The sequence below is a fragment of the Flavobacterium frigidarium DSM 17623 genome (assembly GCF_000425505.1).
GTDB classification, from domain to species: domain Bacteria; phylum Bacteroidota; class Bacteroidia; order Flavobacteriales; family Flavobacteriaceae; genus Flavobacterium; species Flavobacterium frigidarium.
In genome coordinates, this window is record NZ_AUDO01000001.1 from 288,357 (window position 1) to 346,027 (window position 57,671).

At 34.2% G+C, this 57,671-nt stretch carries 52 protein-coding genes, 2 tRNA genes and 1 pseudogene (2 of these 55 cut by a window edge); 31 read left to right on the forward strand and 24 right to left on the reverse strand.

The annotated features are described in order from the left end of the window. A protein-coding gene (locus H603_RS0101390) for a RagB/SusD family nutrient uptake outer membrane protein (RefSeq protein ID WP_026706906.1) crosses the window boundary here: on the forward strand, positions 1-784 show its 3' portion. Its footprint begins 617 nt before the window's first position; only the last 784 of its 1,401 coding nucleotides appear in the window; its start codon lies beyond the left edge, outside the window; it ends in the stop codon at positions 782-784. Between the two features lie 118 nt (positions 785-902). Here the strand turns inward: H603_RS0101390 and H603_RS0101395 are convergent, their stop codons facing one another. From H603_RS0101395 to argS, 4 genes are all read right to left on the reverse strand, one after another. Next, complete coding sequence (locus H603_RS0101395) at positions 903-1,829, reverse strand: magnesium transporter CorA family protein (protein ID WP_026706907.1); 927 nt, start codon at positions 1,827-1,829, stop codon at positions 903-905. A gap of 217 nt (positions 1,830-2,046) precedes the next feature. Then, positions 2,047-2,931, reverse strand: coding sequence for a bifunctional 5,10-methylenetetrahydrofolate dehydrogenase/5,10-methenyltetrahydrofolate cyclohydrolase (locus tag H603_RS0101400; protein ID WP_026706908.1), 885 nt, complete (start codon positions 2,929-2,931; stop codon positions 2,047-2,049). Positions 2,932-3,073: 142 nt separating this feature from the next. Next, entirely contained in the window at positions 3,074-4,429 is a 1,356-nt protein-coding gene (gene ffh, locus H603_RS0101405) for a signal recognition particle protein (RefSeq protein WP_026706909.1), read from the reverse strand. 313 nt (positions 4,430-4,742) lie between these two features. Then, entirely contained in the window at positions 4,743-6,521 is a 1,779-nt protein-coding gene (argS, locus tag H603_RS0101410; protein WP_026706910.1) for an arginine--tRNA ligase, read from the reverse strand. A 440-nt stretch (positions 6,522-6,961) separates the two neighbouring features. Here argS and H603_RS0101415 point away from each other — a divergent pair, with 440 nt between their 5' ends. Continuing rightward, complete coding sequence (locus tag H603_RS0101415) at positions 6,962-9,376, forward strand: outer membrane beta-barrel family protein (protein WP_026706911.1); 2,415 nt, start codon at positions 6,962-6,964, stop codon at positions 9,374-9,376. Positions 9,377-9,470: 94 nt separating this feature from the next. On the opposite strand, the gene H603_RS0101420 is transcribed toward H603_RS0101415, so the two are convergent. Further along, positions 9,471-10,478, reverse strand: coding sequence for a 3-oxoacyl-ACP synthase III family protein (locus tag H603_RS0101420; RefSeq protein ID WP_026706912.1), 1,008 nt, complete (start codon positions 10,476-10,478; stop codon positions 9,471-9,473). A gap of 196 nt (positions 10,479-10,674) precedes the next feature. Between H603_RS0101420 and H603_RS0101425 the strand changes: the two genes are divergently transcribed. Continuing rightward, positions 10,675-13,086, forward strand: a complete 2,412-nt coding sequence (locus tag H603_RS0101425) for a S9 family peptidase (protein WP_026706913.1) — start codon at positions 10,675-10,677, stop codon at positions 13,084-13,086. Between the two features lie 60 nt (positions 13,087-13,146). Here H603_RS0101425 and H603_RS0101430 read toward each other — a convergent pair whose 3' ends face one another. The 3 genes from H603_RS0101430 to H603_RS0101440 form a co-directional block, all read right to left on the reverse strand. Beyond that, positions 13,147-14,091 carry an ABC transporter ATP-binding protein gene (locus H603_RS0101430; RefSeq protein ID WP_026706914.1) on the reverse strand — a complete coding sequence of 315 codons (945 nt, stop codon included), beginning with the start codon at positions 14,089-14,091 and terminating at the stop codon, positions 13,147-13,149. A gap of 143 nt (positions 14,092-14,234) precedes the next feature. Continuing rightward, complete coding sequence (locus H603_RS0101435) at positions 14,235-14,930, reverse strand: OmpA family protein (protein ID WP_026706915.1); 696 nt, start codon at positions 14,928-14,930, stop codon at positions 14,235-14,237. A gap of 18 nt (positions 14,931-14,948) precedes the next feature. After that, a complete protein-coding gene (locus tag H603_RS0101440; RefSeq protein ID WP_026706916.1) occupies positions 14,949-15,425 on the reverse strand; it encodes a lipocalin family protein in 477 nt (158 codons plus the stop codon). A 180-nt stretch (positions 15,426-15,605) separates the two neighbouring features. Here H603_RS0101440 and htpG point away from each other — a divergent pair, with 180 nt between their 5' ends. The 8 genes from htpG (at position 15,606) to H603_RS0101485 (ending at position 24,558) form a co-directional block, all read left to right on the forward strand. Beyond that, entirely contained in the window at positions 15,606-17,492 is a 1,887-nt protein-coding gene (gene htpG, locus H603_RS0101445; protein ID WP_026706917.1) for a molecular chaperone HtpG, read from the forward strand. Between the two features lie 331 nt (positions 17,493-17,823). Further along, positions 17,824-18,390: a hypothetical protein gene (locus H603_RS17000; RefSeq protein ID WP_051219087.1), complete on the forward strand. Its 567-nt coding sequence runs from the start codon at positions 17,824-17,826 to the stop codon at positions 18,388-18,390. A 304-nt stretch (positions 18,391-18,694) separates the two neighbouring features. Beyond that, positions 18,695-19,258: a TetR/AcrR family transcriptional regulator gene (locus H603_RS0101460; protein WP_026706918.1), complete on the forward strand. Its 564-nt coding sequence runs from the start codon at positions 18,695-18,697 to the stop codon at positions 19,256-19,258. 66 nt (positions 19,259-19,324) lie between these two features. Beyond that, positions 19,325-20,071: an SDR family NAD(P)-dependent oxidoreductase gene (locus tag H603_RS0101465; protein ID WP_026706919.1), complete on the forward strand. Its 747-nt coding sequence runs from the start codon at positions 19,325-19,327 to the stop codon at positions 20,069-20,071. A 193-nt stretch (positions 20,072-20,264) separates the two neighbouring features. Continuing rightward, entirely contained in the window at positions 20,265-21,236 is a 972-nt protein-coding gene (locus H603_RS16240) for an alpha/beta fold hydrolase (RefSeq protein WP_035675121.1), read from the forward strand. 162 nt (positions 21,237-21,398) lie between these two features. Continuing rightward, positions 21,399-22,313 carry a hypothetical protein gene (locus H603_RS0101475; protein WP_035675123.1) on the forward strand — a complete coding sequence of 305 codons (915 nt, stop codon included), beginning with the start codon at positions 21,399-21,401 and terminating at the stop codon, positions 22,311-22,313. Positions 22,314-22,342: 29 nt separating this feature from the next. Continuing rightward, positions 22,343-22,993, forward strand: coding sequence for a peroxiredoxin-like family protein (locus H603_RS0101480; RefSeq protein WP_026706921.1), 651 nt, complete (start codon positions 22,343-22,345; stop codon positions 22,991-22,993). 398 nt (positions 22,994-23,391) lie between these two features. Then, the gene (locus H603_RS0101485) at positions 23,392-24,558 is read left to right on the forward strand and encodes a DUF748 domain-containing protein (protein ID WP_026706922.1); all 1,167 of its coding nucleotides are present in this window, start codon (positions 23,392-23,394) and stop codon (positions 24,556-24,558) included. Between the two features lie 5 nt (positions 24,559-24,563). Here H603_RS0101485 and H603_RS16245 read toward each other — a convergent pair. Further along, positions 24,564-24,770: pseudogene (locus H603_RS16245) on the reverse strand (winged helix-turn-helix transcriptional regulator); the annotation flags it as partial. 222 nt (positions 24,771-24,992) lie between these two features. On the opposite strand from H603_RS16245, the gene H603_RS0101495 reads away from it, so the two are divergent. Continuing rightward, positions 24,993-28,154 (forward strand): TonB-dependent receptor, encoded by a 3,162-nt coding sequence (locus H603_RS0101495; protein WP_026706923.1) that lies wholly within the window; start codon positions 24,993-24,995, stop codon positions 28,152-28,154. Between the two features lie 26 nt (positions 28,155-28,180). Then, positions 28,181-29,539, forward strand: coding sequence for an alkaline phosphatase family protein (locus tag H603_RS0101500; RefSeq protein ID WP_026706924.1), 1,359 nt, complete (start codon positions 28,181-28,183; stop codon positions 29,537-29,539). 1 nt (position 29,540) lies between these two features. Here the strand turns inward: H603_RS0101500 and H603_RS16250 are convergent, their stop codons facing one another. Beyond that, the gene (locus H603_RS16250; protein WP_051219089.1) at positions 29,541-30,149 is read right to left on the reverse strand and encodes a Crp/Fnr family transcriptional regulator; all 609 of its coding nucleotides are present in this window, start codon (positions 30,147-30,149) and stop codon (positions 29,541-29,543) included. A 104-nt stretch (positions 30,150-30,253) separates the two neighbouring features. After that, positions 30,254-30,583: a winged helix-turn-helix transcriptional regulator gene (locus H603_RS0101510; protein ID WP_026706925.1), complete on the reverse strand. Its 330-nt coding sequence runs from the start codon at positions 30,581-30,583 to the stop codon at positions 30,254-30,256. Positions 30,584-30,695: 112 nt separating this feature from the next. On the opposite strand from H603_RS0101510, the gene H603_RS0101515 reads away from it, so the two are divergent. Continuing rightward, positions 30,696-31,208 (forward strand): VOC family protein, encoded by a 513-nt coding sequence (locus H603_RS0101515; protein ID WP_026706926.1) that lies wholly within the window; start codon positions 30,696-30,698, stop codon positions 31,206-31,208. Positions 31,209-31,299: 91 nt separating this feature from the next. Next, positions 31,300-31,689 (forward strand): DUF2721 domain-containing protein, encoded by a 390-nt coding sequence (locus tag H603_RS0101520; RefSeq protein WP_026706927.1) that lies wholly within the window; start codon positions 31,300-31,302, stop codon positions 31,687-31,689. Positions 31,690-31,784: 95 nt separating this feature from the next. On the opposite strand, the gene H603_RS0101525 is transcribed toward H603_RS0101520, so the two are convergent. Further along, a complete protein-coding gene (locus H603_RS0101525; protein ID WP_026706928.1) occupies positions 31,785-33,899 on the reverse strand; it encodes a TonB-dependent receptor domain-containing protein in 2,115 nt (704 codons plus the stop codon). A gap of 143 nt (positions 33,900-34,042) precedes the next feature. On the opposite strand from H603_RS0101525, the gene H603_RS0101530 reads away from it, so the two are divergent. The 7 genes from H603_RS0101530 (at position 34,043) to H603_RS0101565 (ending at position 41,452) form a co-directional block, all read left to right on the forward strand. Continuing rightward, on the forward strand, positions 34,043-35,416 hold the full coding sequence (locus H603_RS0101530; RefSeq protein ID WP_026706929.1) for a DUF1800 domain-containing protein: 1,374 nt from the start codon (positions 34,043-34,045) through the stop codon (positions 35,414-35,416). Positions 35,417-35,440: 24 nt separating this feature from the next. Next, entirely contained in the window at positions 35,441-36,607 is a 1,167-nt protein-coding gene (locus H603_RS0101535) for a DUF1501 domain-containing protein (protein WP_026706930.1), read from the forward strand. A 67-nt stretch (positions 36,608-36,674) separates the two neighbouring features. Then, the gene (locus tag H603_RS0101540; RefSeq protein WP_026706931.1) at positions 36,675-37,595 is read left to right on the forward strand and encodes an EamA family transporter; all 921 of its coding nucleotides are present in this window, start codon (positions 36,675-36,677) and stop codon (positions 37,593-37,595) included. Between the two features lie 54 nt (positions 37,596-37,649). Continuing rightward, positions 37,650-38,003: a DoxX family protein gene (locus H603_RS0101545; protein ID WP_026706932.1), complete on the forward strand. Its 354-nt coding sequence runs from the start codon at positions 37,650-37,652 to the stop codon at positions 38,001-38,003. Positions 38,004-38,357: 354 nt separating this feature from the next. Continuing rightward, entirely contained in the window at positions 38,358-38,636 is a 279-nt protein-coding gene (locus H603_RS0101555) for a DUF2805 domain-containing protein (protein ID WP_026706933.1), read from the forward strand. 112 nt (positions 38,637-38,748) lie between these two features. Beyond that, positions 38,749-40,596, forward strand: coding sequence for a M61 family metallopeptidase (locus H603_RS0101560; RefSeq protein WP_026706934.1), 1,848 nt, complete (start codon positions 38,749-38,751; stop codon positions 40,594-40,596). Between the two features lie 148 nt (positions 40,597-40,744). Then, positions 40,745-41,452, forward strand: coding sequence for a DUF4369 domain-containing protein (locus tag H603_RS0101565; protein WP_026706935.1), 708 nt, complete (start codon positions 40,745-40,747; stop codon positions 41,450-41,452). Between the two features lie 106 nt (positions 41,453-41,558). Here the strand turns inward: H603_RS0101565 and H603_RS0101570 are convergent. From H603_RS0101570 to idi, 7 genes are all read right to left on the reverse strand, one after another. Beyond that, positions 41,559-41,632 (reverse strand) — tRNA-Thr (locus H603_RS0101570). A gap of 150 nt (positions 41,633-41,782) precedes the next feature. Then, a tRNA-Thr gene (locus tag H603_RS0101575) sits at positions 41,783-41,856 on the reverse strand. A 78-nt stretch (positions 41,857-41,934) separates the two neighbouring features. Next, complete coding sequence (locus H603_RS0101580) at positions 41,935-42,201, reverse strand: hypothetical protein (protein WP_026706936.1); 267 nt, start codon at positions 42,199-42,201, stop codon at positions 41,935-41,937. Between the two features lie 55 nt (positions 42,202-42,256). After that, positions 42,257-43,225, reverse strand: a complete 969-nt coding sequence (locus tag H603_RS0101585; protein WP_026706937.1) for a type I phosphomannose isomerase catalytic subunit — start codon at positions 43,223-43,225, stop codon at positions 42,257-42,259. Positions 43,226-43,245: 20 nt separating this feature from the next. Further along, the gene (locus H603_RS0101590) at positions 43,246-43,704 is read right to left on the reverse strand and encodes a peroxiredoxin (RefSeq protein WP_026706938.1); all 459 of its coding nucleotides are present in this window, start codon (positions 43,702-43,704) and stop codon (positions 43,246-43,248) included. Then, the gene (locus H603_RS0101595; RefSeq protein ID WP_026706939.1) at positions 43,704-44,114 is read right to left on the reverse strand and encodes a 6-pyruvoyl trahydropterin synthase family protein; all 411 of its coding nucleotides are present in this window, start codon (positions 44,112-44,114) and stop codon (positions 43,704-43,706) included. The genes H603_RS0101590 and H603_RS0101595 overlap by 1 nt, the downstream gene beginning before the upstream one ends. A 71-nt stretch (positions 44,115-44,185) precedes the next feature. After that, the gene (idi, locus tag H603_RS0101600) at positions 44,186-44,713 is read right to left on the reverse strand and encodes an isopentenyl-diphosphate Delta-isomerase (RefSeq protein ID WP_026706940.1); all 528 of its coding nucleotides are present in this window, start codon (positions 44,711-44,713) and stop codon (positions 44,186-44,188) included. A 169-nt stretch (positions 44,714-44,882) separates the two neighbouring features. Between idi and H603_RS0101605 the strand changes: the two genes are divergently transcribed. Both H603_RS0101605 and H603_RS0101610 read left to right on the forward strand, forming a co-directional pair. Next, positions 44,883-45,347 carry a GNAT family N-acetyltransferase gene (locus tag H603_RS0101605; RefSeq protein WP_026706941.1) on the forward strand — a complete coding sequence of 155 codons (465 nt, stop codon included), beginning with the start codon at positions 44,883-44,885 and terminating at the stop codon, positions 45,345-45,347. 89 nt (positions 45,348-45,436) lie between these two features. Then, the gene (locus tag H603_RS0101610; protein ID WP_026706942.1) at positions 45,437-46,393 is read left to right on the forward strand and encodes a quinone oxidoreductase family protein; all 957 of its coding nucleotides are present in this window, start codon (positions 45,437-45,439) and stop codon (positions 46,391-46,393) included. 31 nt (positions 46,394-46,424) lie between these two features. Here the strand turns inward: H603_RS0101610 and H603_RS0101615 are convergent, their stop codons facing one another. Continuing rightward, positions 46,425-47,990: an NAD(P)/FAD-dependent oxidoreductase gene (locus H603_RS0101615; protein ID WP_026706943.1), complete on the reverse strand. Its 1,566-nt coding sequence runs from the start codon at positions 47,988-47,990 to the stop codon at positions 46,425-46,427. 172 nt (positions 47,991-48,162) lie between these two features. Between H603_RS0101615 and H603_RS0101620 the strand changes: the two genes are divergently transcribed. The 3 genes from H603_RS0101620 (at position 48,163) to H603_RS17005 (ending at position 50,329) form a co-directional block, all read left to right on the forward strand. After that, complete coding sequence (locus tag H603_RS0101620) at positions 48,163-48,405, forward strand: hypothetical protein (RefSeq protein WP_026706944.1); 243 nt, start codon at positions 48,163-48,165, stop codon at positions 48,403-48,405. Positions 48,406-48,573: 168 nt separating this feature from the next. Continuing rightward, entirely contained in the window at positions 48,574-49,326 is a 753-nt protein-coding gene (locus H603_RS0101625) for a DUF547 domain-containing protein (RefSeq protein WP_026706945.1), read from the forward strand. 46 nt (positions 49,327-49,372) lie between these two features. Next, the gene (locus H603_RS17005; RefSeq protein WP_026706946.1) at positions 49,373-50,329 is read left to right on the forward strand and encodes a 1-acyl-sn-glycerol-3-phosphate acyltransferase; all 957 of its coding nucleotides are present in this window, start codon (positions 49,373-49,375) and stop codon (positions 50,327-50,329) included. Positions 50,330-50,331: 2 nt separating this feature from the next. Here H603_RS17005 and H603_RS0101635 read toward each other — a convergent pair whose 3' ends face one another. From H603_RS0101635 to H603_RS0101650, 4 genes are all read right to left on the reverse strand, one after another. Then, positions 50,332-51,360: a VOC family protein gene (locus tag H603_RS0101635; protein ID WP_026706947.1), complete on the reverse strand. Its 1,029-nt coding sequence runs from the start codon at positions 51,358-51,360 to the stop codon at positions 50,332-50,334. Between the two features lie 32 nt (positions 51,361-51,392). Then, positions 51,393-52,181 (reverse strand): SDR family NAD(P)-dependent oxidoreductase, encoded by a 789-nt coding sequence (locus H603_RS0101640; RefSeq protein ID WP_035675126.1) that lies wholly within the window; start codon positions 52,179-52,181, stop codon positions 51,393-51,395. Beyond that, positions 52,171-52,875: a TIGR04283 family arsenosugar biosynthesis glycosyltransferase gene (locus H603_RS0101645; protein ID WP_026706949.1), complete on the reverse strand. Its 705-nt coding sequence runs from the start codon at positions 52,873-52,875 to the stop codon at positions 52,171-52,173. The genes H603_RS0101640 and H603_RS0101645 overlap by 11 nt, the downstream gene beginning before the upstream one ends. A gap of 69 nt (positions 52,876-52,944) precedes the next feature. Then, entirely contained in the window at positions 52,945-55,140 is a 2,196-nt protein-coding gene (locus H603_RS0101650; protein WP_026706950.1) for an ATP-dependent DNA helicase RecQ, read from the reverse strand. 83 nt (positions 55,141-55,223) lie between these two features. Here H603_RS0101650 and H603_RS0101655 point away from each other — a divergent pair, with 83 nt between their 5' ends. The 4 genes from H603_RS0101655 to lptB form a co-directional block, all read left to right on the forward strand. After that, positions 55,224-56,189 (forward strand): KpsF/GutQ family sugar-phosphate isomerase, encoded by a 966-nt coding sequence (locus tag H603_RS0101655; RefSeq protein WP_026706951.1) that lies wholly within the window; start codon positions 55,224-55,226, stop codon positions 56,187-56,189. Then, positions 56,189-56,995 carry a twin-arginine translocase subunit TatC gene (gene tatC, locus H603_RS0101660; protein WP_026706952.1) on the forward strand — a complete coding sequence of 269 codons (807 nt, stop codon included), beginning with the start codon at positions 56,189-56,191 and terminating at the stop codon, positions 56,993-56,995. The genes H603_RS0101655 and tatC overlap by 1 nt, the downstream gene beginning before the upstream one ends. A 2-nt stretch (positions 56,996-56,997) precedes the next feature. Beyond that, on the forward strand, positions 56,998-57,345 hold the full coding sequence (locus tag H603_RS0101665) for a carboxymuconolactone decarboxylase family protein (protein WP_026706953.1): 348 nt from the start codon (positions 56,998-57,000) through the stop codon (positions 57,343-57,345). A gap of 103 nt (positions 57,346-57,448) precedes the next feature. Beyond that, positions 57,449-57,671: the 5' portion of an LPS export ABC transporter ATP-binding protein gene (lptB, locus tag H603_RS0101670; RefSeq protein ID WP_026706954.1), read on the forward strand. The gene runs 518 nt beyond the window's last position; the window shows 223 of its 741 coding nt (coding positions 1-223); the start codon lies at positions 57,449-57,451; the stop codon falls past the right edge of the window.

Genomic DNA, 57,671 nt, shown 5'->3' on the forward strand with positions numbered 1-57,671 from the left:
GAGTACAACTTATGATGGATCTAAAGAAACAATTACTACTGCAGCTGTAAACGGAATTAAAGCTAGAGTTGCATTGTACTTTGAAGATTGGACTATTGCAAAAGATGCTTCTAGCAAAGCAATGGTTTTGGCTACTGCAAAAGGTACTCGTATCGCTACATCAGCTGAGTTCGTTAGTACGTACACAATTCCTACCCCTGTAAACTCAATTTTCGAATTGGCTTTTAGATCTAATGACAACAATTCCATTAATGGATTGTACAATATCTACGCAGAAACCACTTATGGTGACATTGGAGTATTAGACAATTTAAAAAATCAATTTAGCGCTACAGACGTTAGAGGTGGAACAGATATGATCGCTCTTGATTCTAAAAAGAAATTAAGAAACGTTGGTAAATTCATTTCATTTTCATCTAATGTACCTTTGATTCGTTTTGAAGAAATGGTACTGGTAAATGCTGAAGCTTCTTTTATGATCAGCAATGCAGATGCGACAGTTTTAACTTCTATTAACTCAATTGCTACTAATAGAGGTGCTGCAGCTTACACTACAGTGACTCGTGACGATATTTTAAAAGAGCGTCGCAAAGAGTTAGCTTTTGAAGGTTTTAGATTTGATGACATCGCTAGAACGAAGCAAAACATGCCTATTGTTGATGCGTTAAAGCAAACCTATGATGACAAAGGGGTTATACTTTTTGGAAGTTATAGATATGCTTTCCCTATTCCATTAGTTGAAACTAATGCTAATGCAAATACAAAGCAAAATGCAGGATACTAATTTAAAAAAGTAGTTTCTGTTTTAAATACAAAGAGAGGATATAGCAATATATCCTCTCTTTTATTTTGTATTAATTCTTACTTTTTATTTTTCGAAAACAAGGCTAAAGTACAACCCTTTAAAACCATCTTCTTCTTTTAAAAAGAAACACACCTACAGCAGACAATAAAATCGAAATCAAGACCAGAATCCACAAGCCCATAGGATTATCTTGTAAAGCATTAGGAACGTTCATACCGTAAAAACTTGCGATAACTGTAGGTATCATTAGTATAATCGAAATCGACGTCATCTGCTTCATTATGTTATTCATATTGTTAGAAATCACAGACGCATAGGCATCCATGGTTCCTGTCAAAATATCACTATAAATATTAGTAGTTTCTTGTGCTTGTCGCAGTTCAATTTCGACATCTTCTAATAAATCAGAATCATAACTATCGCGTTGTGCTTTTATATTTTTAATGCGGTGCAATAAGATATCATTTCCTTTTAACGAAGTCATAAAGAACACTAAGCATTTTTCTATTTGCAACAATGCTTGCAGTTCTTCATTCTTTATGGATTTCTCCAAATTGTCTTCGGCCAGTCTAATCTTTTGATTGACTAATTTTAAATATTTCAAATACCAAACACTTGAAGACAACAAAAGGCGTAATACCAAATCGAAATTATCTTTTAAATCAATGTTCTTTCTTTGTGTGTAAGAAACAAAATCAGTCAGCATTTCGGTTTTATGAAAAGTAACCGTAACACACACTTCACCTTTAAAAACGATTCCTACAGGTATTGTATGAAATGGTAATTTGACATCATTACTTTTAACTGGGATCCGCATAATAATTAGCGTCCAGCCATTTTCACTCTCAATACGAGGTCGTTCATCAATATCTTCAATATCATTATAAAAAGCCTCTGGAATTTGTAGTTCTTCCAGTAAATATCTTTTCTCCTCTTGAGATGGACACTCGATATTTATCCAGCTATGAGGAAACCACTCTGCTACCTCGATTAAGCCATTATTGTTTTTGTAAAAAGCTCTCATTTCAAAATTCTATAGTATTAGTATAGCCTCTTGAAAATGATCAAAGGCTACATTTAGTTAAACATTTCCGAATAATAATCGTCCATCAGGTACATCTATTTTTTAAGTGGTGCAAAAGTATTCTTTATTCTCATCACCAATTCTCACAATATCACTTTTATGCTTTTTTTAATACAACAAAAAAAAACCTACTCTTGTGAGTAGGTTTTAATTCAACTTATAATTTAGCCATTTTCATTTCTCTGGCTAATAATGTGTTTTTCATTAACATCGCAATAGTCATAGGACCTACACCTCCTGGTACTGGCGTAATGAAGCTCGCTTTTTTACTAACATTCTCAAAGTCTACATCTCCAGTGATGACGTATCCTTTTGCATTTGTATCATCGCTTACACGTGTAATTCCTACGTCGATAACAACAGCACCATCTTTAACCATCTCAGCCTTTAAATAATTAGGAACTCCTAATGCTGTAATGATAATATCTGCTTGTGTTGTAATTTGAGCGATGTTCTTAGTATAACTGTGTGTCAATGTTACTGTAGAGTTTCCAGGAAAACCTTTTCTACCCATTAAAATACTCATTGGTCTACCTACAATATGGCTACGTCCAATAACTACGGTATGCTTTCCTTGAGTTTCTACACCGTAACGCTCTAGTAATTCTAAAATTCCAAAAGGAGTAGCTGGAATAAATGTACTCATATCTAAAGCCATTTTCCCAAAATTCTCTGGATGAAAACCATCAACATCTTTACTAGGGTCAACTGCCATCAATACTTTTTGTTCATCAATTTGAACAGGTAAAGGCAATTGAACAATAAATCCATCGATGTTATCGTCTTCGTTTAATTCCTTAATTTTTTTAAGCAATTCCGTTTCAGATGTTGTGCTTGGCATTTTTACTAAAGTAGATTCAAAACCCACTCTTTCACAAGCCTTCACTTTACTTCCTACGTAAGTTAAACTTGCTCCATCATTCCCCACAATAACTGCGGCAAGATGAGGCACTTTTTCCCCGTTTTTAATCATTTTTTGTACCTCAACAGCAATTTCGCCTTTGATGTCTTCTGCTGTTTTTTTTCCGTCTAGTAGTTGCATTTTAATGTAGTTTAAAATTTTAGAAATTTAAAAGTCCTTCCTCATAAGTACCTAAAAATTGTAAAACCGAATAGTAGTTGTTGTAATTTATAGCAAAAATTTAAGGTTTAAAATTCCCTCCAGAATCTTAAACCTTAAAATATTATTTTGGCATTCCTCCGGGCATACCGCCTTTCATTCCGCCCATCATTTTCATTAAATTTTTTCCACCCGGACCTTGCATCATTTTCATCATTTTGCTCATTTGCTCAAACTGTTTCATCAATTGATTTACTTGTTCGATTTTAGTTCCAGATCCTTTAGCAATTCGCGCTTTTCTCTTGACATCAATTACAGATGGTTTGCTCCTTTCAATTGGAGTCATTGAGTGGATAATTGCTTCTATATGTTTAAAAGCATCGTCTTCGATTTCGACATCTTTCATTGCTTTTGAAGCTCCTGGTATCATTCCTACCAAGTCCTTCATATTACCCATTTTTTTAACTTGCTGAATTTGTGATAAGAAATCATCAAAACCAAATTCGTTTTTCGCAATCTTCTTTTGGATTTTTCTAGCTTCTTCTTCGTCAAATTGCTCTTGCGCTCTCTCCACTAACGACACAACATCTCCCATTCCTAGGATACGCTCTGCCATACGCACAGGATAGAAAACATCGAGTGCTTCCATTTTTTCTCCAGTACCTACAAATTTAATTGGTTTGTTTACAACCGTTTTAATAGATAAAGCAGCTCCTCCACGAGTATCACCATCTAACTTAGTTAATACAACTCCATCAAAATTTAAAATATCATTGAAGGCTTTTGCAGTATTAACAGCATCTTGTCCAGTCATTGCATCCACAACAAATAAAGTCTCTTGTGGCTGTATTGCTTTATGAACTAATGCAATTTCGTCCATCATTTCTTTATCTACAGCAAGACGTCCTGCTGTATCGACAATAACAACGTTGAATCCGTTTGCTTTAGCATGTTTGATTGCATTTTGTGCAATTTCAACTGGATTTTTATTCTCAGGTTCTGAGTATACTTCAACACCTATAGAATCTCCTACAACATATAACTGCTGGATTGCCGCTGGACGATAGATATCACAAGCAACCAGAAGTGGTTTCTTAGCTTTCTTAGTTTGCAAATAGTTTGCTAATTTTCCTGAGAAAGTAGTTTTACCAGATCCTTGTAAACCTGACATCAAAATCACTGTAGGTGTCCCTGAAAGGTTTATTCCTGCTACATCGCCACCCATCAATTCTGTTAATTCATCTTTTACAAGTTTCACTAACAATTGTCCTGGTTGAAGCGTTGTTAAAACGTCCTGACCTAATGCTTTTTCCTTTACTCTAGTAGTAAAATCTTTGGCAATTTTAAAGTTAACATCGGCATCAAGTAAAGCACGACGAACCTCTTTTAAAGTTTCAGCTACGTTTACTTCAGTTATTTTTCCGTGCCCTTTTAATATATGAAAGGCTTTATCTAGTTTATCGCTTAAATTATCGAACATGTAATTGTTGTTTTAGGAATTGCAAATATAATATAAAGTTCTGTAGGTACAAAGGCTCAAAGTATCAAAGAAACAAAGTTTTACTCAGTTTTTCCCATTCGATAAAGGGACTATTTCTGATTGGTTTTCGATAAAAAAAAATCATCGCGATATCAATAATAATTATACGATGGAATTAGAGAATGCTTATATAATTCCTGCCAGACTATGTCAAGTTATAGCACAGTATCAAATTATCAATATGGATTACATCAAAACAAAAGCGCCGATAATTTTACAATTATCGGCGCTTTTTAATGTATTTATTAAACTCTTACATTCTCTCAGGAACGTTAATACCTAATAATTTGAATGAAGCAGCAATAATATCAGCTACTTTCTTAGAAAGTTGTACTCTAAAGATCTTTTTGCTAGTTTCCTCTTCTCCTAAAATAGGCACTGCTTGATAGAAAGAATTGTACTCACGAACTAAATCATAAGTGTAATTAGCTAACAAAGCTGGACTATGATTGTGCGCAGCGTTCTGGATTACCTCTGGAAATAATTCAATTTGTTTTAGCAATTGTTTTTCTTTCTCATGTAATGCTTCCATTCCAGAATTTGCTGAGAAATCAAAGTTGGCTTTACGAATGATCGATTGAATTCTAGCGTAAGTATATTGAATAAACGGTCCTGTATTTCCAGCAAAATCAACAGATTCTTCTGGATTAAAAAGAATACGCTTTTTTGGATCTACTTTTAAAATATAATATTTCAAAGCTCCTAAACCAATTGTGTTGTATAGGCTTGCTTTTTCATCTTCAGAATAGCTGTCTAACTTTCCTAAATCTTCTGAGATTTTTTGAGCAGTAGTTGTCATTTCGTTCATCAAGTCATCAGCGTCAACTACTGTTCCTTCGCGGCTTTTCATCTTTCCAGATGGTAAATCAACCATTCCATATGACAAGTGGTTCAAGCTTGAAGCCCAATCAAATCCCAGTTTTTTCAAGATTAAAAACAACACTTTAAAGTGATAATCTTGTTCGTTTCCTACCGTGTATACCATACCACCTACATCCGGCATGTCTTTTACACGCTGGATCGCCGTACCTATATCTTGCGTCATATAAACTGCAGTTCCATCAGAGCGAAGCACAATCTTGCGATCTAAACCTTCATCAGTTAAGTCAATCCAAACCGAACCATCAGGATCTTTTTCAAAAATACCTTTTTCAAGTCCTATATTCACAACATCTTTACCTAATAGGTAGGTATTGCTCTCGTAATAATATTTATCAAAGTCTACTCCAAGGTTTTTATAAGTTATAGCAAAACCGTCATAAACCCATTGGTTCATTTTTTCCCAAAGCGCTTTTACCTCAGCATCTCCAGCCTCCCATTTTTGTAGCATTTCTTGTGCTTCAAGGATAATTGGTGCTTGCTTTTTAGCTTCTTCTTCCGTTTTACCTTCACTCATTAAATGAGTAATCTCTTCTTTATAAACTTTATCAAACTTCACGTAGTAGTTTCCTACTAGCTTGTCCCCTTTTTGATTTGTCGATTCAGGTGTTTCTTCGTTACCAAACTTTTGCCAAGCCAACATCGATTTGCAAATATGAATTCCTCTATCGTTGATGATTTGTGTCTTGTACACTTTTTTACCCGAAGCCTTGATAATCTCAGCAACAGAATATCCTAAAAGATTGTTACGCACGTGGCCTAAGTGCAAAGGTTTGTTAGTATTAGGCGAAGAATATTCGACCATAATCGCTTTATCCTCAGGATTAGGCTTTACAAAACCGTACTGCTCGTTTGATTTAATTCCGTTGAAGAAATCAAGATAATAAGCATCTGAAATCACTATGTTTAAAAATCCTGAAACTACATTAAACCTACTCACCTCATCAAGGTTTTCGACCAAATAATTTCCTATTTTATTTCCTAATTCTACAGGATTACTCTTCACTACTTTCAATAAAGGAAAAATAACCATGGTTATATCGCCTTCAAATTCTTTCCGAGTAGTTTGAAATTCAACTTTGTCAATGGCAACGTCAAATAAAGCTTTGATAGCTTTCTCAATAGATGGTGTAAGAATTTCTGGTAATGTCATGTATATAATTTTAGAAATGCAAAGATAATTCTAATTAACTAATTTGACCTTAAAAAATCATTTTTAGACTTTAAAATTGTCAAAATAACAGTCATTAATCCCCTCTCCTTTCCATAATTTGGTTTTTATGAGATTCAAAATAATATTTTTCGAATGTCACTACGCCCAAATTCAAATTTTAAAATGGCAAACGTATTAGAATTAAGCCTTTTTAAGAAGGTCTAAAACTTACTTAATATAAGTTTTTACTCATAAATTAATTTTAGATCGAAAATAATTTATAATTTTTTTATTCGAAAGACACCCCTATTTACAAGCCTTTTTTGACCAATTACATTATGTCAAATCTAATTTATTACATAAAACAGTACTATGCATTACATAATATTATGATTAAAACAATACCTTTGAAAAATCAATCAATCAAAAATCAATCAATCATGAAAATCAAACTATTAGTTGTTTGCTTATTCGGAACAATGCTTTCGATGCAAGCTCAAAATTCAGTCAAAGCTGAATTCACTGAAAAATCAGGAACAATAACAGGTAAAGTAATTGACAAGAAAACAAGCGAACCCTTGTCATACGTGAATGTAGTTGTCAAAGCAGCCGATAAATATGTTAACGGCGTCATCACCTCTGAACAAGGAACGTTTGTAATTAAGAATTTGGATTCTAAAAATTACGTGGTAGAATTTCAGTTTATGGGCTACAAAACAGTAAGCAGAACAATTGCAATCACCTCAGACAAATTAGCTATCGATTTGCATACTATCGCCATTGAAGAAGATGCTATAGAATTGCAAGGTGTGAATATCGTAAGTGAAAAATCGACTATCGTGCAAAAAATTGATCGAAAAATTATCAACGTAGGCCAAGATTTGATTTCGACCGGAGCTACTGCTAGCGAGATCATGAATAACGTTCCCTCAGTAAGCGTTGATCCGCAAACAAATGCTATTAGTCTAAGAGGAAATTCGAATGTAAAAGTACTCATCGATGGAAAACCTTCAACGATAGATGCGTCTCAAATTTTGCAACAAATCCCATCGGCTTCAATCAAACAAATTGAGTTAATCACAAATCCTTCGGCAAAATACAATCCTGAAGGAATGAGCGGAATCATCAACATCATCCTGAACAAAAACAGCAAAATAGGATTTAACGGAAGTATTAATAACGGAATCACTTTTGGTTTGACGCCCAAAGTAAATTCTGCTTTCGACCTAAATTATCGCAACGGAAAATTTAACTTCTATGGAAATTATGGTTTAAATCATGGTAAACGAAATAATCGAGGCATTATCGATAGTCAAGAAGAAAATAGAGAAAGCACTCAAACTTTTAAATTCGACAATTTAAATACTTCGCATCTGGCAAAAGTGGGCGTTGATTATTACTTAGACGATAACAATACTTTTTCATTCTACACCAATCAGGTTTTCTTTAAAGCAAAGGGTAATGGAGCTACTGATGTGGATTATGTCTCGAATAATACCAATGTTGACCTGATACAACCGTATCAAAATAGCGAGAACAATCAAGGACAAACCTACAATATTGATTACAAGCGTAATTTTAAAAAAGAAGGTCATACATTAGAATTAGAAGCAAATTATGGGGAAGACGATAGTAAAGAAAATGCCATTTACACCAACTTATTGAGAGACGATCGCAGTTTGATTAATACTTTTACAAATGATGTTCGCGTATTGAGTAAGAGTACTATTGTCAACTTAGACTACGTGAATCCCTTGACCGAAACTGTAAAATTAGAGTTAGGTCTAGAATTAAGAGACGAAACGACAAACAACAACTTATTTAGAGATGATGTGTATGGTTCAAATTTTACTTATGACCGAAATATGTATTCAGGCTACGCAACATTAGGCAAACAATGGAAAAAATGGAGCTTTCAGGCTGGAGCGCGTATAGAACAATATGGTGTGACTGCTTTTTTCCAACAAGTAGGGGAAAACGACGGACAATTCAAAGACGATATTTTAAGTATCTACCCTTCTTCTTTTTTAAATTATAATCCTAGTGAGAACAACTCTTTTAACTTGAGTTTTTCTCGAAGAGTTGACCGACCAAGTATTGACCAAGTGAATCCTATTAGAGAATGGAGTACGGCTACCTTAGACTCTGAAGGGAATCCAAATTTGATTCCGCAATTCACTAATTCATTCGAATTAAATTATACTCGAAAAACAAAAATAGGTTCGATAACTTCGGGTGTTTTCTATCGAAGAATTGAAGATGAAATTACAAGAGTACTTTTTACTAATACTGAAAACCCAAACAAGCAAATTCTTTCTTACGCTAATTTTGACAACAATAATGCTTACGGAATTGAAGTTTCGGGAAATTTAGAATTTAGAAAATGGTGGAGTGCAAATATCAGTGTAGATGCCTACCAGAAAAAAGTAAAAGGAACTATTGAAATCGCTCCTCGAACTTATGCTTTTGAAGCTATCAATGCAACTGCTTTTAATGCTCGAATTAACAATACTTTTAAAATTACCAAAGATTTTAAAGCCCAATTATTTGGGATGTATCGTGGTAGAGATCGCAGTATTCAGTTTAATGTTGCCGACATGTGGAAAATGGATATAGGTACAAGTTACAACATTTTAAAAGGGAACGGAACCATTAGTGCTCGTTTTAGTGATGTGTTCAATACCATGCAATTTGCCTTTGACAATGACCGACCTTACAAAGCACAAGGACAGTTCAACTGGGAGAGTCAAACAGTTTATGTAGGATTCAATTACCGTTTTGGTAGCGGAAAAAACAAAGCAATAGAAAGAAAGCAAAGAGATAGCAACGAAGCACAAAGCGGCAGTGGCTTATAAAAACAGCTTGCATGACATCATACAAAACCCGAAGCCTTTTGTTAGACTTCGGGTTTTTATTTATTTCGAAAAAAAAAATACTATCGTATAAATATTACCATTTGATAATTGCACTAGCCCAAGTAAATCCACTTCCAAAAGCAGCCAAAACTACTGTGTCTCCAGATTTAATTTTGCCTTTTTCCCAAGCTTCAGTTAAAGCAATTGGAATAGATGCAGCGGTTGTATTACCGTATTTTTGAATATTATTAAATACTTGGTCATCACTCAATTCAAATTTCTTTTGGATATATTGAGAAATTCTCAAGTTGGCTTGATGCGGAATCAACATATCAATATCAGAAACTTTTAAATCATTAGCTTCTAATCCTTCGTTAATAACCTCAGCAAAACGCACTACTGCATTTTTAAAGACAAACTGCCCATTCATGTGAGGGAAGTAACTAGTATCCTCAGGATCATTATCTGCAATAATATCAGTTACCCATCTGGCTCCCATTCCTGGTGCGATAAGCGCTAACTCCTCGGCATGTTGCCCTTCTGAGTGTAAATGTGTAGAAAGAATACCTTTTGTCAAATCCTCTTCTCTACTCAATACTGCAGCTCCGGCGCCATCACCAAAAATTACAGATACACTACGACCTCTCGAAGTCATGTCTAATCCTGTAGAATGCACCTCAGATCCTATTACTAAAATATTTTTGTACATTCCTGTTTTGATGTATTGGTCAGCAACAGATAACGCATATATAAAACCAGAACATTGGTTTCTCACGTCAAGCGCTCCCACTGTTCTCAAACCTAAATCACGTTGTACTAAAACTCCAGGTCCTGGAAAATAGTAATCCGGACTTAGCGTAGCAAAAACCACAAAATCGATATCTTCCTTAGCTACTCCAGCGCGTTCAATAGCAATTTCTGCTGCTTTCACACCCATTGAAGTAGTCGTATCCTCTCCTCTTATTACATGCCTTCTTTCTTGAATTCCTGTTCTTTCTTGAATCCACTCGTCATTAGTATCGATGATTTTTGACAAATCATCATTTGTGACAACATTTGAAGGAACATAATATCCTAATCCTGCAATTTTTGAATGATACATATTATTGTTTTATTAAAATAAGTTTGCAAATTTAAGCATACTTTAAATTATATAGTTACAAATTACTGATTTTTTAGCAAATAACGATTTATTAAGCCAGCTTACTGCTCAAAATAATAATTATTACTGCGTAACTGTAACAATTCAAGAACAAAACCGACTAATAATTTTTAATCCCTAACCCAAAAACTAACTTATGAGACTAAAAACGACTCTGCTTCTATTTCTAGGAATAAGCATTCATTCTTTTGCACAAGAGAATGTAACCTACCAGAAACCGTCAAAATCCATAATGGATTTGGTTGATTATGAACGTGCTCCTTCTGTTTCTATGGACACTAAAAAAGAGTACATGTTACTCATGTATAGAAACACATATAAAACATTAGATGATTTAAATCAAGACGAACTTCGCCTTGGTGGTTTGCGTATTAATCCCGTGACTAATATATCAAGCACTACGACATACAGCAACAACATTAAGCTTAGAAAAATAAAAGACAAAGCCGAAACTCAAGTAAGCGGTTTGCCTGAGAATGCAAAGATTAGCAATATTTCTTGGTCTCCTGACGAAAAGAAAATTGCTTTTTCTAATACTTCAGATACTGGGGTTGCCTTATGGGTTGTTGATGTTGCTTCCGCGAAAGCGATGAAATTAACGGAAGACAATGTGAATGCAAACCTGGGAAATCCTTTTAGCTGGTACAATGACAACGAGAACATTTTAGTTAAAATGTTGCTTGAGAACAGACCTGCTTTATTAGACGGAAAGAAAAACTTACCTACTGGACCAATCGTTTCTAACGCAACAGGATCGATTTCGCAGAATAGAACGTATCAAGATTTATTGAAAAATAAGACAGACGAAGCAAATTTTGAAAATGTTTTAACCGCAGAATTGTATAAAGTAAACTTAAACGGATCAAAAACGCTGTTCAAAGGTGCTGATTTGTATGCAGGAGAAAATTTTTCGCCTGACGGTAAATACTTAATGATTAGTACAATTTTAAAACCATTTTCATACATCGTTCCTTTAAATCGTTTTCCATCTAAGACAGTAATCTATGATTTAAATGGTGAGGAAGTAAAAGTGGTAAACGAGGTTCCGCTGAACGAAATCATGCCTAAAGGGTTTATGGCTACTCGCACAGGGAAGAGAAATATGAACTGGAGAAATGATGAAGCTGCAACATTATATTTTGTTGAAGCACTTGACGAAGGAAATCCTGAAAACAAAGTTGATTTTAGAGACGTGGTGATGCAATGGAAAGCACCATTTGATCAACAACCAACAGCCATTTTAAAAACAAAACAACGTTATGGTGGAATCATTTGGGGTAATGCCACAACTGCAGTTGCATTTGACCAGTGGTACGACACCCGTAATACAAAAACATATTTATTCAATCCATCAGATGCTTCACAAGAACCAAAAGTAATCTCAGATAGAAACTCGCAAGATATTTATGCCGATCCAGGAAACTTTGAAACGGTAAAAAACAACTATGGTAAAAATGTTCTAGCTATTGAAAACAACAACTTATTTTTACTAGGAGACGGATTTACTAAAGAAGGGCAATTCCCTTTTATAGATGAATTCAATATCAAAAGTTTGCAAACAAAAAGACTGTACACCTCAACTTACAAAGACAAAAAAGAGGATTTATTGTCAATCGAAGACTTTAAAAAAGGAGAAGTATTGGTAAAAATCCAATCTAAAAATGAATATCCTAATTACTATTTTAGAAACATTAACAAAAAGGACGCTTTAACTCCAATCACAACTTTTGCAAATCCGTTCGAAAGTATTAAAAATGTAAGTAAAGAATTGATACAATATAAAAGGAAAGACGGTGTGTCACTATCAGGAACTTTGTACTTACCTGCAGGATATGACAAGAAAAAGAAAGAAAAATTGCCCTTGTTGATTTGGGCCTACCCAACAGAATATAAAGACAAAAATTCAGCAGGACAAACAGATCAAAATCCGAATGAATTCACGTTTCCATATTACGGATCGTTTGTTTACTGGGTAACTAAAGGATATGTGGTTCTTGATGATGCTGCTTTCCCAATCATTGGTGAGGGAAAAACAGAGCCGAATGACACTTTTATCGAACAGTTAGTTGCTAATGCTGAAGCAGCAATTAATGCAGTAGATGCATTAGGGTATATTAATAAAAAGAAAGTTGCTGTAGGCGGACACTCTTATGGCGCTTTTATGACTGCTAATTTATTGACGCATTCTGATTTATTTGCTTGCGGAATTGCGAGAAGTGGTGCTTACAATAGAACTTTAACACCTTTTGGATTTCAATCTGAACAACGTAATTATTGGGAAGCACCCGAAATTTACAATACGATGTCTCCTTTTATGAATGCAAAACAAATGAAAACGCCATTATTGCTAGTTCACGGTGAAGCTGACAACAATCCAGGAACGTTCACATTGCAAACAGAGCGCTATTTTCAAGCTTTAAAAGGATTAGGAGCACCAGCGAGAATGGTTATTTTACCTAAAGAGTCTCATGGCTATGCTGCAAAAGAAAACATTTTACACCTGTTATGGGAACAAGATCAATTCTTAGAAAAATACTTGAAAAACTAACCTAGTTAGTTGGACAAAATTATAAATGAAAAAGCCTCAAATAAATTTGAGGCTTTTTTTTTATGACATCATTAAAGTGACTGTTTCATTTACTGATAGCGGGCTATCATGTTCAAAAAACAACACCCGACGGTCGTATACCGCCTTGACTAAATAATAACCGCCTTTAAAGTACGACTGCTTTACAACAGCTTTTAGTAAACCATTATCAACAACTTTTAATTGGTTAGGATACAAAAGCAAAACCTTATCCTCTTCTTCAAGAGGCACTAATTCTGATAAGTAGAGTTCGTTTACTTCTCCAAACATTGAAGCAACATACTTATTAATGGGGTTGTTATACAAGCTATAAGAATTTGCTTTATCGATTAGCACGCCCTTTTGTAGCACAATTGTTTCATCAGAATACGAAAGTGCATCTGTGCTATCGTGCGTTGCGACCATACAAGTAATTCCTTGCCCTTTTAAATAAGCAAACAAATTACGTCTTAGCGCATTTTTTCTAAAATTGTCAATGTGACTAAAAGGTTCGTCTAGTAACAATATCTCGGGCTCTTGTGCTAATACTCTAGCAAGTGCTACACGCTGTTGCTGACCACCGCTTAAATATTTGGCTTGAACATGAGCAAATTCGGTCATTTCGACCATTTCAAGCAATTGCTGTACACGAGCCTGCTTGTTGCTGCTTACCGTATTCGATAAAAACTTACCTACATTTTCGGCAACAGTCGTGTATGGCATTAGATCAAAATCCTGAGCTAAGTATTTTATAAATGGCATTCCAGGAACAAGATTGAATTTAGGTCCGGTGATTTTTCGGGTTCCCCATGCTATTGCGCCCTCATCAAGATCATACAAACCATAAATTAATTTTAGTAAGGTACTTTTTCCGCATCCGCTTTCGCCAATGATGGCCACGTTTTGCCCTTTCTCAACAGAGAAATTTATACTTTTTAAAACCGGTTTTTCATCGTAACCAAAAGAGATATTTTGAACTTGAAGCATTTGTATAATATGAAATTTTGAGAGTACAAAGATAGATTTCTTTCATAGAAAAAGTTGAAAGTAAATACTAATTAAAATAAAAAAAAGTCGCTTCATTTAGAATGAAACGACTTTTTATATGTTGTAAAAAACAAGAACGTTGATTATTGTCCTGCTTCTTGTTGCGCTTCTTGTAACATTTTTTCGTTTGCAGTAATAGCAAACTCAACACGACGATTTTCAGCTCTACCACTAGTAGTTTCGTTAGAAGCAATTGGATCAGCAATTCCCATACCTGTTACAGTAAATCTTCCTGTATTTAATCCTTTAGAAATTAAATAATTACGCACTGAAGCCGCTCTTTCACCTGAAAGTTTCAAGTTAAAATCTGCTGGACCTGTACTATCAGTATATCCAAAGATAGTGATATTAGTTTCTGCATACTCCTGAAAAACAGGAATCAATTTATCAAGATTTGCTTTTGCAGCAGCAGTCAAAGTAGATTTACTAGTATCAAAACGTACTGCATTTTCATTCAATACAAGTTTGATTCCTTCTCCTACTCTTTCAACCTCAGCACCTGGAATAGCCTCATCGATTTGTCTTGCTTGTTTGTCCATTTTGTTACCAATAACACCACCGGCAACTCCACCTACAACACCACCAAGTACAGCACCTACAGCACCATTACCTCCTTTTCCTAGGTTGTTACCTAAGATTGCTCCTAAAACAGCACCACCAGCAGCACCTATTCCAGCGCCTCTTTGTGTATTGTTTGTATTTTTTACTGCTTCACAACTTGTAAACATTGATCCCATAGCCATAACTAGTGACAATGAAAGTATAGATATCTTTTTCATAATTTGATTTTTATTTTATTAGTTTGATTTTTGAAATTGGTATACTACATCAGTCATTTTACCACCTACGTTGATTTTATCAACTAACTGAAAAGAAGTTTCTGTTTGATTAGCTACGTTTAAAATATAACCATCTCTTACTTTTTTTGCTTTTTCACCAGCATCAAGTACTTTCAAGATAAATTGTCCTTCTTTATTAATGTACCATGTAATAGGTGAACTAAAGGCTGGACAGTCGTAGCTAGTTAAAGCCATTTCCCCTTTATTATTGTTCGAAATAAATTTCCAAGTACTACCTACAAAACATTTTGAATCAGCAATTTGGAAAGAGTTTACTTTTATAACTTCTGATCCCGGATAATTAACAGATGTAATTGTCCATTCCCCTTTTACAGCGACTTGAGAATCTCTATTTAATTGTGTATTGGCAACTGATGCAGACTTGCACGAGAAAAGCATTACTGCTACTGCCGCTAAAAAAATTAGTTTTTTCATTTTGGTTTCTTTTTTATTATTTAACTGTTACAAAGATACAATGCAATGCCTTGCTGTGTGTATCAAAATTGATTTTAATTGTTGCAAAATTAACATTTACGACAATTTGTCACATCTGCTTCTATTGGTACCCTATTTGAAAGAATTATAGCAGATTGTAAAACCCTAATAAATTTAAATATGACAACAGGAAAAATTAATGTATCGGTAGAAAACATCTTCCCATTAATCAAAAAGTTCCTTTATAGCGATCACGAGATTTTTTTACGTGAATTGATTTCTAATGGGACAGATGCAACTTTAAAATTAAAACATCTAACAAATATTGGCGAAGCCAAAGTAGAATATGGCAACCCAATTATCGAAGTAAAAATTGATAAAGAAGGTAAAAAATTACACCTAATTGATCAAGGTATCGGAATGACATCTGATGAAGTTGAAAAATACATTAATCAATTGGCTTTTTCTGGTGCCGAAGAATTTTTAGAAAAATACAAAGACACAGCAAAAGATTCTGGAATTATAGGTCATTTTGGTCTTGGATTCTACTCTGCTTTTATGGTAGCATCAAAGGTGGAGATCATTACAAAATCATACAAAGACGAGCCAGCGGCACACTGGATTTGTGATGGTAGCCCAGAGTTCTCTCTAGAACCAGCTGACAAAACGACTCGTGGAACAGAAATAATCTTGCACATCGCTGAGGATTCATTAGAATTTCTTGAAGAGTCAAAAATCAAAGAACTTTTAAACAAGTACAATAAGTTCATGCCTATTCCAATTAAATTTGGAACCAACATTGAAACTCTTCCTAAACCTGAAGATGCTCCTGAGGATTACGTTGCAGAAACTGTTGAAACAGACAACTTCATCAACAATCCTAATCCAGCATGGACAAAACAACCTACTGATTTAAATGACGAAGATTATAAAGCGTTCTACCATGAATTGTATCCTATGCAATTTGAAGAGCCTTTATTTCACATTCATTTAAATGTAGATTATCCTTTTAATCTTACAGGTATTTTGTACTTCCCTAAATTAAGTGGTGATTTACAAATTCAAAAAGATAAAATTCAGTTGTACCAAAACCAAGTTTACGTTACTGATAACGTAGAGGGAATTGTACCTGAATTCTTGATGATGCTACGTGGAGTAGTTGATTCGCCAGATATTCCTTTGAATGTTTCTCGTTCAGGATTGCAAGCAGATGGTGCGGTAAAGAAAATTTCGAACTACATCACTCGTAAAGTAGCTGATAAACTGAAATCATTATTTACTGAAAACCGTGCTGACTTTGAAGCAAAATGGAATGACATTAAAATCGTTCTAGAGTATGGAATGCTTTCTGAAGATAAATTCTATGAAAAAGCTGGTGCATTTGTTTTATACCCAACTGTAGACAACAAATATTTCACGCTTGAAGAATTAAAAGAAAACTTAAAAGAAAAGCAAACTAACAAAGACGGTAAACTAGTTGTTTTATACGCTGGAAACAAAGAGGCACAACACTCTTACATCGAAACGGCTCAAGAAAAAGGATACGAAGTATTGTTACTTGACTCACCTATTATCTCGCACTTGATTCAAAAAATTGAAGGAGACAATAGCGACATCACTTTTGTACGTGTAGATTCTGACCACATTGATAACTTGATTAAGAAAGACGAAACTACGATTTCGAAATTATCTGATGAAGAGCAAACAGGATTAAAAACAGTTTTAGAAACTATTGTACCAAAACAAACCTATACGGTTCAATTGGAAGCTATGGACAGTCAAGCGGCGCCTTTCATTATCACGCAACCAGAATTCATGCGTAGAATGAAAGAAATGAGCCAAACTGGTGGTGGCGGAATGTTTGGGATGGGTAACATGCCAGAGATGTATAACCTTGTGGTAAATACCAACTCGCCATTAGCATCAACCATTTTAAACACTACAGACAAGCCAAGCCAAGAGCATTTAGTAAAACAAGCACTTGATTTAGCAAAATTGTCTCAAAACCTACTTAAAGGAGAAGCTTTAACTGCTTTTGTGAAACGTAGTTTTGAAATGATAAAATAATACTAGCATCACGCTACATTAAAAGCTGTCCATCAATGGGCAGCTTTTTTTATTTAAACGCAATTTACATTGTTCACAGAAAAGCCTTAATCCAACTTTCTCATATACCGCTTTACCATTTTATGGTGATTCTAACTCAAAGAAGTACGCTGAACGCCATAAAAAGTAAAACAAATTTATTAGTTGTAATCAAATGCTTTAAAAAACAGGACAGCCATAAAGCCATTTGACTTCAAAATTTAAAAAAAACTAAACTTTTAATTATTGATAGAAAAGCTTTTGCGCATTACTTTAACTTGTAACTTTACTATTACATTAAAACTTATTCGAAATGAAAAACCATGTAATATTAGCACTTACAATATTTTTAAACATGAATCTTTTTGCGCAAGATAATATTGAGAAAAATCAAGAATGTTTGTTAGAACTAAATGACAATTATATTAAAACATATAAAGTCATACCAACAACATATTTAGATTACATGATCAAATTAAACACACGAACAGGACAAATGTGGCAAATCAAATTTGATCAAAAGAAAACTCATCAGTTAGAGACTCCATTAAGTATGCTATCTCTAGCAGAATCAGAAAGTAGTATTGACAACAGGTTTACACTTATTCCAACTACAAATGAAAATCACTTCTTTCTCCTAGATCAAATAAATGGAAAAATATGGCAAGTAAACTGGGATACTAGGTCTAAAAAAAATAAGATTTCACCTTTAAATAAATCTTCACTGATAGAAACTAAAAGATTTGTAGAGAGTAGATTTTCACTCTATCCTACAAAATATAGCAGTAAATTTTTACTTATAGATAAAATAACTGGCGAACTGTGGCAAGTTATTTATTCTATGAATTTTGAAAAGAGTGAAATTGTAGGGAGTATGTAGAGCTGATAAATTTAAAATTATATTATTTACAAACTTCGAAATAGTTATGATGCTTGCAATTTTCAATATGTAAGCACAAATAAAGTCAGTATATATGCCTCATGAATTTTCGTTCAAAAACATGATCTTAAAACTAAAATTTCAAGGATCAAACCATAATAAAGATACAGATCAAATTTCGAAAACTCAGGAGGCTTTTTTTAATTAAAGACGATAAATCCGAATTATTTAAGAGGATAAAACCACTAAGCCAAAAAACAGACAGACTTGTCTGTTTTTACAAATATTTGAATATCTTTGCCCCATGAAACATTCCGAAGTAAAAAATACAATCATAGAGACAGCCTCTTTCTTATTTTACAAGAATGGTTATAACACTACAGGAATAAACGAAATCATAGCCGAAGCAGGTATTGCAAAAGCTACGCTCTACAATCATTTTAAATCCAAAGAAGAAATTTGCTTGGCCTATTTAAAGCATAAAAATAGTAGCTTTTTAGGAGACATAGAAAAATTTACAACTGCTAAACCTAAAGGGCAAGAACAAATCTTAGCAATTTTTGACTTTCTAGAGTTATTTTATCAAGACAAGGATTTTAATGGTTGCTGGTGTATCAAAACGGTTTCAGAAATTCCAAAAGACAACGAACTTATCCGTAGCGAAATCCAAACTCAAAAAAACGATTTTATTACCCTTATCTCTCAGCTTGTAACTAGTAATTTAAAAAAAATGACTGAGGAAGAGACTAATTCCCTCTCTAGAAAAATATATCTAATCTACGAAAGCGCTGTTGGAGAAAGTCATTTGCATCAAAAAGATTGGCCTATTCAGGAAGGCAAGAGCTTGTGTGAACTAATTCTCAAATAAAAAAAATTTAACTCAAAAAAGACAGACTTGTCTGTCTTTAATTACAATAATCATAAATCAATAACAATGGAAAATTTAGAAAACAAAGTAGCTTTAGTAATAGGTGGAACAAGCGGAATTGGCGCAGCAACAACGGCTGCATTACTTAATGCGGGAGCAACGGTACATGTCGTAGGAAGAAATGTAGATAAAGTAGCTGATGCACCTAACTTAATCAAACACACAGCAAACATATCTAACACTGATGATGTAGCCGCGTTAATCAGTAAGATTGATGCTTTAGAAAACTTAGATTATTTAGTAAATGCTTCAGGGATATTTGGACCAAAACCTTTCCTAGATCACACCTTAGAAGATTATAACTCGTACCAAGATTTAAATAGAGGTTTCTTTTTTATCACTCAAAGTGTAGCAAAAAAAATGAAAGCAACTCAAGGAGGATCTATTGTAAACGTAGGTTCTATGTGGGCAAAACAAGCGATTAAGGCTACCCCTTCTTCTGCTTACTCGATGCAAAAAGCTGGATTGCATTCGCTAACACAACATTTAGCTATGGAATTAGCTGATTTTAATATTCGTGTAAATGCAGTTTCTCCAGCGCTAGTAAATACGCCAGTTTATCATGGCGTTTTTGGCGGTAAAGCTGAAGCTGAAGAAGCATTAGCTGGTTTCAACGCATTCCATCCCATAGGAAGAGTTGGAGAAGCAAGCGAGATTGCAGAGAGCATATTGTTCTTACTTTCAGACAAAGCTTCTTGGGTAACCGGGGCAATCTGGGATACTGATGGTGGTGTAATGGCAGGAAGAAATTAAATCATAAGTATTTAAAAAGCCATAGCGTAATTCTAAAATCGCTATGGCTTTTTTTCTTTATAACAATGTACAAGTAGTAAAAAAGCATATCATCAATGTCTACTATAAAAGTAATAAGATATTGCACCATGAAATAATACTGCGACCTCATCATTGAAAAAATTAGAAACTTCATGAATAACCTTAAAAAATAATGATGAAAAACGTATTTCTAATGTTGGTAGTAACAAGCTTTTTGGCAAGTTGTTCCTCGAAATTAAAACAAACCGAAAGTCAGTTTTACCTCCCTCCCGCTACTAGTTATAATTATGTAGCAATGGATAGCGTCAAATTATTTTACAGAGAAGCTGGCGATAGAAATAAACCAACAATTGTATTGCTACACGGTTATCCCTCCTCTTCACATTCGTACAGAAACCTCATCCCAATGTTAGCCAAGCGCTATCACGTAATCGCAACTGATAATTTGGGTTCAGGTTACAGTACACATTTAGACCCCAGCAACACAAAATATACTTTTGATCTTTTAGCTGATTACACTCAGAAATTAATTAACACACTCCAAATCAAAAATTATGTGATATATATGCAAGACTTTGGAGCGCCTGTAGGTTATCGCATGATGATGCATGATCCCACAAGAATTGATGCTTTAATTATTCAAAATGCCAATGCGTATTTAGATGGATTGACTCCCGAAAGACAAGCTTTTTTTAAAACAGCTCAGTCAGACACGTCTAAAACAGAACACGACTTTATTTATAGTTTAACTAGTAAAGATGCTATTATCAATAAGCAATATTTGTTTGATTTAGACAGTACCAATTTTAATACTCAAAGTCCGGATGCATGGACACATGATTTGGCATTTTTAACCACAGAAAAAGACAGAGAAATCCAAGTACAATTATTTCAAGATTACAACTCCAACCTAATTCGATATCCTGATTGGCAAAGAATGCTCAGAGAAAACCAACCAAAAGCCTTAATCGTTTGGGGTAAAAAAGATTTAAAATTCAATTATAAAGGAGCCGAAGCATATTTACAAGACTTACCTAATGCTGAATTACATTTGCTTGACGCTGGACATTTTGCTGCCGAAGAAAAGACTCGAGAAATCGCACAATTTATCTTAGAGTTTTTAGACAAACACGACATAAAATAATATATTCCGAAATAAGCAATTCCGAAAAGTGATTAATTATACTCAAAAAAAAGGCTGCTCTTCTCCACTATCACAACTGTTTTAATTTAGTTTGTGTATCTTGTAAATTCCTACATCAGCGCTGCTTTTATCACTAAAATTATCTCAATAAAAAACAATCTTATGAATACATTTCTAAAAGCGTTATCCTGCATTAGCATTATTACATTAATTAGTTGTCAATCAGATAAAAAATTATCTAAAGACTTAGACAGTATTAAAAGCAGTGCTCCGTTGACCAAAGAATTTAATGAGTATTGGTATTCTGGAAAAGCAGAATTAAGTAGTTACAAACTGGAGCAATCTCGCTATGGCGAAATTCGTAATGGCGAAGTAGTACTTGTCTTTGTGACTGAACCATTTTCGATAAAAAAGCAGGTTAAATTAGACGATCCCGAAAAAGCAGGAAAAGACAATATATCAGTAATGAAACTAAATCAAGTTAGAAAATTTACCACTGGTATTTATGATTATTCTATTGTGAGCTCTACCTTTACGCCCGTTGATTTAGATCATCACCCGCATACTTTAAAGTCAAATACGAGCATTCAAGAGTGGTGTGGTCATACTTTTACTCAATTTAATCTTGGCGAAAACAACTATCACATGAAGCAATTCTCTTATTTTGAGGTCGATGGTGATACTGAGAAAGACATTCCTGTTGCGCTACTTGAAGAAGAATTAATGACGCGTTTACGAATCAACAAAGCACAGCTTCCCCTAGGCGAAGTAGACATAATTTTTTCTACCGTATATAGCCGCTTTTTTTACAAAAAACTAGAAGCTACAAAGGCAACGATTAGCAAAACCGAATCAGAAGATGTTATCAAATACACTATTCAGTATGCTAAATACGATCGAAAAGTAACGATTGATGTCCAAAAAGCTTTCCCATACAAAATACAATCTTGGACAGAGGATGATGGTGACGGATTGATTACAAAAGCTACTTTAAAAAAGAGCATCAACGAACCGTATTGGAATCAAAAAAAGACTTCAGACGAAGCTAAAAGAGAAGAATTAGAATTACAAAAATAAATAGGCCTACAAACACTTACAACCTACCTATGAAAACATTAAAAGAACAAACCGACGCAAAAATTGAAGCAGGCCGCCAAGCGAACCGTGAATTCATGAATGGTGTAGATAAAGCTATTAACAATGCAAAAGCATTTCAGGAAGGAGCAAACGCTCTAAAAGTAGGGCAACAAGCCATTGCTTTTGAGTTACCCAATCAAGAGGGGAAATTAGTATCATTGAAAAATTTAATCGGAAAAGGTCCCGTTGTTGTCACTTTCTACCGCGGTGATTGGTGTCCGTATTGTAATTTACAATTGAGAGCGTTGCAAGCAAAATTAGAAGAAATTGAAAAGCTAGGTGCGACACTTGTTGCCATAAGTCCGCAAGTTCCTGATGGTTCTTTGACAAAAAGCGAGATAAGCGAAATGACTTTTACCGTTTTGTCAGATCAAAATGCAAAGGTGGCTTCGCAATACGGTGTTGCTTGGGAGGTTCCCGAATTTTTATTAGATCACATGCGCGTGGATCGCAACTTAGATTTAGAAAAAATCAACAATGGCAACGGCAGCGTTTTGCCTATTCCCGCCACTTTCATTATAGGGACTGACGGCATCATTGCTTGGAATTATGTTAACGTTGATTATAGAACGCGTTCTGAACCTGAAGAAATTGTTGAAGCGCTTAAAAAACTGGTTTAAAAAGTCGTGCTCTTAAAATATACTACTGTTAATAAACGTAATAGTTAATCCAAATCCTGTAAAACAACACTTTGCAGGATTTTTTTTGGAGCAGCAAGAATTGTTTTTTTTAAGAACGATTACTCCCGCTATTCGTTTCAATCTTTTTATTTCGAAAAAGAAATAAAAAGGATTTTCACTGCTATCGGGGCTAGAGAGAATAGGCGGTTTTTCAATAATTACTACTCAATTACAGCCATTACGTAACTTTTCATTTGACAGTTATACACTCTCAGAAAATCCAGCCTGCGATCCGAAAAGATGAATACCTCTTTAGTTTTTAATTATGTAAGATTAAAAAAATAAGCTATAACGTATTGAAATGCTTTATAAAATACTTTTACTAAAAATTAAATACCATGACCACGAGAACATCGAGACCATTTTATAGACAAAAGAAATACCAAATCATAGCAGCCATTATCCTTTTATTAATCGCTTTCAGGATCTATTTACCTACTCTTGTAAAAAACCAAATCAATAAAACCTTAGCTAATATTCCTGGTTATTACGGGCACGTGGAGGATATTGACATTGATCTTTACAGAGGTGCCTATGTTATTAAGGAAATGTATCTCAATAAAGGAACAGCAAAGACTCAGGTTAAATTTTTAAACTTTCCGCAAAATGATATTTCAATCGAATGGAAATCCATTCTAAAAGGAAAGATTGTGAGTGAGATTATCATGACAAACCCTGAAGTCATCTACGTATTTGAAGACCAGAAACAAAAATCTTCAGATGCAGATGTCGATGATTGGACAAAAGCTTTGACTGACATTGTTCCTATCGATATTAACCACTTCGAAATTCATAAAGGAAAATTAGCTTTTGTTGAGTTACAAGCTGACCCTAACATTGACTTACAAATTACTAATTTAGAAATGACTGCCGATAACCTGCGCAATGTTGTGAGTACAACCAAAACATTGCCGTCCCCGATTAAGGCGACAGGTACTTCTTTTGGAAATGGAAATTTAGCAATCGATGGGAACATCAACTTGATTAAGGAAATACCTGATATGGATCTATCTCTTTCACTAAAATCAGCAAATGCTACAGCTTTAAATGATCTCACAAATCATTATGTGGGGATTGATTTTGACAAAGGAAAATTTGAATTATTTAGCGAAATAGCCATTGCAGATGGATATTTAAAAGGATATATTAAACCGTTATTGACTAATAGTAAACTTATAGGTAAAGAAGATGGAATTCTAGAAACTATCTGGGAAGGCTTTGTTGGCTTTTTCAAATTTGTTTTAAAAAATCAAAAGACAGATACACTAGCACTTAAAATCCCTATTGAAGGAGACTTAAAAGAAGTAAAGACCAGTTCTTGGGAAACATTTATTAGCATTATAGAAAATGGTTGGATTAAAGGATTCAAAAGTGAAACTGATGATGATATTTCGTTTAAAGATGCCTTCATTGATGCAAATTCACCTAAGGACAAAAAAGAAATTAGAAAAGAAAGACGCGAAGAAAGAAAAGAAAAGCGTGCTGAAAGAAGAGAGCAGAAATAGCAGCTTTAATCTTGCTGCTTTTGCTCATCATTTAATCCCCATTGATCTAAGCTTCTTAAAATAGTTTCTAGTGATTGGCCTCTTTTAGTGAGCGCATATTCTACTTTGGGTGGAACGACCGGAAAAACTTTTCTAGAAATGAGGTTGTCTTTTTCTAATTCTCGCACCGTCTCTGTAAACATTTTATTAGAAATGCCTTTTATTTCGGCTTGAGAACTATATAATTACAAATTACCTCCAAATAATCTTAACCTTCTTTAGAAGTAAACTAACTTTATTGAATGAAAGTATTCGTGAATTTTAAATCTGCCACTTTAGATGGTTATAACCGATATTAATTAATGTTAAATCATTTGTTAACGAACTGTAAAATGTTAAAAACAAACATTTAGCCACATGTCTCCTACTCTATTTTTGACCAAAAAAAACAGATAATGAGACAAAGACAATTAAATTATTTCTTTTCCACTTTATTACTAATACTAGTAGGAATAAGTCATCAGTCATTTGCACAAGCTACAAATGCAACGATAAAAGGGACCGTCAAAGACGAATTCAGCATGCCTTTAATGGGAGCAACAATAACTTTAAAAGATGCTTCAACAGGATTCACACTAACCACATCTACAAATGATAACGGTGATTTTAAATTATCTCAATTACCATTAGGAGGACCATATAGTGTTAGTGCAAGATTTACTGGATTTTCAGAATCCATTAGAGAAAAACTATATTTAAATCTTAGTGATGCTGTAACTATTGATTTTATTTTACAAGAATCATTAAATAGCTTGGATGAAGTTATAATATCAAGTAATGGTCTAAGTAAACGTATAGATCAAATAGGAGCTTCCACAAAAATCGGCGCAACGCAAATCAACAAGCTAGCAACCGAAGGTCGAGATTTTACTGGATTAACGAGTCTGTCACCATTGCAAGGAGGCGGAAGTTACAACTTGAGCGGTCAAAGAGGTACATCTACACATGTTACTATAGATGGTACTAATGCAAGAAACCAATTAACAGCGGGCGATATAGGTAGTGGTCCTTACACCATTTCTCAAGAGGCTATTAGAGAATTTGAAGTTTCGACAAATGATTATGATGTAACACAAGGTAGACAAGGTGGAGGATCAATAACGGCAGTAACTAAGTCGGGAACAAATAATCTTTCGGGTAGTGCTTTTTTTTACCATCGGGCAGATAATTTTCAGAGCAAATACAATATTGAAGGTCAAAAAAGAAACTCCGATTTTTATACTTCACAATCGGGGCTAAGCTTAGGAGGACCGATCATTAAAGACAAACTTCACTTTTTTGCAGTTTACGAAAGACAAGATGCGGGAGAACCAGTTAATATTGCAGATATACAAAGTACAGATGATGAAAACCGTCTAGGCATTACGCAAGCCAATTTGGATCGCTTTGTAAATATTGGCCGAAACCTATATGGATTAAGCGACAAACAACAAACCGGACAATTCAATCGCAAAACTGAAGCAAACAACTTATTTGTGCGACTAGATTGGCAAATTAATGACAAGCATAAGTTAACAGTACGTAACTTATATAACAAGTGGGACAATCCTTTTAGTGTTGGTGATAATTCCAATATTAACATGGCTGAAACATATTCAAACTTTAGTTCCTTTGAGAATAGCACTATGCTTTCTCTACGCTCTATGTTTAGCGATGCAATTACTAATGAATTTAAAATTCAATACCAGCATGCCGAAAGAGCTTACACTCCAAATACTCAATTACCTCAGTCAAATATCCCAAGAGCAATTGTACAAATAACGTCTGACTTACCGAACGGCAATAAAAATACTAAGAGCGTACAATTAGGAGGACAACGCTATACTCCAGAAACTAATGTTGAAAACCAAGTACAATTTATTAACACAACCTTCATTAATACCGATAAGGTAGATTTTACTTTTGGTACTGATAATATGATTACAAGATTAGAAACACTATTATCAAATGAACAAAATGGTCGCTTTTATTTCAGTTCATTAGATGAATTTGAAAATCAAAGTGCTTTTAGATACGCAAGAGAAGTACCTTTAAAAGGTTTACCTATAGTAAAACAAACGGTTTTAGACTTATCGCTATTTGCTCAAATGGATGTAGATATCACTGAAGATATAAACTTTACTGCTGGAGTGCGTTGGGATGCTACAAAATTCTTAGAAAACGGAGAATACAATCCTGTAGTAGATGAGCAATTAGGCATTAGAACAGATGAAAAATTAAGCGACTACAATAATATTCAACCTAGAGCCCAATTAACTTACAACATTGGTAGCGCTAACAAAAATATAATTAAATTAGGTGGAGGTATCTTCTCAGCACAACCACACTATTATGCACAAGTTAATAATATTCAAAACAGTGGTACGTTATTAGGAGCAATTGATGTTACCGGAACGAATGTACCAAAACCTGACTTTTTATCTTACCGCAATGATCCTAATACTGTTCCTGGTGTACCAGAGGGAGTCACTCCTTTTTCAACTATAAACGCAGTAGGTGAAAATTTTGAAGTCCCTACTACCTATAAGGCAAATTTAAGCTACACTCACTTTTTTGGTGATCGATATAGTCTAGGATTTAATGCTTTAATTAGTCACACTAAAAACAATTATGTTTACCAGGAAGCAAACCTTGTAAATCAACCTTATTTTATTACTAATGAAGGTAGGGAAGTTTTTGTTCCTGCAAATACAATTAATGGCAAAGGACAAACCGATTGGACGAATTCAAGAATTTCAAATGAAGTGGGCCGTACTTTATTGTTAACTTCTGATGGGATTTTAGATCAAGTCGCACTTGTACTAGAAGGATCTGCTCAAATTGGAAAGGATGGTTACCTTAACGCTAGTATCACTTTCAATAAATCACAAGACAACTCTTCTTACAACTGTTGCGTTGCAAATACCTCTACATTCTTACCCGTTTCGGGAGATCCTCGCAACTTAAATTATGGATATACTGATGATCATTTTGACACAAAATTAGTAATTAACGGAGCAACTCCAACTTGGAAAGGGTTCACACTAGGTGCGAAAGTTGTGGGGCAAGGTGGTACTCGCTACTCCTTGAAAGTTAATAGCAATACAAGTGCAAATGGTGATTTTAGTTTAAGTAATGACATTGCATATGTATATGATCCCAATGACCCTAGTACACCACAGACGATAATCGATGGTTACAATAAAATATTAAATGACCCAGAAACTACTGAAGGATTTAAAACCTACTTGAAGGAAAGTTATGGCGGGTTTGCCGAGAGAAATGGAGGGAAAAATCCATTTTATACTGTAGTTGACTTACGCCTGATTAAAAGATTCGAGTTATCAAATAAAAAACATGGGTTTGAACTGTCTGTGGACATATTCAATTTTGCAAATATGCTTGATAAAGAATGGGGTGTTTCACATAATTATGGAAATCAAAACCTAATGAGCATAACTGGTTTCAATCAAAATACGTTGAGTTATGATTATTCAGTGCAAACAGCAAGTGGTCGTGAGCCAGTAAACGGTACGCCATGGCGATTACAGTTAGGACTAAGATACACCTTCAATTAATTTCATAAAATAAACTATATAATAAAATGAAAAAAAATCAGATACTTCCATTCCTATTTTTGTTTGCAGTGGCGAGTTCCACATTTGCGCAAGACAAATCCCTTTCGGAACACGTAATACTAATTTCAGTAGATGGTTTCAGACCTGAGTTCTACCTAGAAAGTCAATGGCCTGTACCAAATATGAAGAAAATGGTTGAGCAAGGTGTGTCTTCAAAGGGAGTACGCGGAATATTTCCTTCTGTAACTTACCCTTCTCATACTACATTAATAACTGGAGCATTTCCTAATGAGCATGGAATTTATTACAACAATCCGTTTGAAGAAAAAGGTCAAACGGGACGCTGGTTTTGGGAATACGAACTTATTAAAACTAAAACATTATGGACGGCCGTTAAAGAAAATAAGAAAACAACTGCAAGTTTTCTTTGGCCAGTTACTGTTGGAGCGGACATTGATTACAATATTCCCGAATATTGGTACTTAGAAGGTGATTACGGAAATATTAAACCTATGAGAGATTTTGAAAATCCAAAAGGGTTTTTACAAGAGATGGAAACAGAAGTTCTTGGAAAATTAAACAAAAGTACTTTTAACGGAGATTACCTTAATCGAGAAGATCGAATTGGAGAAATGGCTGCGTATACTTTGGAAAAATACAAACCAAATTTTATTTCGATACACCTATTTGCAGTAGATCATTTTCAACATGAACAAGGAAAGGAAGGTGAAAAAGTATATACTTCTATTGCGGCTGTAGATCGAGCTATCGGAAAGATTATGGAAGCATCTAAAAGAGCTGGGATCGAAGATAAAACCACTTTTATAATTACAGGTGATCATGGCTTTGTCGATATTCACTCCGCAATTAATCCAAATATTTGGTTAGTAGAGCTAGGACTAATGGAAGATAAAGAAGACCGTGGGAATTGGAAAGCAGCTTTTCATACTTCAGGAGCATCAGCTTTTTTAATTCTAAAGGATAAGAATGATATAGAAACCTTAAAGATGGTTCAGCGAAAAATAGAGCTCTTACCAAATAGCATCAAAAAGTTATTCAGAGTGGTCGAAAGAGCGGAGCTTGATAAAATTGGTGCTGATCCAAGTGCTGCCTTAGCACTGAATCCAATTCCTGGAGTTTCGATGTCATCAAATAGTAACGGTGCTATTTTAAGCCCTAAAAAGGGAGGGACGCACGGGTACTTTCCAGATTTTCAACAAATAGAAACAGGTTTTCTAGCTTTTGGAGCAGGTATTTCAAAAGGCAAAAAGATTGATAAAATGGGCCTAGAAGACATTGCCCCTGTGGTTAGCAAACTATTAAATTTGAATTTTCAAACAAAAGAAGGTATTCTATATCCAGGAATTGTGACTGAAAAGAAATAAATTATTTCTTCAATGTACTGGCAATGGTTTGACGGGTGGCCCCAACAAGGTCACCTTTGTCTTTTTGTGTTAATAGCTCATAGACATTAAAAGAGACACCATGATTATCAATAGCATCTTGAGAATAAAGTTTTTTCAGAAAACTTAATTTTGCTTCTATTGATTTCTCATTAACCTTGAATAATTTCGTTTCAGCCATACACCATCTTTTCGTCAAATAACCAAAGAACCATTCGGCAATATCAGGATCATTTTTTATCTCTCTCTTAAAAAAATCTAAATCATATATCCTGATTTCAACATCTATCATAGCCTTCGAAAATTCAACAAACTGGCCTCCTAAATAATCTAAATTACCAAAGAATTCTCCCGCAGATAATACATCATAAATATATTCCTCCCCGTTCTCAGTATAAGCACCCAGTTTGACAGCACCCCTAACCACCTCATATAGGTACTTATCAATTATCGGAGGTTGGTAGACATAACTTTTCTTTTCAAATACCATTTCAGAGACATAAAGTTTTAAATCATCACCGTAACGCTTCTCTAGTATTTTGTAGAAAGAGAATAATTGGTTTTTCTTTAATTTCGTTTGTGCAATTTCCATATCTAAAATAGTTGAGCTTAAAAGTAGGAATTCAGTATAGTATGCTATTTAAATTAATGTTAACTTAAATTAAACGAATTACTTAACACTATCAGAAAGCAGCTTTAATCTTGCTGCTTTTTCTCATCATTTAAACCCCATTGATCTAAGCTTCTTAAAATAGTTTCCAGTGTTTGGCCTCTTTCAGTAAGCGCATATTCTACTTTGGGTGGAACGACTGGGAAAACTTTTCTAGATATCAGGCCGTCCTTTTCTAATTCACGCACCGTTTCTGTAAACATTTTATTAGAAATACCCTTTACCTCGGCCTGTAAAACTCCCGAACGTAATGCGCCATTTAATAAGTGAAAAAGAACGAGCGGTTTCCATTTTGTTCCTATTAAATTCATTGTGTAATGAAGTGGGCAACTATTATTTTCGATTATTTTACTCATATAAGTATCTTGAAATTAGCAAATTACCCCTTTGAGTAACTATCCTACTTTTTTGTAAGTTCTTGTAGATCATGTAAATGTAATGTAATTTTGTATTTTAAAACAATACATTATGACAACAGACAACACTTATCCAAAATCTTTTTCACATATTGGAATCACTGTTCCTGATATTAAAAAAGCGGTTCAATTCTACTCAGAGGTAATGGGCTGGTATGTGATCATGGAACCATCAACTGTAACTAAAGAAAAAGAAACTGCTATTGGCCAAATGTGCATAGATGTTTTTGGTGACGAATGGGAAACATTCGAAATTGCACATCTATCGACATCTGACGGAACTGGCGTTGAACTTTTCTCTTTTCCAAATGGCGTGAAAGAAGCAGTTCCTTTTAATCCATTTCAAACTGGATTATTCCACTTTTGTATTCAAGATCCAAATATCGAAGCATTAGTTGAAAAAATTGTTGCCAACGGCGGTAAACAAAGAATGCCTATTCGCTCGTATTATCCTAATGACAAGCCGTACCAAATGTGTTATGTCGAAGACCCGTTTGGGATTGTATTTGAAGTGTACACGCACAGTTATGAGTTAACGTACTCTTCTGGTGCTTATGCAAAATAATAACTTAAAGAGCTGTTCTATAATTGTTAGCGGAACTATTTATAATAATTGATAGAAAAAACTATCTTTGATTGTATCCAAAAAATAGTTTATGACATTACACATTGAAACGCCAGCCCTCCTATTTTCAGCTACATCATTAATTCTGTTGGCTTATACCAATCGATTTTTGACAATTGCCACAATAGTGCGGGGATTGAAAAAAACCTATGACGAGAAGGAAAACAAGAGTATTCTTATCGAGATAGCTAACCTCAACTTGCGACTCACTTTGATACGCTATATGCAACTTTTTGGTGTTGCGAGTTTGTTCCTATCGGTGTTTACAATGTTGGTTTTGTTTTTTGACTTTCAAGTTATTGGTTTGTACTTCTTTGGTGTCAGCTTATTGAGTTTACTAATTTCGCTCGCTTTATCCTTCTGGGAAATCAGCATTTCGGTGAAAGCATTACAAGTTCATTTAAGTGATTTGATTTCGTAACAACAATTTAAACATTTCGTCTCAAAATATTTCAAATGCAAAAAGAGCTGTAAAATTAATTTACAGCTCTTTTTATATTTTAAAAAAATAGCCTCTTAATTAACGAGTCCGCCTTCTTCTTTCTTCTCATTATTTAATAAGCTTGGTGTTTCCTTAGCTAGTTTATTCTTAGTCGGAATTTTATAATTTAAACTAAAGCCAAATTTTCGAGTATCCGTCTTATTACTGATTAACAATGGGGTTTGATACGAGTTGAATGCATTTTCGTTTATATTCAAAATATCATCTGCATAGATCGATAATGTTAATTGATCTTTTAAGAATTTTTTCGAAAAACTAAAATCTAGTGAGTTTCTAAAAGGTTTCACAGCGATGAAGTAAAAATAGTTTCCCTTTGGAATAATGTAATTGTAGTTAGCCACAAACTTAATTTTCTTTGGTAGCACTAACTGTGACATAAAATTAAACATCCAGAATCCCTTTGTATCAACGTTTGGTATGTCATGATACTGATAACCAGCGTAGACATATAAAAAATTCATGGTATCAGGATTGACATTCATTTTCATTGTTTCGGCAAGTCCTTTTGTAAACAACATGTAAGGAATAGGCAGTCCCGCACTGAAATTATGAATTTTAATTTCGGGTAAATTCTCATTAGTATTAATTACTAAATCATCCTGCAAGCTCACTCTATTAATGACTTGATTCTTAGCCGAACTAATATTGTAGCTGATAAAAGCGTAATCAAATGCACTAATTTTTGCTTCGTAATTGTTATAAATTGTTGGTTGTAAATTTGGGTTCCCTGAGTAATCGATATTTGGATTTTGGTAATTGGTATTATTAGGATTTAAGGCGGAGGTGCTTGGTAATGTAATTTTTTTGTTATAATTCACATTAAAATTAATCATTCTATTAAAGTTGTACTGCGCACTAGCATTTGGAAAAAAACGAAATTGCTTGAAAGCGGTAAGCTCAGCTACATCAGTATTTCCTGTTATATTGTAATCTTCAGCTCGACCTCCTAGTATGAAATTAATTTTATCAAATTTAGACTGTAGTTCGACATAAGAGGCTGCTGTTCTTCGCTTGTAATCCAAGTTGGTCACTCCTTTGCTTGCAGCTTCAAATAACAACTCCTCATACAATGCCCCAAAGCTTAATTTCCCTTCGTCAGAAAATTTTAATGGTTGTGAGTAATCTGCTTTTACATTATATAAATTTTGATCAGAGGAATTTTCTAATGTCGCGACTGCATTTCCTTTTCCGGTCAATTCAAAATCGTTTGTATTATTATTGTAGTTGAATTTAAACTCTAGTTTTTGAGCAGGATTTTCAAATTTCTTTTGATAGGTAACTACGGCGTCTTGGCGCAAGCCTGTATTAACCGAGGCATCATTTGTAGTAAAACCAAGGCCAGTACCAGTAGTATAACTGTCATTGTTATTTTGAGTAATATCATAATTCAACAATAATCTGTCTTTTCCTATGTCAAAAGTCAAAGCCGATTTAATGTAATTATTCCTCCCTACACGATCAGCATTCGTTTGAGATAATACTGTGTTTTCATCATTCAATTGTTTCTCAAGCGTATTCCAAATCGCACTTTCTCGGTAATTTTGACCTAAATTTAATTGCCACCCAAAGTATTTATTTTTAGCATTCAGCAAAACACTATTACTCAACTTCCATCTTAAGCCATCATAATCGGTAAAACTGCTACTATTTGTATACGTAGCACTCAAATAATTTTTGGCATTTCTATTAGTGATAATATTCAAAATCGCTCCCCCAGAAGTTGCAGGAAACTCCGCTCCAGGTTGCGTGATTATCTCGATTTTCTCAATAGCATTTGCAGGCATTCCTTCTAGAAACGAGTTCAATTCATTAGAGGATATATTCAAGGGGCGACCATCCATAAATACGTCTAATTGTTTCCCTTGATACATCATCCCTGCAATGTCAGAGGCGATTAATCCTGGTAATTTTTTAATTCCTTCAAGTACAGATCCCGTATTCAAACTAGGTTGATCAGCAAAATTAAATATGGTTCGATCTGCTTTTTGTTCTATTGCTTTCTTGGTTTTAATAATGGCTACCTCATTTAATTCGGTAGTTTTCTCAACTGGTTTTTCAGGAGTAGTTTGCGCTGTCGCAAAAGTGATACTGCCTAAAAACACCAAGGCAATAAAAGGAATCTTTTTCATATTTTTTATATCAGATTTCCTATAAGTCAACGTTATACCTATGTTGTTACAATTTAATTCTAAAAAATTTAACTATTGAAGATTAAACCTTCGTCAAATATAAATATCTTACAAAGTACCCCAGCTAACAAATACCACTTCACATGAATAAAAGTGCATTATGGTCCCTTCGTTTGGGATTTTCAAACAAGGAGAATGAAAAAATAAATCAAAAAGGTCTTCAGTCATTTTTAAAGGATTCATTTAAAGTTCCGTTTAACGCTAGCATCCCTAATTTTTTATCGAATAGTCCTAAAACTGCCGAAGAATTAAAAGAAAGACGACTACAGTTAAAAGCAATTTCAAAAGAAGAGCAAAAGAAAGCAAGAAAAGCAGAAAATCAAATCTCTGAAGCCATGAAACAATGGTGGGTTGACAAAATGATTACTGCAGAATATCCTTTACAAGAAAAAATGACTTTGATGCTACACAATCATTTTGTGGCAACGTACCAAAAGGTAAAAGTAAATCATTGGGTTTTTGAACACAATCAAATCTTGCGTAAAAATGCTTTTGGAAATTACAAAACACTTACTAAGGAAATTGTAAAAAGCAATGCTATGGTGCGCTATCTTGACAACACTCAAAATAAAAAAGGAAAAATAAACGAAAATTTGAGTCGGGAATTACTAGAATTATTCACGCTCGGAATTGGGAATTATACAGAGGAAGATATTAAAAATGGTGCGAAAGGATTAGCAGGATTAACCACAGCTGATGACCAAGCTACTTATAAAAAAGCTTTTACCGATGATGCTGTAATTACTTACCTAGGCAAAAAAGGTGTTTTTAAAGCAGACGAACTCGTGGATATTATTTTCGAACAAAAAAACATTCCGTATCGAATGACTCGAAAGATTTTACAATGGTTTATTTATGATAATCCTAAAGAGGAACTAATTACTTATTATGGAGATTATTTTCGAAAAGTAAACTTTGAGTTCGAACCGTTACTAATGAAAATATTTACCGAAGAATATGAAAAAAATACTGCCGGCTCTAAGATAAAAAATGCTGTAGAATACAATTTACAGTTGTTAAATGAGTTGCACCTTGAAAACATTAAGAGCAATGCAATAGTCAACTTCTTGAAGCAGCAAAGTATGGATTTATTCAATCAACCTAACGTAAAGGGATGGGAAGGCGGGAAATCATGGCTAACTACTCAAATTTTCTTGCAACGTGTCACACTTGCTGATGCTTACTGTCAAGGTCGCGCATTTAATAGACAGGCAATGAATGAAAAAACAGCCATGAATAAAGCCAAAACTATCCATCTAGAATGGGAAAAAGGAGACAACAAAGCCATCATTGCGGCATTAACAAACCGATTGTTATTTACAGTAAGTCCCGAATCTCAAAAAGATTTTGAGACTTTATTGCGACATGACTTTGATCCTAATATCCCTAATGCAAATCAGGCAGTATTGCGCCTGTTCAATGCTATTATTAAAGAACCTGAATTTCAATTAATCTAGCCATAGCTACTAACACCTAACATTATGAACAGAAGAAATTTTTTATCATTAACAGGTACTTTTACTGGCGGAGCGCTATTATTACCTGATTTTTTATTCTCATTTAGCAAACAAGAAAACTTAATTATAGGCGAGCAATGTGTGGTCTTTGTCCAATTGAATGGAGGAAACGACGGCTTAAATACATTTATTCCCTATCTCGATCCTTTGTATTACGAAATGCGCCCTAAGATTGCCCTTTCAAAAGAGGATGTAATTGCAGGAAATAAGGAAATGGCTTTTCATCCTGCTTTGAAGGGCTTTGCTCAAATGCAGCAAAACGGTGATTTGAGCGTAATTCAAAACGTAGGATATCCAGAGCCTAACAGATCCCACTTTAGAAGTCAAGAGATTTGGCAAACTGCCTCAAATTCTAATGAATATCTTGACGAAGGATGGCTGGGTCGCTACCTCGATTTGCAATGTACCACGCACACGCCTACCGCAGGAGTGAACATAGATAACATTGATAATTTATCACTTAAAGGAGATGTTCCCAATGCAATTACCATTAAAAACCCAGAGCAATTCAAGGTTAAAAATGGAAAAGAAGAGAATACAACTTTATCTGAGAACCCTGAGTTGGATTTTGTTCGAAAAATAGCCAATTCTGCCGTGGAAGGTTCAGAACAAATTCAGAAAGCTTTGACGCATGCTACAGATGAAAATTCGTATCCTAAAACAGGACTAGGGGAAAACATGTCATGGATAGGTCGCTTAATTAAAGGAAATTTAAATTCGAAAGTATATTACACTTCCTTAAATGGTTTTGACACCCATGACAACCAGCTAGCGCTACACAAAGGAAAACTATCTGAATTAAATGATGCCCTATTTAGTTTTTACACCGATATGAAAAATGCTAAACTTTTGCAGAATGTTACTGTGGTAGTATTTTCTGAATTTGGAAGACGCGTCCATGATAACGGAAATGGTACAGATCACGGTACAGCGGCGCCCATGTTTATAATTGGCGGAAGCAATAAAGGAAATGTTGTGGGCAGTAATCCTAATTTGTCTGATTTACAACAAGGGGATTTGAAACATCAAGTCGATTTTAGAAGTGTGTATGCGACCTTATTAGAAGATAAATTAAATTTTGACCCCGTAAAAATTGGCATTAAAAACCCACTAGTAACCGACTTATTTTAAAAATAATCATACTGTTAAAGTAAGCTTAGAGATGAAAGCGTATCTTTGCCCCTCTAAAAATTTAACAATGTCAAATAATACAGTTTTAAAAGGGGTTTTTCTAGTAGGTCTAGGCGCTACAAGTTACGGTATGCTAGCCACTTTTGTGAAGCTTGCTTACGGAGATACAGGAATTACAGGAAATCCATATACCACTGCTGAGGTTACCTCATCACAGTTTATCTTAGGAATCATTGGGATTCTATTAATTAATTTATTCCAAAAAAATAAGAACAAGAACAACGTAAAAAAAGCGAGCTCGCGTAATATTTTTCAGTTAATGTTAGCCGGAACTTCATTAGGAATGACCAGCGTATTTTATTATTTAGCTGTGCGTTACATTCCGGTTTCAATAGGAATCGTTTTACTAATGCAAACCGTATGGATGGGAGTAATTCTCGAAATGATATTAGAGAAAAAACTACCTTCTAAGCAAAAAGTCATATCGGTAATTATCGTATTAATAGGTACTGTACTTGCTACAAATCTTCTAAAAAACGAAATTCAGTTAGATTGGCACGGAATCATGTGGGGAATGTTTGCAGCAGGATCATTTACAACCACTATGTTTACAGCAAATCGCGTAGCTACCGAGATTTCTTCGGCACAACGTAGTTTGTATATGCTATTAGGTGGAGCGGTGATCGTTTTTGGTTTCTCAATAGCGACGCAAACAACGCCATTCAATTATGACATTTTTTATAAGTGGGGAATTATCATGGCTCTTTTTGGAACTATAATTCCACCAATGTTAATGAATGCAGGATTTCCTTTAACAGGAATTGGATTGGGTAGTATTGTATCTGCTTTAGAGTTACCTATTTCTGTAATGATGGCCTTTGTATTATTAGGCGAAGAAGTTATCGCAACACAATGGATGGGAATCTTATTAATCATCATTGCCATTGTGATTATGAACTTGAACTTTAAGCGCAAGCAAATAGTTTAGTTCTTTTTGCCTAAAAAAAGAGTACATTAGGAGCTATTTTTAATCTAAAACAATATGACTTTTCCCTGGCATTTATATTTGATGGCTTTTATATACTTCATAGCAGGTCTAAATCATTTTAGGAGTCCGAGAATGTATCAAAAAATTATCCCTGATTATTTTAGCAACCCTAAATTGCTGAATGTAATTAGTGGCATTGCAGAAATAATTTTAGGTATAGGACTCGTCATTCCAATGCTTTCAGTTTACGCAGCATGGGGAATTATAGGGTTATTAATTGCCGTCTTCCCAACACACATTTATATGTACAGTAATCCTAAAGTACGAATGGGCTTACCTAAGTGGGTTTTACTACTGCGCATGCCTTTGCAGTTAGTATTAATTTATTGGGCTTACCAATACACATAAATAGCAAATCACAAATTTTAAAAATCCCTTTGTTCAACGCAATTGAACAAAGGGATTTTCTATATTATACAAAATTCGAGTCTTGAAAGTCTTGTTATCAATATAAATATCAGGTACCCCTACTGATTTTAAACCATTTTGAATATGTTGTAAAAGTTATTTGATTGTAAGTAGATGTGTACCAATATCAAACATAAATGACCGCTTCTTAATCGCTCAATATTAATTATCATTCTAATTTAAAAAAAAGATAGCGTTTTCCTGCGAAGTAAAAATTATTTTTATTAATATTGGTATCTAATTTAGAATCAATTATATTAATCATTAAAACCTATTTGAATTAATTTTCACATGATGAAAAAGAGTAACCGCAAAGAACTGAACTGGGAGCAAACAGAAAAACTTGTAGCATTAGCATTAGAAGAGAAAAATCCTTTTGAAATTATAAAAAAAGAATTTGGCCTCGCTGAAAAAGAAGTTTTGGAGATAATGAAGAAAAAGCTGCCCGCTGAAAAATTTGAAATGTGGAAAAAGAAAGCTAGTTCCAATAAACCAAAACCAAAGCCAATTAAAATCGATGATTTTGATGAAGATTTGGATGGTAAATATTATATAAAAAACAAATTTGATTAATCAAATTTCTAAAAGACACTCTGCAAAGCGTGTCTTTTTTTTATACAAAAAAGTAACACCTTTTTTGTAACAGATCTTCACTACGATCGACTTATCAATAAAATCACAATAAATGAAAAAAATAGTATTTGCACTTTCTGCTGCAATTGTATTAATGGGTTGTAAGTCAACCAGCACAGCCGTAAATGCCGAAGTTAAGGAGGAAGTTAGCGTAGCAATAGATTTAAACAATGTCACTAATGACAAAGTACAGGTCGCTATAGTAACGCCAAGATTTAAAACAAATCAAGTTACTTATAATATTCCAAAAATAATTCCAGGAACTTACTCTATCGATGATTACGGAAAGTACATTGAGAATTTTAAGGCATTTAATGCAAAAGGCGCTGAACTTACTGTAGTTAAAAGTGACGACAATTCTTGGACCATTCAAAATGCCAAAGAGTTATCTAATATTAGCTACTCTGTAAATGACACCTACGACATCGAAGGAACTCACGAGATTTTTTCTCCTGCAGGAACTAATATTGATGCTAATAAAAACTTCATGTTAAACATGCATGGTTTTGTAGGATACTTTGACAGTAAAAAAGATGTCCCTTATACGGTAAGTATTGCGCACCCTGAAACATTATGGGGAGCAACATCTATGATCGATAGTGATACAACAGCTACAAATGATGTTTTTACTACTCCACGCTATGCTGAACTAGTAGAAAATCCAATCATGTATGCCAAACCAGATTACACTACTTTCACGGTTGATGGAATGGAAATCTTGATAAGCGTTTATTCTCCTTCAGGAGCTGTAACTGCAGAAAGCATTACGCCAGAAATGAAAACAATGATGACAGCTCAAAAAACATTTTTAGGCAAAACAAACTCAACTAAAAAATACAGCGTTTTACTTTATCTATCGACGATGAAAGAAGACGATGCAAAAGGTTTTGGAGCATTAGAACATCCTACAGCTACCACAGTGGTGTTGCCAGAAATGATGCCAAAAGAAGAACTAGTTAAATCTATGAAAGATGTCGTTTCTCACGAATTCTTTCACATTATGACACCACTTACAATTCACTCTAAAGAGATTCAGTTTTTTGATTACAACACACCAAAAATGTCAGAACATTTATGGATGTACGAAGGAGTAACAGAGTATTTTTCTAATTTATTCCAAATCAATCAAGGTCTTATAGACGAAGCCGACTTTTACGACCGTTTGTCAAAACAAATCGAGCGCGCTAATAACATGAACGATACCATGTCATTTACTAAGATGAGTTCAAATGTATTAACAGAACCATACAAAACGCAATACATTAATGTTTATCAAAAAGGTTCTTTGATAGGAATGTGTATTGATTTAATCATTAGAGAGAAAAGCAATGGCGAAAAAGGTATTCTTGACTTAATGCGCAAATTAGCGGCAGAGTACGGAGTAACAAAACCATTTGACGACAAAGATTTGTTTGCAAAAATTACAAGTTTGACTTACCCTGAAGTAGGCGCGTTCTTAGAAAAATATGTAGCAGGTACTACTCCAATTCCTTACAGTGAATTTTTAGGAAAAGTAGGTGTAGGTTTGTCAAACCAAAAAGTTCCTGGAAATATATTTTTAAAAGGTCAAGTTCCCTACATCACTGTTAATCCAGAAACCAAAGAAATCATGGTCCTTCCTGAAATTGAATTGAATCCGTTTTTTACAGCATTAGATTTAAGAGGTGGTGATACGATTCTTGCGATAAACAACAAACCATACTCACTTGTAAACATTTACGAAATGATTACAGAAAGTACTACCTGGAAAGAAGGTGACGCAGTAACTGTAAAAATTAAAAGAGATAGTAAAGAGCAAACTTTAACTGGTAAAGTAGCTTTCCCATACGAGGAGCAAGAGGTTTTAGAAGTTAATGACCCTAGCAAAAGCAGCTTGAAAAATGCTTGGTTAAAAAACTAATTATAGCAAGTTTTAAAAACAGCATTCTATTTTGATAATGCCCCCAAAAAGTTAGACACTATTTGGGGGTATTTTTATACTAAATAACATGAACATGCGCTATCTACTTTCCAACTATTTTCTTTATTTTGCACCAAAATTATAACCAATGAAAAAATCAATTCTTGCACTTGCTAGCTTATTAATAGTAGCATCCTGCAACAAAACCGAATCAAATGCCGACTTGTACATAACAGGGAACATAAAAGGATTAAAGAAAGGAACTTTGTACATTCAACGTATTGTTGATACCGCTCTCGTAGCAATTGATACAATCGTTATTGACGGTAAATCTACCTTTGAAGCAGAACTAGACTTGAAATCACCTGAGATGTTATATTTATTCCTAGATAGAGGAGTGAGCAACTCAAAAGATAATAATATCGCTTTTTTTGCCGAACCTGGTAAAATGACGATAGAAACAACTTTAGATTCTTATTTAATGGATGCTAAAATTACAGGATCTAAAAATCAAGAATTATTAGAAGAGTATTCAAAAATCAATTCGAAATTCAATGAGGAAAATTTAGATTTAATTGCAAAAAAATTCAAAGCCATTAAATATAAGAAAGAAGCCGCGATAGATAGTTTGACTAAAAAACAGGAGTCTAATATCAAACGAAAATATTTGTTTGCTACTAACTTTGCAATCAATAATAAAGATCATGAAATAGCACCTTATATTGCGTTAGCTGAGATCTATGATATTAATCTAAAGTATTTAGATACTATTCAAAAATCAATGACTCCTAAGGTAGCGCAATCACTCTACGGAAAGAAGCTAACATCATATGTGAACGATATCAAAAAGCAATAATCGCACTTTACAATCTAGAATATAAAAAAGGCCTTGTATTTAATTACAGGGCCTTTTTTGTATGCAAAAAAAAACCACCTAACAAAAGTTAGATGGTTTTACGATGAGCCGGCGGAGGGACTCGAACCCACGACCTGCTGATTACAAATCAGCTGCTCTAGCCAACTGAGCTACGCTGGCGTCTCATTTCGAGTGCAAATATACAGATGAATTTCAATATTACAAATAAAATTTACAATAAAATTCAACTTTTTTTCAACTGCTTATTTTTAAGATATTTAGCTTTTTAAAATAAAAAAACCACCTAATAGATTAGGTGGTTTTGCGATGAGCCGGCGGAGGGACTCGAACCCACGACCTGCTGATTACAAATCAGCTGCTCTAGCCAACTGAGCTACGCTGGCGTCTCATTACGGGTGCAAATATACAGATGAATTCGTGTTTTCCAAAATAAATCTGCTATTTTTTATCGTTTTTTTTGACTACAATTCGTTGATTTTAGCAATCAATTGATTTGCAGTTTGTTCCAATTCAACATTGATTTGTTTGAAGTGCGCTTTTTTGTTTTCAACATTTTTAGCGTTCACTTTTGTGATCAAAACATCAAAAGCAGCGATAGCTTCATCAATTAAATTATTAGTTTCTGTAGTTGGTTTCCCAGTTGTAGAAATTTCAAATAAGTAAACCGCTTCAATAATATCTCCTAATACGTAGTTGATGTCTTTCTTTAAATTCTTAATGTTTGCCATTTTTTTTAATTTTAATTTGCGTCTGCAAAAGTACATATAATCTTTCTATTACTAACTATGAAATGTATATTTCTAAAATAGAAGCTTTTCCAGTGACAATGTAATAATCCATAGCGGCAGGAATCAAAACTGTATCTCCTTGTTTATAGCTATAAATGGTTTTATCATACTCTAATTCAAAGGCTCCGTCAATACACATATAGACTGTAAAGCTATTTCCAGTTTTGCTAACTTTCATCTTTTCTGTCAAAGGAATAAAGTTAGTGGTAAAATAGGGACAGTTAACAATTGAATTAGATTGGTTTTCCTCTTCTAAGTAGGGCTTTCTAGTATCAAATTTCTTATAATTAATAGCCTCAAGTGCTAAGTCTACATGCAATTCTCTTTTATTACCTTGAGCATCTTTTCGATCAAAATCATACAAACGATACGTGATATCAGAGGTTTGCTGAATCTCGGCAATTAATAATCCCGCACCAATAGCGTGAACAGTTCCAGTTTCTAGAAAATAAGCATGGCCTTTTTTAACCTCAACTGTATCTAAGATAGAAAGCAAGCTATTATTGTTTAAATGCTCTAAATATTCTTCTTGAGAAGAGTCTTCTTTAAACCCTACAATAATATTCGATTTAGGATCTGCCTGCATCACGTACCACATTTCTGTCTTTCCAAAAGAATTATGACGCTCCTTAGCTAAAGTATCATTAGGATGAACCTGAATAGATAAATCTTCACGAGCATCTAAGTACTTAAACAATAATGGAAACTGTGTTCCAAACTTCTCGTGCACCTCAGTTCCTAAAATACCATTGGGATTATCTTCAATAAGCTGTGTTAATGTTTGTCCTTTTAAATCTCCATTAGAAACTACACTTACATCACCAGCAACAGTAGACAACTCCCAGCTTTCTCCAGTAATAGAAGAAACAATAGGTTTATTTAAAACAGTTTTCAATTTTTCTCCTCCCCAAATTCTATCTTTTAGAATAGGATTAAACTGTAACGGGTATATTTTTGCGCTCATAATTAAACTATTTCTTTACATTACAATTGTAATTTTTTTACTTCTTCAAGCGCGCGTACGATGTGCTGCGCTCCTAATAAATTATTAAAAATCATCGTTATCACCCCTTGCCTATTTATAACATACGTTATTCGCGCTGGCAACAATCCAAATAATGATTTTTGAAAACCAAAAACATTTTTTACGGTGCCATCTTGATCAGATATTAAATTGAATGGCAACTTGTATTTATCTGCAAAAGCGCCATGTGAAACAGCATCATCTGCACTCACACCTATAACCTCGGCTCCTAAATCTACAAATTCTTGATAACTATCTCTAAAACTGCAAGCTTGCGTTGTACAAATAGCAGTATTGTCTTTTGGGTAAAAATAGAGCACAACTATCTTTTTCTCAATATGATTTGCACTGTCAAATATATTTCCATTCAAATCTGTTGAAATAAAATGCGGTACCTTATCCCCTACTTTTAAAGCCATTATTCTCCTCTATAGGTTACAAAATTTCTTGCTGTCTCATATAGAATTACTTCAATATCAAAAGAAGTTTCAATTCTTTTGCGAATTTTATTCCAAATCACAACTGCGATGTTTTCTGCCGTTGGATTCAAATCTTTAAATTCAGCTACATCAACATTCAAATTTTTATGATCAAATTGATCTTCAATCTCTTCTTTGATTATATCTGCTAAAAACTTTACATCCATTACAAAACCTGTTTCTGGATCAATGGCACCAGTTACGCTCACCGTCAAATCATAGTTGTGACCGTGAAAATTAGGATTGTTACATTTACCAAAAATTGCATCATTTTTTTCAAATGACCAATCTTTTCGATACAAACGGTGCGCCGCGTTAAAATGTGCTTTCCTACTTATAGTAACTCTCATAAATTTTGATTTTGTTATTTCAGATTTCTATTCGAATAAAAATCCCTAATCCACAATTAAATAAAATGCTATTATAATTTATGGTCTTCTAAATAATGATAGAATTCGTCAAAAATAATTTTAAACCATACTGTATATTGCTCTGGAAATTCTTGCATGTCTTGTTGTACCGCTTCGATACTCATCCATTTCCACGCTTCTACCTCATCAGGATTAATCACAGGTTCCTCATTATAATAACCTATCATCACGTGATCTAACTCATGCTCTGTTAATCCATTATCAAATGGTGCTTTGTAAATAAAATGAAAAAGCTCTTTAAGCTCAGCTGTAAAACCCATTTCCTCGTATAGCCTTCTTGTTCCAGCACCTATATTTGTCTCGCCTTCGCGTTGATGACTACAACAAGTATTTGTCCAGAGTAAGGGAGAATGGTATTTATGATGCGCTCTTTGCTGCAACATCATCTCATTTTTACTGTTTAAAATAAAAACAGAAAATGCGCGATGCAGCACTGCTTTTTCATGTGCTTCTAACTTAGGCATCAGCCCAATCTGCTCGTCTTTTTCGTTTACTAGTATTACGTTCTCTTCTATCATAATTATTTTTAGCCAAACAAAAATACAAAAAGATATATAATAAAGGAGGGCTTTAACGTTCTGTTTCGAATTGTTAAAGGCTATTTATATTCAATCAAAAATTAAGCTACAATTAGCTCAAGGTTATTTGCTTATCTTTACTTTTAATACCGCAAAAACACTGCAAAACATGCCTGAAATTTTTATTCGAAAAGCTGTAAAAACCGACTTAGACATCCTGCTTACATTCGAGCAAGGTATTATTGAAGCCGAACGCCCTTTTGACAGCACTTTAAAATCTGAAAAAGTTAGCTATTATGATATTGAAAAAATGATTCAGTCACAAGATGTAGTCGTGGTTGTCGCTATCGGTGATAATAATATAGTAGGATCAGGGTATGCTAGAATAGAAAAAGCAAAACCTTACTTAAAATATTCTAAATATGGCTATCTGGGCTTTATGTACACTCTTCCTAAATTTAGAGGCAAAGGTGTTAATGCAGCAATTATAAAACATTTAATTAATTGGTGCAAGAATGAAAATGTAAACGAAATTAGACTTGATGTGTATAGTGAAAATACGATTGCCATTAACGCTTACGCGAAAGCTGGATTCAAGAAACATTTGATTAACATGAGGTATGACGCGGACTGACGGCATTTAATTTATCATAAAGTTATGATTAGCGTTTCACTTTATACTTTTTAAATGTAGTTACTTTGCACTTTTAAATAGTTATTAAAATGAAAGCACTTACTTTTTCTGAATTTGGTTCTTCAAAAGTTCTTAAATACGCTACTATCGCCGATCCTGTCCTTAAAGAAAATGAGATCTTGGTCGAAATGAAAGCCATTGGTTTAAATTTTGGAGATATTTATAGAAGGAAAGGCAACTATTATTTGACTGGAGTACCGCCGTTCATCGCGGGATATGAAGGAGCTGGTATTGTAATAAATTCTAATAATACTTCTTATACTGTGGGTGACCGAATTGCTTTTGCGGATGTACCTCTAGCTAATGCAGAATTAGTAGCAGTTCCTATAGAAAAAGTGATTCCTCTTACTGACGAAATTAGTTTTGAGACTGCCGCTTCAGTTTTATTACAAGGATTGACCGCTACCTACTTAGCTACAAATAGCCACAAAACTATTGCTGGAGAAACTGTATTGGTGCACGCTGCCGCTGGTGGTGTTGGTCAGTTATTAATTCAAATAAGTAAACTGCTTGGAGCAACCGTTATTGGACTAACTTCAACAAAAGAAAAAGCCGAATTTGCCTTATCAAACGGCGCAGACAATGTTTTTTTATACGACGAGGATTGGAGGAAAAAAGTACTTACTTTATGTCCACAAGGCGTCGATGTTGCTTACGACTCCGTAGGGAGTACATTAAGTGATAGTTTCGAAATCACAAAAGATTGCGGTCAAGTGGTCTTTTTTGGAATGTCAGGTGGTGATCCTGATTTTATAAACCCAAGAATGCTGATGGACAGTTCCAAAACGCTCACCGGTTGCGATTTGTGGAGTTACCTCAACTCTAAGGAAGAAAGGATTAACAAAGCAAACCAATTGTTTGACTGGATCAATTCCGGACAAATTAAAATACGTCCAGCCACTTCATTCAAGTTATCCAAAGGTAGAAAGGCACACGACTACTTAGAAAGCCGAAACAGTACTGGAAAAATCATATTAATACCTTAGTCCCAGTACGCTTTCGACCTAAAATTTAATTTTACTTCTTATTCAAAATTGCACCAATCATTAAAGCACATTTTTCTCCATCAATTGCCGCTGATATAATTCCACCAGCATAACCTGCACCCTCACCACAAGGATACAATCCTTTAATTTGTAAGTGCTCATAGGTAATTGCGTCTCTAGGGATACGCACTGGAGAAGATGTTCTTGATTCTGGTGCGTGTAAAATAGCTTCGTTTGTTAGATAGCCTTTCATTGATTTTCCAAATTCAGTAAATCCTTCACGCAGTATTTGTGTTAGAAAACCTGGAAAAACCTGTCCCAATTCCACTGATGTCGTTCCTGGAACGTACGAGGTTTTAGGAATTTCTGAAGAAACTTTGCTCTTTGTAAAATCAATCATTTTTTGAGCGGGAACTTTTTGACTTTCTCCCGCAAGATGCCATGCTTTTTGTTCGATACTTTTTTGAAATTCTAAACCTGCAAGAGCACCAAATTTAGCATAGGGCTTAAAATCTTCTAATTTCAATTCGATTACAATTCCGGAGTTTGCTGTCACTTGATCCCTTTTTGACGGCGACCAACCATTGGTAACCACCTCTCCAGGACTTGTTGCACAAGGAGCGATTACACCTCCTGGACACATACAAAACGAATACATTCCGCGACCGCCAACTTGCTTTACAATACTATAAGGTGCCGGTGGCAATAGTTCGCCACGATAATCGCAACTGTATTGAATACTGTCAATTAAGGACTGCGGATGCTCTGCACGCACACCTAGTGCAAAAGGTTTTGCCTCGATGAATATCTTTTTTCGATCTAACATCTCATAGATGTCTCTTGCTGAGTGACCTGTCGCTAATATCAATTTATTAGCTGTGATTGTCTGCCCAGTTTGAGTAACAATCCCTTGTATTTCATTCTGTTTTACTAAAATATCAGTGACTCTAGTTTCAAATAAAACTTGACCACCACATTCAATAATCTTATCTCTAATGTCTTGAATGATTTGTGGTAATTTGTTGGTACCAATGTGAGGATGCGCATCCACTAGAATATCTGGTGTAGCACCATAAGCCACTAACAACTCTAATATTCGAGTAACATCACCACGTTTTTTAGATCTCGTGTATAGCTTTCCATCAGAATAAGTTCCTGCTCCACCTTCTCCAAAACAATAATTTGAATCCTCATTTACTAGATGATCTCTATTAATTGCTTTCAAGTCGCGACGTCTTCCTCGTACATCTTTTCCGCGTTCAACTACAATTGGCTTCAAGCCTAATTCAATTAACTGCAATGCTGCAAATAAACCAGCAGGCCCAGCACCTACCACGATTACCTCTTGCTCATTAGCAACATTAGGATAATCTGGAAGCTGTATTTGTTGTTCTTGAAATACATCTCCCTGCATATAAACCGTCAATTTTAAATTGATTTTGATGGCTTTTTGACGCGCATCAATAGATCGTTTTAAAATTGTTATATGTTGAATCTCACTGTTGGCTACTTTTAATAATTTCCCAACGTGATCTTTTAACAATGATTCGTTTGCTGCAGTTTCTGGTGTAACTTGTATTAGTAATTCTTGAGGCATTTGTTTAGTGTAAAAAATTGAGCCAACTTATAATGAGTAAAGTCAGCTTGCAAAAATACTATTTTGAACTGAATTCTGCTTGCGCAAAAGCGAATCCGTTTCAAATAATCCTTTATCGCTTAAAATTGCCGTTAGACTTTGTAACTTTGAACCGTATTAAAAAATTAAAAATATGTCTCGACAAATAAAAATGATATGGGATTTTAGAGGACCCGCTGCTTTAAAAACAGCCGAACACCACGAAATTCACCTTAAAGAATACATCTCTGCAGAAAATATTTCGCTTAATATCACCGGTTTTCAGGAAAAGTCAGAAATGCACGCCATTGCTTTTATGGTGGTGACTGATGAACACATGATTTCGGTAAGAGATAATTTAAAACCACATCGCGCCGAAATTTACACTGGCGTATAGTTATCTTCTAATTCGAAAGATTCGTTAACGGTTTTGATTGCTCATTTTTCAAGCGTCTCAACGCTTGTACAGTAAATATTAATGTCTTGTTAAATTTGGTCGATACCGGCTAAACTAAAAAACTAATTCTCGTTAATTACGTACATTACATAAAACAAACATTTTATTATGAAAAAATTATTCCTCCTATTATTATTAGTTTTTGTGCAAATGGGATTTGCGCAACAAAAAGACTATGTCGCTATATCTAAACAATTAATTGAATCAGTTAAGTCAAAAGATGGCAAGACGCACTCTTATGTAGATTTGATAGCAAATGCTAACGAAGACGAACTTTTAAAACAATTGAAATCAGACGACGAAAGGAAAGCGTTTTTCATAAACACCTACAACAGTTTTGTGATTGTTTCTTTGAGAAAAAACCCAAAACAATATGAAGACCGTAATGCTTTTTTCAAGTCAGAACAATTCGTTATTGCAGGGAACAAAGTGAGTTTAGATGTTATCGAACACGATTTTTTAAGAAGGTCTAGCATTAAGTTGAGCTTGGGAAAATTACACAAATTATTTCCTTCTAAACTAGAAAGAAAATTTAGAGTTGACGACGTGGATTATCGTATTCATTTTGCTCTAAACTGTGGCGCAAAAAGTTGTCCGCCAGTAGGAGTTTATGATGCAAAAAATATTGACAAGCAACTTGACAAATCAGCAGAAGCTTATTTAAAAGACAAATCTAAATACGTTAAAGAGAGTAATACTTTAACTGTAACGCCATTGATGAGTTGGTTTAGAGGAGATTTTGGAAACAAAAAAGGCGTTAGAGAAATTTGTAAAAAATTCAATATCATTCCTGAAAATGTAAAACCAGATATCGATTATGCTGATTATGACTGGACTCTTGATATCACTAATTTCAGTTAATCAGTATAAAGCCACTTAATCGAAACCTACCTTATCAAAGAGATACATGAGTAAAGCAGTTTATCATTTTTTTAAAATTGGCGCAAAGTTAGCGCTGAAGATTTACTGTAGTAAAACTGTTGTTCACTTTGACGAAGCTACATCTTATACGGCACCAAAAATAATAGCATCAAATCACCCTAATTCGTTTTTTGATGCTATTGTTATTGCCATCAATTATCCCAAACCCATCTATTTTTTAGCACGAGGAGACGCTTTCAAAAAGCCTATTGTTGCTAAATTTCTAAATGCATTACAACTGATTCCTATTTACCGCTTGAGCGAAGGAAAGAGCAATTTGATTAAAAATGATGATACGTTTACAACCTGTATTTCATTATTCAAACAGAATGAAACAATCTTGATTTTCTCAGAAGGTTTGTGCATCAACGAATGGAAATTACGACCGTTGCGAAAAGGCACAGCACGACTTGCTCTACTAGCTTTGAATGCAGGCATAGAGAATTTACAAATCCAACCTACAAATTTAAACTACTCTTCATTTTTAACAAACCCTAAAAAAATATTAATCAACTTTAATCAGGAGTTCAACGCAAGTGTACTCACGCTAGAACAAGACAGCTTTTTTTACAATAGCTTTAATACTAAATTAAAGGAAGGAATCTCAGATCATCTACAAATTGCCGAAAAAGACGAAGACATGAATGCTTTATTCTATGAAAAAAAGTCTCATGCTCAAAAAGTTGCTTTAGCAGCTCCTGCTTTATTAGGATACCTTTTGAATGCGTCTATTTACCACTACTTTAAAAAAATGGCGCAAAAAAAAACCAAAAATACCGTTTTTTATGACTCGGTTCTTTTTGGTTTATTATTAATTTTTTATCCTGTTATTGTACTAACAATAGCAATTGTGATGGGATTTATTGCGGGTTATGTGGCTGCAATAATAACATTTTTTACATTCCCATTGACTGCATACTGTTATAGTCAGTATAGAAGATAAACTTACTTTACTTTACTTATTGCTAACATTTTAATCATCCAATTAGGTAAAGGCTTCTCTATATTTCTTTTTCGAAGATCTAGATACCAACCAATTTTTTTCAAAATAGGCACTTTATGCGTTTCTACTAATTCGATTAATGTTCCGTCTGGATCTTCAATATAACAAAACCTTCCCGAAGCGTGATCCATAGCAAAAGAATTACTACTATCGACCGAAAAATCAGTACCTTTATTCACAGCATGTCTTTTTAAAGCTTCCATGTTCAAAACATCAAAACAAAGATGAATGAAACCACAGTCGCCCCAAAAACGGTCTTGATAAATCTTTATAGGAACCCTATTTTTTACCTGAACTAATTCTATAACTACATCTCCTAGCAATTTATTAAAAGCTCCTTTGCCTGTTGCCTTTTTACTAATTCCTAGCTTTCGAACTAACTGACCATTCTCTGTACTTTCTGTATCATATAGAACCAAATCAATTCCTAAAACTTCTTGATAAAAATGAAGTGCTTTTTCTATATTTGAAACTCCGATAACACTACCTACAATACCTCCCATATCATGATTTCCTGTTTGGAACCAATCGTTTGAAGAGATAATTTTAAAAGTATTTTTATTCGAATCGGTAACCCAAAAATAATTACCAGTCAATTCAGATACAACTATATCTGAAACCTGAATTTCGTTGATTTGTGATAATCTTTGATAAGATTGCTGTAAATTAACCGACTTAATAATCGCTGCATAAATACCTAAATCACCTAACTGCACAATATTACAATCAGCAGGTTTTCGATCTAAAAACTGCCACAATTCTAAGCCACCGCCACCTTGTAGATTCATGGTTAAAATCGCTCTGCGCTTATAAATATCTCCACCTGTGTACTGCGTCATTAAATTAGCACTCGCGTCGTCATCAAAAATTAGCACGTCCATACCAAACAAATGTTTGTAGGTGTGCATTGCCGCTTCGGCATTTTTTACTCCAATTCCGATTTGTTGAACTCCTGATAAATACTGATGCATGCTTATTCCTTTTATTTAAAATTGAACTGATTTTATCTAACGCCTTTTGCATGCGCTATCTTGTAATATAAACTGGGAATAAACCACCAAAACCAAAATAAAAGACGTTCTGCCTTTAGAATATAAATAGCTTTTTGATTTTTTTTCAAACCTGAAATTATTTTATTACAGCAAACTGAAACAGACATTCCTGCATCGCTATTTTCATCTGTGTTCCCAAATTGCTGACCGTTACCTGCTAAGGCGTTTTTTGAAATATTGGTATTTATTCTACCAGGATATACGATAGAAACATGGATATTGGTTTTAAAAAATTCACATTGTAAAGTTTCCAAATATCCTTTTATAGCATGTTTTGACGCGGCATAACCTGAACGTAAAGGAAAACCTATTAATCCAGCAATACTACTAATTACACAAATATTACCTTGACCTTGTTTTTTAAAATGCGGCAGTAAAGATTGGATTATTGCAACAGGAGCAAAGAAATTTAAATCCATTAATTTTTTGTACACAAATATATCCGTTTCCTCTGCCATTGCTCGCTGACTTTGACCTGCACTTTGAATTACATAATCTATATGACCTTCGAACAATATAGCTTGATCAACCAAATTAGGAATACCATCAATATCTAATAAATTGTAATTTAAAATGTGAGAACGCGTATTTTTCAACTCGCCTTTTAAGGTAGTTAAAGCTGCAACATTTGTTCCAGTTAAGATTAATATCGCTCCTTGTTGTGCTAATTGCAGTGCTAATTCTTTACCAATTCCTGAGGAGGCGCCGGTAATCCAAACAACTTTATTTTTAAAATGCATTTTTTCTATAGCTTAAAAGTTCTTTATACTTCGATAACATTTCCTGTTGCGAAGCCCCTTTTTTATACATTTTTACAATTTTTAAGTTGGCTAATTGCACCGTCAACCAAGTATTTTCTTCATATTTTCTTGCTGATACAATTGTCGCTTTAGGGATTAATTTAAACTTTCCTTTTTGCCAAATTCTAGCCAAGAAATCATAATCTTCCATTATAAGCATCGACTCTTTATACTCACCGACCTGCTGCCATAATTTTCGAGTAATAAAAATACTTTGATCGCCTCCGCGAAAAAACAAGTAGTTGAATCGAGTGAAGAAAGCATTGCATTTAAGAAGCAACATCGCATTATCAAATTTTGTTCTAAAACTTCCGCAGTTATAATCATTAGCGATTGCTTGATTTATATCTTCGAAAAAAGTAACAACTGGCAAACTATCTGCATGAACAAAATAGAAAACATCACCACTGGCATGTTTCACACCAAAATTCATTTGTCCAGATCTCCCCTTTACATCTGAGAGAACTGTTTTTACTCCCATTTTTTTTGCAATTGCAAGTGTTTCATCTGTACTTCCACCATCAGAAACAATAATTTCATATTGTTTTCCAACTAAACATTTTTGCAAATGATTAATAATAGTAGCGATTGTACTTAGCTCGTTGTAAGTAGGGATAATAATACTCAAATACATTTGTAATTATTCTATATTTTTAAATACAAAAAAGAGAAGTTGTAGTAACTTCTCTTTTAATTTATACTTCTAATTAGCTACTTCGCTAATAAATTTTATTCGCATCAGTCGCAGTTCGTCGATATCATAATCGCCTTCAAATTCTTTGAGAGCGCCTTCAATTTTATCTGATTCAGATTCCATGAAATAATCATAGATTTCTTCTTGCTGATCTTCATCAAGCATATCATCAACCCAATACTTAATATTTAATTTAGTTCCTGAGTAGACAATTTGTTCCATTTCTTTAATTAACAAGTCCATTGTCAAGCCTTTCGCTTTAGCGATATCATCTAATGACAATTTGCGGTCAATGTTTTGTATAATATAAAGCTTATTAGCCGAATTCGTTCCCGTCGACTTCACTACTAAATCTTCCGATCTAACAATTTCATTTTCGTTTACATATCTATTGATTAACTCTACAAAATCAGCTCCGTATTTCTTTGCTTTACCCTCTCCTACTCCATGAATATTAATCAATTCATTTAATGAGATTGGATATTTTAAAGCCATGTCTTCTAATGATGGATCTTGAAAAACTACGAATGGCGGCACACCAATTTTCTTGGCTACTTTTTTACGCAAATCTTTCAGCATATTCATTAAAACAGTATCAATCGCTAAAGTCACTTTTGATGCGCTAACAATTGCTTCGTCAACAGTCTCATTATACTCATGATCCTCAGACATTAAAAATGAAGATGGTTTTTTTATAAAATCAAGCCCTTTATCAGTAATCTTTACGATTCCATAAGTTTCAATATCTTTTGTCAAAAAACCAGCAACCAGAACTTGTCTTAATAAAGCCATCCAATATTTCTCATCAAAGGAAATCCCTGATCCAAAAAAAGGTTGAACATCTGTACGATGTGCTTTAATAACTGCGTTTACACGACCTATTAACGTAAAAACAATCTCTTTGGATTTATAAAGGTGCTTTGTATCGCGTACTACCTCTAATAATTTCACCACCTGCTCTTGCGCTTCTATCTTAGTTTTCGGATTTCGAACATTATCATCCATATCAGCACCATCTCCGTTCTCGCTGTCAAATTCTTCACCAAAATAATGAAGTAAGAACTTTCTTCTTGACATCGATGTTTCGGCATAAGCCACTACTTCTTGTAGCAATGCAAAGCCAATCTCTTGTTCGGCAACAGGTTTCCCTGACATGAATTTCTCTAGCTTTTCAACATCTTTGTATGAGTAATATGCTAGACAATGCCCTTCACCACCATCACGACCCGCGCGACCGGTTTCTTGGTAATAACTTTCAAGTGATTTAGGAATATCATGGTGTATTACGAAACGAACATCTGGCTTGTCAATTCCCATACCAAAAGCAATCGTAGCGACTACAACATCAACATCTTCCATAAGAAACATGTCTTGGTGTTTTGCTCTCGTTTTTGCATCTAAACCAGCATGGTAAGGAACAGCGCTAATTCCGTTTACTTGTAAAACTTCGGCAATGGCTTCTACTTTTTTACGGCTCAAGCAATAAATAATTCCTGACTTTCCTTTATGTTGTCTTATAAAACGAATAATATCCGACTCGATATTTTTTGTCTTAGTGCGCACTTCATAATACAAATTTGGTCGGTTGAACGACGCTTTGAAAGTTTTGGCACCAGCCATATCCAAGTTTTTAAGAATATCTTCTTGCACTTTTGGAGTAGCCGTAGCCGTAAGTCCGATGATAGGAATATCACCCAACTGTTTTATAATATTTTTTAGATTTCGATATTCAGGCCTAAAATCATGTCCCCATTCAGAGATACAATGCGCCTCATCAATTGCTACAAACGAAATTTTAACTCCTTTTAAAAAGTTAACGTTTTCCTCTTTAGTCAATGACTCGGGTGCTACATAAAGCAGCTTCGTTAATCCAGATGTAATATCCTTTTTAACCTGTGTAATTTCTGTTTTTGTAAGAGAAGAATTTAGGACGTGTGCGATACCATGTTCTGAAGACAAACTTCGAATAGCATCAACTTGGTTTTTCATTAAAGCGATTAGAGGCGAAACGACAATTGCGGTTCCTTCTTGTATCAAAGCGGGTAACTGATAGCACAGTGATTTTCCACCTCCAGTAGGCATGATAACAAAAGTATTTTCTTTGTTAAGCAAACTTTTGATGACTTGTTCCTGCAGCCCCTTAAATTGGCTAAAGCCAAAATATTTCTTTAATTCCGTATGGATATTAATTTCGTTTGAATTCATTCTTTATTATATGGTATTTTGTATAAATTTGCATTATAAAGATACTACTTTCTTTTACACTTACAAATTTTAAACATTCTGTTTTGATATCAAACGAAAATATATTGGCCCTAGCCAAAAAAACCATCATGACTGAAAGTGAGTCGATTATAAAACTCACCAGCTTTTTAGATGATAATTTTTCAAATGCAGCTCAAGCAATCTATAATTCTAAAGGCAGATTAGTGGTAACAGGGATTGGAAAAAGTGCCATTATCGCGCAAAAAATGGTCGCTACTTTCAACTCAACAGGAACACCTTCTCTATTTTTGCACGCAGCAGAAGCCATTCATGGCGATTTAGGAATGTTGCAAAAAGACGATGTGATCATTTGCATTTCGAAAAGTGGAAACAGTCCCGAGATTAAAGTTTTGGTTCCGTTATTAACTCGTTTTGGAAACATTTTAATTGCAATTACAGGAAACATGACTTCGTTTTTAGCAAAAGGCGCAAAATACGTTTTGAATACTACAGTTGACAAAGAAGCTTGCCCAATAAATCTAGCTCCTACAAGTAGTACAACTGCCCAATTAGTAATGGGTGATGCCCTGGCCGTTTGCTTGATGGAAATGAGAGATTTTAAACCCGAAGATTTTGCCGTTTATCATCCAGGTGGTGCATTAGGCAAAAAATTATTGCTACGTGTAAAAGACATGTTAGAGCATACTTTAAAACCAATGGTTGCTCCGGATGCATCAATCCAACAAGTGATTTTTGAGATTTCAGAAAAACGTCTAGGTGTAACCGCAGTTGTCGAAAATGATGCTGTTATAGGTATTATTACTGATGGTGACATTAGAAGAATGCTTAGCGAAAGAGATCAATTCAAAGATTTAGTTGCCAGTGACATCATGACTAAAAATCCTAAGTTGATTCAAGCAACAGATATGGTTACAGATGCTCTAAATACATTGGAAGATTTTTCTATCACACAATTGATTGTAGTAGAAAAAAACGAATACAAAGGAGTGTTACATTTACACGACATTTTAAAAGAAGGAATAGTATAATGGCAAAGAAAAACCAAAACGAAATGTCGTTTTTAGATCATCTAGAAGATTTAAGATGGTTATTAGTGAGAAGTACGATTGCCATTATTATCATGGCCTTTTTTACTTATTTTATAAGTGATTATCTATTTGATGTAATCATTTTTGGACCTACAAGACCAACGTTTTTTACTTATGTTTATTTTTGTGAATTGTCGCATTCATTAGGAATTGCAGAAACGATTTGCATCACCGAAATGCCATTCATCATCCAGAACACGGAGATGGAAGGACAGGTAAACACCTTTATATGGATTTGTATGTTGGCTGGATTTATCTTGAGTTTCCCCTATATACTGTGGGAAGTTTGGAAATTTATTAGTCCAGCATTATATTCGAATGAAAAGAAAAATGCCAAAGTTTTTATTTTCTTTTCTTCATTACTCTTCTTTATAGGTGTGCTCTTTGGTTACTTTGTGGTTATCCCTATGTCGGTTAACTTTGTGGCAACTTTTACAGTGAGTTCTGTAGTTTTAAATCAATTTACACTAGACTCCTATATTGGAATGGTAAAGACCTCAGTTCTAGCGAGCGGACTATTTTTTGAATTACCAATAATTATTTATTTCTTGACTAAATTAGGGTTAGTAACGCCTAGCTTTTTAAGAAAATATAGAAAATATGCAATTGTATTAGTCCTAGTTATTGCCGCCATCGTAACACCTCCAGATGTGGTAAGCCAGACTATTGTTGCAATACCAATGTTATTAATCTATGAAGCAAGTATTTTTATATCAGTATTTGTTCATAAAAAAGAAAAAGAATAAAGATGGCAGATATTATCGAAGAATTTAATGAGTACCGTTCTAGAATGAACGAAAAATTATTAGCTGACAACAATAAAATTGTAAAGCGAATATTTAATCTTGACACTAACGCTTATGCTCCAGGTGCTCTTGACGTTAAAACTAAAGAGTTGCTAGGCTTAGTAGCGTCTGCAGTATTGAGATGTGACGACTGTGTAAAATACCACTTAGAGACAAGCCATAAAGAAGGGGTTACTAAGGAAGAAATGATGGAAGCAATGGGAATCGCTACGCTTGTAGGAGGAACGATTGTTGTCCCTCATTTACGTAGAGCATACGAATTCTGGGAAGCTCTTGAAGAATCTAAATAATTGTTAACAGCTTTACTTGTTGATTTGTTTATTCGTTAATTTGTAGCGATTAAACAAATCAGCATTTAAACAATTAAATGCTGAACGTTTAAAACCAAAGAATATGATCTTAAGAGCTGACAATTTAATAAAAACGTACAAAGGTAGAAGTGTTGTAAAAGGGATTTCTGTAGAGGTGAATCAAGGTGAAATTGTGGGATTACTTGGACCAAACGGTGCTGGTAAAACGACTTCTTTCTACATGATTGTAGGACTAGTAAAACCCAATTCAGGAAACATCTATTTAGATGATTTGAACATCACTGATTATCCTATGTACAAAAGAG

Bases quoted from the DNA above. Each gene is read 5' to 3' on its own strand.
- H603_RS0101650 (WP_026706950.1), bottom strand. From the start codon at position 55,140: ATGAATTCAAACGAAATTAATATCCATACGGAATTAAAGAAATATTTT.
- H603_RS0101430 (WP_026706914.1), bottom strand. From the start codon at position 14,091: ATGCTTCAAGTTCAAAATATCTCTTTTGGTTACGATGAAAAACCGGTT.
- idi (WP_026706940.1), bottom strand. From the start codon at position 44,713: ATGATAGAAGAGAACGTAATACTAGTAAACGAAAAAGACGAGCAGATT.
- H603_RS0101635 (WP_026706947.1), bottom strand. From the start codon at position 51,360: ATGCATCAGTATTTATCAGGAGTTCAACAAATCGGAATTGGAGTAAAA.
- H603_RS0101565 (WP_026706935.1), top strand. From the start codon at position 40,745: ATGAAAAAATCAATTCTTGCACTTGCTAGCTTATTAATAGTAGCATCC.
- H603_RS0101435 (WP_026706915.1), bottom strand. From the start codon at position 14,930: ATGAAAAAGATATCTATACTTTCATTGTCACTAGTTATGGCTATGGGA.
- H603_RS0101510 (WP_026706925.1), bottom strand. From the start codon at position 30,583: ATGAGTAAAATAATCGAAAATAATAGTTGCCCACTTCATTACACAATG.
- H603_RS0101475 (WP_035675123.1), top strand. From the start codon at position 21,399: ATGAATACATTTCTAAAAGCGTTATCCTGCATTAGCATTATTACATTA.
- H603_RS0101525 (WP_026706928.1), bottom strand. From the start codon at position 33,899: ATGAAAAAGATTCCTTTTATTGCCTTGGTGTTTTTAGGCAGTATCACT.
- ffh (WP_026706909.1), bottom strand. From the start codon at position 4,429: ATGTTCGATAATTTAAGCGATAAACTAGATAAAGCCTTTCATATATTA.
- H603_RS0101465 (WP_026706919.1), top strand. From the start codon at position 19,325: ATGGAAAATTTAGAAAACAAAGTAGCTTTAGTAATAGGTGGAACAAGC.
- H603_RS0101615 (WP_026706943.1), bottom strand. From the start codon at position 47,990: ATGCCTCAAGAATTACTAATACAAGTTACACCAGAAACTGCAGCAAAC.
- H603_RS0101620 (WP_026706944.1), top strand. From the start codon at position 48,163: ATGTCTCGACAAATAAAAATGATATGGGATTTTAGAGGACCCGCTGCT.
- H603_RS16240 (WP_035675121.1), top strand. From the start codon at position 20,265: ATGATGAAAAACGTATTTCTAATGTTGGTAGTAACAAGCTTTTTGGCA.
- H603_RS0101640 (WP_035675126.1), bottom strand. From the start codon at position 52,181: ATGCATTTTAAAAATAAAGTTGTTTGGATTACCGGCGCCTCCTCAGGA.
- H603_RS0101555 (WP_026706933.1), top strand. From the start codon at position 38,358: ATGAAAAAGAGTAACCGCAAAGAACTGAACTGGGAGCAAACAGAAAAA.
- H603_RS0101595 (WP_026706939.1), bottom strand. From the start codon at position 44,114: ATGAGAGTTACTATAAGTAGGAAAGCACATTTTAACGCGGCGCACCGT.
- H603_RS0101415 (WP_026706911.1), top strand. From the start codon at position 6,962: ATGAAAATCAAACTATTAGTTGTTTGCTTATTCGGAACAATGCTTTCG.
- H603_RS0101480 (WP_026706921.1), top strand. From the start codon at position 22,343: ATGAAAACATTAAAAGAACAAACCGACGCAAAAATTGAAGCAGGCCGC.
- H603_RS0101645 (WP_026706949.1), bottom strand. From the start codon at position 52,875: ATGTATTTGAGTATTATTATCCCTACTTACAACGAGCTAAGTACAATC.
- H603_RS0101485 (WP_026706922.1), top strand. From the start codon at position 23,392: ATGACCACGAGAACATCGAGACCATTTTATAGACAAAAGAAATACCAA.
- H603_RS0101610 (WP_026706942.1), top strand. From the start codon at position 45,437: ATGAAAGCACTTACTTTTTCTGAATTTGGTTCTTCAAAAGTTCTTAAA.
- H603_RS0101590 (WP_026706938.1), bottom strand. From the start codon at position 43,704: ATGGCTTTAAAAGTAGGGGATAAGGTACCGCATTTTATTTCAACAGAT.
- H603_RS17005 (WP_026706946.1), top strand. From the start codon at position 49,373: ATGAGTAAAGCAGTTTATCATTTTTTTAAAATTGGCGCAAAGTTAGCG.
- H603_RS0101520 (WP_026706927.1), top strand. From the start codon at position 31,300: ATGACATTACACATTGAAACGCCAGCCCTCCTATTTTCAGCTACATCA.
- H603_RS0101515 (WP_026706926.1), top strand. From the start codon at position 30,696: ATGACAACAGACAACACTTATCCAAAATCTTTTTCACATATTGGAATC.
- H603_RS0101535 (WP_026706930.1), top strand. From the start codon at position 35,441: ATGAACAGAAGAAATTTTTTATCATTAACAGGTACTTTTACTGGCGGA.
- H603_RS16250 (WP_051219089.1), bottom strand. From the start codon at position 30,149: ATGGAAATTGCACAAACGAAATTAAAGAAAAACCAATTATTCTCTTTC.
- H603_RS0101425 (WP_026706913.1), top strand. From the start codon at position 10,675: ATGAGACTAAAAACGACTCTGCTTCTATTTCTAGGAATAAGCATTCAT.
- H603_RS0101540 (WP_026706931.1), top strand. From the start codon at position 36,675: ATGTCAAATAATACAGTTTTAAAAGGGGTTTTTCTAGTAGGTCTAGGC.
- H603_RS0101400 (WP_026706908.1), bottom strand. From the start codon at position 2,931: ATGCAACTACTAGACGGAAAAAAAACAGCAGAAGACATCAAAGGCGAA.
- htpG (WP_026706917.1), top strand. From the start codon at position 15,606: ATGACAACAGGAAAAATTAATGTATCGGTAGAAAACATCTTCCCATTA.
- H603_RS0101585 (WP_026706937.1), bottom strand. From the start codon at position 43,225: ATGAGCGCAAAAATATACCCGTTACAGTTTAATCCTATTCTAAAAGAT.
- H603_RS0101460 (WP_026706918.1), top strand. From the start codon at position 18,695: ATGAAACATTCCGAAGTAAAAAATACAATCATAGAGACAGCCTCTTTC.
- H603_RS0101495 (WP_026706923.1), top strand. From the start codon at position 24,993: ATGAGACAAAGACAATTAAATTATTTCTTTTCCACTTTATTACTAATA.
- H603_RS0101605 (WP_026706941.1), top strand. From the start codon at position 44,883: ATGCCTGAAATTTTTATTCGAAAAGCTGTAAAAACCGACTTAGACATC.
- H603_RS0101560 (WP_026706934.1), top strand. From the start codon at position 38,749: ATGAAAAAAATAGTATTTGCACTTTCTGCTGCAATTGTATTAATGGGT.
- H603_RS0101530 (WP_026706929.1), top strand. From the start codon at position 34,043: ATGAATAAAAGTGCATTATGGTCCCTTCGTTTGGGATTTTCAAACAAG.
- H603_RS0101580 (WP_026706936.1), bottom strand. From the start codon at position 42,201: ATGGCAAACATTAAGAATTTAAAGAAAGACATCAACTACGTATTAGGA.
- H603_RS0101500 (WP_026706924.1), top strand. From the start codon at position 28,181: ATGAAAAAAAATCAGATACTTCCATTCCTATTTTTGTTTGCAGTGGCG.
- H603_RS0101395 (WP_026706907.1), bottom strand. From the start codon at position 1,829: ATGAGAGCTTTTTACAAAAACAATAATGGCTTAATCGAGGTAGCAGAG.
- argS (WP_026706910.1), bottom strand. From the start codon at position 6,521: ATGACATTACCAGAAATTCTTACACCATCTATTGAGAAAGCTATCAAA.
- H603_RS0101545 (WP_026706932.1), top strand. From the start codon at position 37,650: ATGACTTTTCCCTGGCATTTATATTTGATGGCTTTTATATACTTCATA.
- H603_RS0101420 (WP_026706912.1), bottom strand. From the start codon at position 10,478: ATGTATCATTCAAAAATTGCAGGATTAGGATATTATGTTCCTTCAAAT.
- H603_RS17000 (WP_051219087.1), top strand. From the start codon at position 17,824: ATGAAAAACCATGTAATATTAGCACTTACAATATTTTTAAACATGAAT.
- tatC (WP_026706952.1), top strand. From the start codon at position 56,189: ATGGCAAAGAAAAACCAAAACGAAATGTCGTTTTTAGATCATCTAGAA.
- H603_RS0101625 (WP_026706945.1), top strand. From the start codon at position 48,574: ATGAAAAAATTATTCCTCCTATTATTATTAGTTTTTGTGCAAATGGGA.
- H603_RS0101665 (WP_026706953.1), top strand. From the start codon at position 56,998: ATGGCAGATATTATCGAAGAATTTAATGAGTACCGTTCTAGAATGAAC.
- H603_RS0101440 (WP_026706916.1), bottom strand. From the start codon at position 15,425: ATGAAAAAACTAATTTTTTTAGCGGCAGTAGCAGTAATGCTTTTCTCG.